Genomic DNA, 56,252 nt, shown 5'->3' on the forward strand with positions numbered 1-56,252 from the left:
GGGGATGACACACCTCGCTCGACGCGGCGGCGGCCCGGTTTCCGGGCGGCGGGGCGGAGCTCGAGATGGCGTCCTCGATTGTACGACTGGCGAGAGACCTTCAGGGGCGCCCGGTGACGAACGCCCGGGCCTCCAGGATCAGGTCGAGGCTGCCGGCGGCGGGCACCCGGATCCACTCGCGCATCGGCCGGCCCGGCCGTGGTGCGCACGGCTCGCCCACGCCGGCCGCGACGAGCTGCCCGACCCGCGCCGCCGGCAGCTTCACGATCATCGCGTCGCCCGAGGTGAACGCGTAGCACCGGCCCGCCGCCCGCAGCGCGGGGGAGCGCAGCATCCGGCCCACCTCGTCGCCCGGGTGCAGCGCGAGCACCGCGTCGAAGACCATCACCGCAGGTCCCGCAGCTCGGCGAGGCGGGCGAGGCGGTGCCGGCGTTCGGCGTCCGTGGCCGGGCCCGCCAGGGACGCGGTGAGCGCCCGCACCGCCTCGGCGGGGCGGCCGGCGCGGGCCAGCAGCTCGGCGTGGACCGCGTGCCGGCGCGGGGAAGCGGGCAGCTCGGCGAGCAGGGCCAGGCCGGCCGCCGCGCCGTGCGCCTCGGCGGCCGCGACCACCCTGGCCAGGCCCGCGGCGGGGCTCGGGGCGACGGACATCAGCAGGTCGTACAGGCGCAGGATCTCCGGCCAGTCGGTGGCGGCGTACGAGGCGGCGCGGGCGTGCTCGGCGGCGATCGCGGCCTGCAGCTGGTACGCGTCGGCGCGCCGGGACGAGGCGAGCAGCGACGCGTTGAGCAGGGTGATGCCGCGGGCGATGAGCGTGGCGTCCCACCGGGAGCGGTCCTGGCGGTCGAGGGTGACCACGGCACCGGAGGCGTCCAGGCGGGCCGGGCGGCGGGCCTCGGTGAGCAGCAGCAGCGCCAGGACGGCGGCCGGGGCCGGCTGGTCGGGCAGCAGGGTGTGCAGCAGCGTGGCCAGCCGGACCGCCTCGGCGCACGCGTCGACGTCGAACGCGTCCGGGCCGTCGGCGGGCGCGTGCCCGGCGGTGTAGAGGCTGTGGATGACGCCGCAGACGGCGGGCAGCCGGTCGGGCAGCTCGTGGGCCGGCGGCACCCGGTACGGGATGTGCGCCGCGGCGATCTTCTGCCGGGCCCGGGTGAGCCGCTTCTCGGTGGCGGCCTCGGTGGTGAGCAGCACCGCGGCGATCTGGGCGGGGGACAGCCCGCACAGGGTGCGCAGCGCGAGGGCGACCTGGGTCGGCGGGGACAGCGCCGGGTGGCAGCAGGTGAAGACCAGCCGCAGCAGGTCGTCGTGGACGTCCGCGTCGGACGGCAGGTCGGTGCGGGTGAGCTCGAGCATCCTGGTGCTCTCCTCCTCCTTGCCGGGGCGGGCCTGCTCGCGGCGCAGGATGTCGATGGCCTTGCGGCGGGCGGTGACGGTGAGCCACGCGCGCGGCTGCGGCGGCACCCCGCTGACCGGCCACGTGGACAGCGCCGCGAGGACCGCCTCCTGCACGGCGTCCTGCGCGGTCTGCACGTCGCCGACGGTCCGGATGAGGGTCGCGAGGATCCGCGCGCCCTCGACCCGGACCGTGTCGGCGACGGTGTCGTGTGCGGTGGACAACGCCCGGGTCACCTGGCCGCGATGACCGGGCGGACCTCGACGGCGCCGCCCCACGCCGCCGGGATCCGCGCGGCGGTCGCGACCGCCTCGTCCAGGTCGGCGGCCTCGATCAGGTAGTAGCCGGTCAGGGCCTCCTTGGTCTCCGCGTACGGGCCGTCGGTCGTGACGATCTTCCCGCCGCGGGCGCCCTCGACGCGGACCACGGTGGCGGTGGCGGTGGGGTGCAGCACGGCGCTGGCCCGCAGGCGGTCGGCGTGCTCCTGGGCGAACTCGCGGTACTCGGCGAGCTCCGCGGCGTGCTCGGGGTCCCGCCAGTCGACGTCGGCGGTGTAGGTGAGGGCGAGATACTGCGGCATCGGACGGCTCCTTCCGGGGACCAGGATGATCCTCCAACCTGGGAACGATCGGCGGCGGCCGGAAAAGGACATCGCCGGGGCCGCGTTGGCAGAAAGTTCGAAGGTGATTCTCAGGAATCGCCGTTACGTTGAGGTATGCGCCCGAGCGGGAGGCCCCCGGAGGCACCACGCGACCTGCAGGTCGAATTCGAGCCCCAGGGCGACGTGCTCGCCCAGGGCGAGCCGAGCCGCCCGCCGCGGCGGTGGCCGGCGCACGGACCGTCGCGGCGCAACCTGCTGCTCGGCGTCGCCGTCGTGCTGGCCCTGATCCTCACCGCGTTCGTCGCCTTCCGCGCCGGATCCAGCGGCTCCCGGCCGGCGTCCGCGCGCCCGTCGGCGTCACCGTCGCCGTCGGCGTCCGCGCCGACGATCGCGCAGATCTACGCGGCGGTCGCGCCGTCGGTCGTGACGATCCAGGCCGTCGACGGCGACAAGGTCACCGCGACCGGCACCGGCGTCGTCGCCAGCGCCCAGGGGATCATCCTGACCGCCTTCCACGTGGTGCGCGGCGCCGCCGCCGTCCGGGTCGTGTTCGCCGACGGCACCCAGGCCGGCGCGAAGGTCGCCCAGTCCGACCCAGCGCTCGACATCGCCGCGCTCGCCCCGGAGGGCCTGCCCGACGTGCTCGTCCCGGCCGTCATCGGCAACTCCGGCCGGCTCGCCGTCGGCAACACCGTGATCGCCATCGGTAACCAGCTCGGGCTGACCAGCAGCGCGACCGCCGGGGTCGTGTCGGGGCTGGACCGCACCGCGACGAACCCCGACGGCACCAAGCTCACCGGCCTCATCCAGTTCGACGCCGCGGTCAACCCGGGCAGCTCCGGCGGGCCGCTCGTCAACGCCAAGGGCGAGACGATCGCGATCGTCGTGGCCCTGGCCAACCCGACCGCCGCCGGCACGTTCGTCGGCGTCGGCTTCGCCGTGCCGATCGGTGCCGCCCTCGGCGCCGGCGGCGGCGACCAGGCACCGCAGCAGTAAGCACCCGCTCGCAGACGTAAGGACGATACGTGGACACACCATCCGAAAGTGGCATCACCGGCGCCGTCGAGCAGGTCCTGTACGAGGTGAAGAAGACCATCGTCGGGCAGGACGCGCTGCTGGAGCGGCTCATGGTCGCGCTGCTGTCCCGCGGGCACATCCTCGTCGAGGGCGTCCCGGGCCTGGCCAAGACCCTGGCGGTGAAGGCCCTCGCGGCGGCGATCGGCGGGCAGTTCCACCGCGTGCAGTTCACCCCGGACCTGGTGCCGGCCGACATCGTCGGCACCCGGGTGTACCACCAGAGCAGCGGCGAGTTCCAGGTGTCGCTCGGCCCGGTCTTCACCAACCTGCTGCTCGCCGACGAGATCAACCGCGCCCCGGCGAAGGTGCAGAGCGCGCTGCTGGAGGTGATGCAGGAGCAGCAGGTGACGATCGGCCGGGAGACGCACCACATCCCGCGGCCGTTCCTGGTCATGGCGACCCAGAACCCGATCGAGTCCGAGGGCACGTATCCGCTGCCCGAGGCGCAGGTCGACCGGTTCATGATGAAGGTGGTCGTCGGGTATCCGAGCCCGACGGAGGAGTACGTGATCGTCGAGCGGGCCATCACCCCGGCGCCGCTGCTGCAGGCGATCGTCGACCCGGAGCGGCTCATCCGGATGCAGGCCGAGGTCGAGCAGGTCTACGTCGACCCGGCGCTCATCGAGTACTCGGTCCGGCTGGCCAACGCCACCCGCCGCCCGGAGGAGGTCGGGCAGGGTGACCTGGCGCGGTACGTCAGCTTCGGCGCCAGCCCCCGCGCGTCGATCAACCTGGTGCTCGCCGCGCGGGCCCTGGCGTTCATCCGCGGCCGCGACTACGTGATCCCGCGCGACCTCACCGAGCTGGCCCTCGACGTGTTCCGGCACCGCCTGGTGCTGTCCTACGAGGCGCTGTCCGACGACGTCACCGCCGACACGATCCTCACCCGGGTCATGGCGGCGCTGCCGGTGCCGGCGCCGGTGCGCAGCGGAAGCCGCTGACCCGTGGCGAGCGCACCCGACCGGCTGCTGCGCCGCCTGGAGTGGCAGGTGATCCGCCGCCTCGACGGGCAGCTGCAGGGCGCCTACCGCACCGTGTTCCGCGGTTCCGGCATCGACTTCGCCGACCTGCGCGAGTACACGCCTGAGGACGACGTGCGGCACATCGACTGGAACGTGACGGCGCGCCTCGACGAGCCGTACGTGCGGCAGTACACCGAGGACCGCGAGCTCACCGCATGGCTGGTGCTGGACCTGTCGGCGTCGATGCGCTTCGGCGGCGCCGGGCAGGCCGGCCGGGGCAAGGACGGCCTGCTCACCGAGCTGGCCGTGTGCCTGGCCCGGCTCTTCACGCAGGGCGGCAACCGGATCGGCGCGGTGCTGTACGACAACGGCCTGCAGCGGGTCGTGCCGCCCCGCACCGGCCGCACCCACGTGCTGCGCATCGCCCACGAGATCGACAAGGCGACGCGGGCCGCGGCAGCCCTGCGCGGCAAGCCGGGCGGCGCCGCCACCGACGTGGACGCGATGCTGCGGCTGGCCGCCGCCCAGGCCCGCCGGCGCGGCCTGATCTTCGTCATCTCCGACTTCCTCAGCGGCGACACGGTGAACTGGCAGGACGCGCTGTCCCGGCTCACCCACCGGCACGAGGTCGTCGCGGTCCGGGTCGTCGACCCGATGGAGCTGGACCTGCCGGACCTGGGCCTGGTCCTCGTCGAGGACGCCGAGACCGGCGAGCAGGTGCTGGTGGACACCAGCGACCCGCTGTTCCAGCAGCGGCTGCGGGAGGAGGTCGACGGCCGGGAGGCCGCCGTCGCCGCGGCGATGCGCCGCTCCAGGGTGACCGCGCACCGCGTCACCACCGACCAGGACCCGCTGCTCGCCCTGGTGGAGATGGTCCGCTGGTCGAAACGGCGGCGGGCATGAGCGGCCCGCAGCGGAGCGAGGAGCCGCGATGTATGGGCTCAGGGTGGAGCTCAGGCCGGCGCCGGAGCGCAGCGGAGGTGACGGCATGAGTGTTCAACATCCGTATCTGCTCGTTGTCGGTGCGCTCATCGCAACAGCGGTGGCCGTGGGGTACTGGTGGCTGCAGCGGCAACGCGCGCAGGCCCTCGCGACCGCGGGGCTGGCGACCACGAACCGGGACCGGCTGCGGCGGCACCTGCCGCCGGTGCTGTTCCTGGCCGCGCTCACCCTGCTGCTGCTGTCCGTGGCCCGCCCGCAGGCCGACCTCCCCGTCGCCAGGGCCGCCGGCACCGTCATCCTCGCCTTCGACGTGTCCAACAGCATGGCCGCCAAGGACGTCGCGCCGTCCAGGCTCGCCGCCGCCCAGGCCGCCGCCGTCGAGTTCGCCGAGGCCCAGCCCGACAGCGTCAGCATCGGCGTGGTCGCCTTCGACGAGGGCGCGCTCACCACCCAGCAGCCGTCCGACGACCGGGCCGCGACCGTCGCCGCGATCAAACGGCTCCAGATCAACGGCGGCACCTCCATCGGCCAGGCCATCCTCGCCGCGCTCACCGTCATCGCCGGCAAACCGGCCGCGCTGCCGCAGGACGGCCAGCCCGCCGCCGACCTCGGGTACTGGGGCAACGCCACGATCGTGCTGCTGTCCGACGGCGAGGACACCGGCGGGCCCGACGCCGTCGCCGCCGCCCAGCTCGCCGCGACCGCCGGCGTGCACATCGAGACCGTCGGCGTCGGCACCGTCGACGGCGCCACCGTCGAGGTCGACGGCTTCCAGGTCGCCACGTCACTGGACGAGGAGCTGCTGACCGAGGTCGCGACGACCACCACCGGCTCGTACCACCGCGCCGAGAACGCCGAGGCGCTGCACGACGTGTACGACTCGCTCGACCTGCGGCTCACCACCAAGGTGAAGCCGGTCGAGCTGACGGGCGCCGCCGCGTTGACCGCCGTGCTGCTGCTCACCATCGGGGGAGTACTGATGACCACCTGGTTCGGACGGATCCTCTGATGTCGCTGCACTGGCCGTGGGCCCTCGTCGCGCTGCTGGCGTTCCCGTTGCTGCTCGCCGTGCGCTGGTGGACGCGCCGCCGGCGCCGCCGCGCGGCCGTCCAGCTGCCCAGCGTCGCCCTCATCCGGGCGGCGCTGCCCGGGCGCACCTCGTGGAAACGGCGGATACCGCTGTGGCTGTTCGCGGCCGGTCTGCTCGTCACCGGCACCGCCGCGGCCCGCCCGGAGGCGTCGGTCGTCGTGCCCGACAGCGCCGCCACGATCATCCTGGCGATGGACGTGTCCGGCTCGATGTGCTCCACCGACGTGGCACCGAACCGGCTGACCGCCGCCCAGAAGGCGGCCCGCGAGTTCATCAAGGACCACGACGGCAACCAGAAGATCGGCCTGGTCGCGTTCTCCGGCATCGCCGGGCTGATCGTGCCGCCGACGACCGACAGCAGGCAGCTGCTGGAGGCGATCGACGGGCTGCGCACGTCCCGCGGCACCGCGATCGGCCTGGCCATCCTCGCCTCCATCGACGCGATCGCCGAGATCAACCCCGACGTCGCGCCGACCGGGGTCGAGGTCCCCGACGACGGCACCGCCACCGGCGAGTACGAGCCTGACACGATCGTGGTGCTCACCGACGGGCGCAACACCGACGGCGTCGACCCGATGACGGCCGCGGCCGCCGCGGAGGCCCGGCGCCTGCGGGTGTACACGATCGGCTTCGGCACCGAAACCCCGTCGCCGATGGTCTGCTCCAGCGACCAGATCAGCGGCGGCAGCCAGTTCCGCGGCGGCCCGGGCGGGCCGTTCGGCGGGCCGGGCGGCGGCCAGTTCGGCGGTCGTGGCCGGTTCCAGGACATGGACGAGGGCACCCTGACGAAGGTCGCCGAGACCACCGGCGGCAAGTACTTCAAGGCCGAGGACGCCGAGTCCCTCGGTGACGTGCTGCGCGACCTGCCCAGCCAGGTGACCCTGCAGCGCCGCAAGACGGAGCTGACGTCCTGGTTCGCGCTGGTCGGCGCGGCGCTGGTGCTGGTGGCGGTCGGCCTGTCGCAGTGGTGGAACCGGACCCGCCTCCCGGCGGTCGCCCGGCCGCCCGCGCCACGCCAGGGCGGGACGGTCCCGTAGCGGCGGTCGCGGCGGTACGCTGTCGCCTCGCGTACCCGCCGGACGCCGTAGGGAAGTGTGGGCATGGCCCGTCGCCGTATCTCGCCGCGCCGCTGGCGCCCGCCGGTCGCGGCGCCCGACGCCGGCCCGACCGCGCCGTTCGTCGTCGAGCGGCGGCTGGCGACCGGCGGGCGCGGCCCTGAGGACGTCAGGTTCGACGCGCACGGTTACGTCGTCACCGGCACCGCCGACGGCCGCGTCGTGCGCCTCGGCCCCGGCGGCGGGCGCGTCGTGGCCGCCGAGACGGGCGGCCGGCCGCTGGGCGTCCTGCCCTGCCCCGACGGCGGCGTCCTGGTCTGCGACCACGACCGGGGGCTGCTGCGGGTGGCGCCGGACGGCACCGTCGAGGTGCTCGTGGACACCGTCGACGGCGAGCCGCTGACGTTCGCCAGCAACGTCGTGCAGGGCCCCGACGGCACCATCTGGTTCACCACGTCGACGCGCCGCTGGGACCTGCAGCACCACCTCGGCGACATGTTCGAGCACACCTGCACCGGCCGGCTGGTCCGCCGCGACCCCGACGGCACCGTCACCACCCTGCTGTCGGACCTGAAGTTCGCCAACGGCCTGGTCCTCGCCCCCGACGGCACGCACCTGCTGTTCGCCGAGACCGCCGGGTACCGCATCCGCCGGTACTGGCTCACCGGTCCGCGCGCCGGCAGCACCGAACCACTGGTGGAGAACCTCGCCGGCTTCCCCGACAACATGAGCCTGGGCAGCGACGGCCTGCTGTGGGTGGCGATCGCCGCACCCCGCAACGCCCTGCTCGACCGCCTGCTGCCGCTGCCGGGCGTGCTGCGCCTGCTGGTGTGGAACCTGCCGGCGGCGCTGCGCCCGAAGGCCGCCCCGGTCGCCTGGGTGATGGCGTTCGACCTCGACGGCCGCCGCGTGCACGACCTGCGCACCAGCGACGGCTCCTACGGCTTCGTCACCTCGGTCACCGAACGCGACGGCACCGTCATCGCCGGCAGCCTCACCGAACCGGACGTCGCGGTGCTGTCCCGCCCGTAACCCCGCCGCCCCCGCCGGCGTCGGTCAGCAGCTCGTCGAGGGCGCGGTGCCCGTCTGGGTCGTCGGGGTCGTCGGCGCAGGTGGTGAGGGTCTTCCACAGCGACCCAGCCGGAGCCATCTCAGGCGGCGGGGCGGGCGTAGACCTGTTTCGGGATCGTGTAAGCGAGGTCGACCGCGGTCTCGACCGCCTCGTCGAGGTCCAGGTGGTGGCGGGCGACGAGGTCGGCGAGGTGGCCGGCGTCGATGCGCCGGGCGAGGTCGTGCCGGGCCGGGATGGAGGCGAACGCGCGGGTGTCGTCGACGAAGCCGGCGGTGTTGTAGAAGCCGGCCGTCTCGGTGACCGCGGACCGGAACCGGCGCAGGCCCTCGGGGCTGTCCAGGAACCACCAGGGCGCGCCGAGGCGCACCGCGGGGTAGACCCCGGCCAGGGGCGCCAGCTCGCGGCTGTAGACGGTCTCGTCGACGGTGAAGAGGATGAGCCGCAGCGCCGGGTGGCGGCCGAACGCCTGCAGCAGCGGGCGCAGCGACCGGGTGAACTCGGCGGCGACCGGGATGTCGAAGCCGCGGTCGGGGCCGTAGCGCCGGTGCGCCTCGTCGTGGTGGTCGCGCAGCACGCCGGGGTGCAGCTGCATGACGAGCCCGTCCTCGCAGGACATCGCCGCCATCTGGTAGAGCATGTGCCCGGCGAACGCGGCGGCCTCCGCCGCCGTGACCCGGCCGGCGAGCGCGGCGGCGTAGATGCGGCGGGCGTCGGCGTCGCCGAGCGGGGTGGTGTCGGCGGACTCGTGGCCGTGGTCGGTGGCGAGGGCACCCGCCGCGATGAACGCCCGCCGCCTGGCCCGCAGCGCCTCGAGGTAGCCGTCGTAGTCGTCGGTGGGGGTGTCGGCGCGTTTGGCGAGCGCGGCCACGTCGGCGGTCCAGGACGGGCGGTCGAGGTGGACGAGCGCGTCGGGGCGGAACGTGGGGATGACCCGCTCGCCCCAGCCGTCGGCGGCGAGGCGGGCGTGCGCGCCGAGGTCGTCCAGGGGCGAGTCGGTGGTGGCGAGGACCTCGATGCCGAAGCGCTCGAACAGCGCCCGCGGCCGGAACTCCGGCCGGGCGAGGCGGGCGGACAGCTCGTCGTAGAGCCGGTCGGCGGTCTGCGCCGACGGGACGGTGTCGACGCCGAAGACCTCGACCAGCTCGTGGGTCAGCCAGTACCGCGACGGGGTGCCCCGGAACAGCCGCCAGTTGGCGCAGAAGGTGCGCCAGACCGCCCGCGAGGCCGCGGCGCCCGCGCCGACGCCGAGCGCCTCGAGCGGCACGCCCGCCGAGTGCACCAGCCGGGTCACGTAGTGGTCCGGGGTGATCAGCAGGGCGGCCGGGTCGCCGAACGGCGGGTCGTCGGCCAGCAGCGCGGCGTCGACGTGGCCGTGCATGCAGACCAGCGGCAGGTCGCGGGTCGCGGCGTACACGGTGCGGGCGAGCTGCCGGGTGACGGGGTCCGGCGGGAAGGTCCGGTCGGGGTCGAGGTGGAGCTGCGGCACCGTGAAGGCTCCTCTGCGGTCGATCCCACAAACGTTCTCATCACTGTGTGCCGATGATTCCCGCTCGTCAAGAGCACCTTCGAAGAATCTCTTGACATCATCGTGCAAACGATTTCAGACTGGCTCGCACCACCCCGACCCCAGGGAGCGTGCTCGATGCCGGTGACGATCAAGGACGTCGCACGTGCGGCGGGCGTGTCACCGTCGACGGTGAGCCGCGCCCTGACCACGCCCGCCCTCGTCCAGGCCGAGACCAGGCTCAGGGTCGAGCGGGCAGCCGCCGAGCTGGGCTATCAGCCCAACCGGGCGGCCCGCGGCCTGATCACGGGCCGCACCGGCAACATCGGCCTGATCGTGCCCGACCTCACCAACCCGTTCTTCCCCGGCGTCGTCAAGGGCGTGCAGAGCCGCGCCCGCGAGTCGGACTTCTCCGTCTTCCTCGCCGACACCGACGAGGACCCGACGGCGGAGGCCGGTCTCGTGCGGGCGCTCAGCAAGCAGGTCGACGGGATCGTGCTCTGCTCACCCCGCATGACCGAGGAGGATCTGCGCGCCGTCGCCGGCGAGACCCCGATCGTCATGCTCAACCGCCGGGTCGGCCAGATCCCGGCGATCACCATCGACAACGTCGACGGCATCCGGCAGGCCGTCGCGCACCTCGCCGCCCTCGGCCACCGGCGCGTCGCGTACGTCGCCGGGCCCCGGCTGTCGTGGTCCAACCGCGAGCGCGCCCGGGCGCTGCGGTCGGTGACCGCCGGCAGCGGGATCGACCTGGTCGAGATCGGCAACTTCGCTCCCCAGTTCGCCGGCGGGGTCGCCGCCGCCGACCAGGTGCTCGCCGCCGGCGTCACCGCGGTCGTCGCCTACAACGACCTCGTCGCGCTCGGCCTGCTCAACTGGTTCGCCACCCGCGGTGTCAAGGTGCCCGAGGCCATCAGCGTCATGGGTTTCGACGACATCGTGCTGTCCCAGATGGTCAGCCCCTCGCTGACCACCGTCGCCCAACCGCAGGAGACGATCGGCCGGGCCGGCGTCGACATGTTGCTGCAGCTCCTCGAAGACCCCGACCGCGCGGCCGTCGCGCGGCGCGAGCTCCCCTCACAGCTCATGGTCCGCCACTCCACGGGCCACCCACCCACCACCTGAGCGTGTCAAGAAGGGAACCGCCATGTCCCTCTCCCGTAGACATTTCGCCTCACTGCTCGTGCTCACCCTCGCCGCCGGCTGCGGCGCGCCGACCAAGTCGAACCCGGCCGCCACCGCCAACAGCGGCGTGCCGCTGGGGCCCGCCTCGGCGGTGACGCTGAACATCCTCGACGTCGCCGGCAACCTGCAGCTCACCCAGGGCATGATCGACGACTTCGTGGCCGCGCACGCCGACACGATCAGCAAGGTCACCTACTCCAAGGCGACCGCGCCGGAGCTGGCGCCGAAGGTCAAGGCCCAGCAGAACGCCGGCCGGGTCGACATCGACCTGGTCCTCACCGGCGTCGACGGCCTCGCCGCCGGTGTCGAGCAGGGGCTCTGGCAGCAGTTGCTGCCGGCGTACGCCTCGCGCCTGCCCGGCATGAACAGCTACCTGCCCGGCGCCGCCGCCATGCAGAAGCTCGCCGGGGACTTCGGCGTCACCGTCACCTACTACCCGTCCGGGCCGCTCATCGAGTACCTGCCGGCCAAGGTGCCGAACCCGCCGAAGAGCGCCGACGAGCTGCTCGCCTACGCCAAGGCCAACCCCGGCGCGGTGCAGTACGCCCGGCCGGCGAACTCCGGCCCGGGCCGCACGTTCCTCATGGGGCTGCCGTACCTGCTCGGCGACAAGGACCCGAAGGACCCGATCAACGGCTGGGAGAAGACCTGGGCGTACCTGACCGAGCTGAACAAGTACGTGGAGCTGTACCCGTCCTCCACCAGCGAGACGATGAAGTCCCTCGCCAACGGCTCGGCGAAGATCATCGCCACGACGACCGGCTGGGACATCAACCCGCGCGTCCTCGGCCAGGTGCCGAAGGAGGCGAAGATCGGCTCCCTCAACGGCTTCCACTGGGTCACCGACGCCCACTACGCCGTCGTGCCCAAGGGCGTCTCGGTCGACAAGCAGGCCGCGATCCTGCTGCTCCTGCAGCACATGCTCACCCCGCAGCAGCAGGCCAAGGCCTACGACAAGGGCTACTTCTACCCGGGCCCGGCGGTCAAGGACGTGCCGCTGTCGATGGCGCCCGCCGACAGCCAGAAGGCCATCACCGACTACGGCCGGCCCGAGTACGAGCAGCTCATCGCCGGTAACCCGCTGGAGGTGCCACTGGACGCGAAGGCCCTCGTCGCCGCGTTCGACAAGTGGGACCGCGAGATCGGTGGCGCGAAGGTGAAGAAGTGACCTTCAAGCAGCTGCGGCTGGAGGGCGTCACCCGCCGCTTCGGCGGCCACGACGCCCTCGTCGACCTCGACCTGACGATCGAGCGGGGCGAGTTCATCGCCCTGCTCGGCCCGTCCGGCTGCGGCAAGTCGACCGCGCTCAACTGCCTCGCCGGGCTGCTGCCGCTCACCGCCGGCCGCATCTGGCAGGACGACACCCGCCTGGACACGCTGCTGCCGGAGAAGCGCGGCTTCGGCATGGTGTTCCAGAACTACGCGTTGTTCCCGCACCTGACGGTGGCGAAGAACGTCGCCTTCGGCCTGCAGATGCGCCGGCTGCCCAGTGCCGAGATCCGCCGCCGCACCGACGAGGCGATCGCCCTGGTGCACCTGGAGGAGCAGGCCCGCAAGCTGCCCGGCCAGCTGTCCGGCGGCCAGCAGCAGCGGGTCGCGATCGCCCGCGCCGTGGTGCTGGAGCCGTCGCTGGTGCTCATGGACGAGCCACTGTCCAATCTGGACGCGAAGCTGCGGCTGGAGATGCGCACCGAGATCCGCCGGCTGCACCAGGCGCTCGGCCTCACCACCGTGTACGTGACCCACGACCAGGAGGAGGCGCTGTCCATGGCCGACCGCCTCGTCGTGCTGCGCAACGGCCGGGTCCAGCAGGTCGGCACCCCGGAGCAGCTGCACACGCAGCCGGCGAACCGGCACGTCGCCGACTTCATGGGCTTCCGCAACCTGCTGCCGATGACGGTCACCGCGCGGACCGGCGACGAGGTGCGGGTGGAGGGCGGCGGGCTGGCGTTGACCGGCACCGCGGTCGGCGCCGTGCGCGACGGTGACGCCGTGGTCGCCGGGGTCCGGCCGGAGTCGCTGCGCCTCGCCGAGGACGGCTTCCCCGCCACCGTCGAGGTCGTGGAGTACCAGGGCCGCGAGGTCGCCGTCGAGGTCGTCACCGACGCCGGGCAGCGGCTGCACCTGCGCACCGCCGACCGGCCCGCCCCCGGCGACCAGGTCCGCCTCGGCGTGGACCCGGCCGCGCTGCTGGTGTTCCCCCAGGGGGACGCCTGATGGCCGCCGTCACGCACGGCCGGGTCGCGCTGCGGCACCGGCTCGCCGAGCGCGGCATCGACCGGCAGCTGCTGCTGCTCGGCCCGGCGCTGCTGTTCGTCGCCACCCTGTTCGTCTACCCGTTCTTCTACGGCATCGGGCTGTCGTTCCAACCCGAGCAGGGCGGCCCGTTCGCCGCCTACCGGTCGTTCTTCAGCGACGCGTACGAGCGCGGCACGCTCACCACCACGCTCGGCCTGTCGCTGCCGGTGGCGCTGCTCAACGTCGGTGCCTCCGTGCCGATCGCCTACCGGATGCGGGGCCGGTTCCGCGGCAAGCGGCTGCTCACCACCCTCCTGGTCGTGCCGATCACGCTCGGCACCGTGCTCACCGCGCAGGGGCTGCTGAACTTCCTCGGCCCCACCGGCTGGTTCAACCGCACCCTCATGGCCGCCGGCCTGGTCGACGAGCCGCTGCGGCTCACCCACAACTACTGGGGCGTGTTCTTCTCCCTCGTCATCACCGGGTTCCCGTTCGCGTTCCTGCTGGTGCTGTCGTACCTGTCGGGGATCGACCCGACCCTGGAGAAGGCCGCGGCGACCCTCGGCGCCGGCTGGGCGCAACGCTTCCGGCGCATCACCCTGCCGCTGCTCGCACCCGGCCTGGCGACCACGTTCTGCCTGACGTTCGTGCTCGCGTTCAGCGTGTTCCCCTCCGCCGTCCTCGTCGGCGACCCGGCGGGGGAGACCAGGGTCATCTCCATCGCCGCCTGGCACGCCGGCTACGAGCAGTACGACTACCCGAAGGCGTCGGCGATCGCGGTCGTCATGGGCCTCGTCGAGCTCGCCGTCATCGCCGCGGTCCTCGGCTGGCGGTCGCTGCTGTACACCGGATCCACCGGAGGCAAAGGATGAAGACAGGCGCCCTCGTGGTGTGGGGTGTGGTGGCGTTCTTCTTCGTCAACCTCCTCGGTGTCGTCGGCTCCGTCGTGGTCAGCTCGTTCGGCACCACCTGGTTCGACACGTGGCTGCCGCAGGGCGCCACCGGCCAGTGGTACGGCGAGGCGTGGCGCGACTTCGGGCTGCTGCCGGTGCTCGTCACCACCCTGGAGGTGTCCGCGCTCGTCGTCGGCATCTCCGTGCTCATCGGCGTGCCCGCCTCCTACGTGCTGGCCCGCCGCGCGTTCCCCGGCCGGCGCGCCCTGTACCTGCTGTTCCTGCTGCCGATCCTGATGCCGCCGATCACCTACGGCATCCCGCTGGCGACCGTGCTGTACAAGTACGGGTTCGCCGGGCACCTGACCGGGGTGGTCCTGGCGAACCTGGTGCCGTCGGTGCCGTTCGTCATCCTCACCATGACCCCGTTCATCGAGCAGATCGACCCGGCGATCGAACGCGCCGCCCGCATGTGCGGCGCCGGCACCCGCCAGGTCTTCGTGCGCATCCTCGCGCCGCTGCTGGTGCCCGGCATGCTCGCCGCGTCGATCCTGGTGCTGGTGCGCACCGTCGGCATGTTCGAGCTGACGTTCCTGACCGCCGGGCCCGACTCGCAGACCCTCGTCGTCGCGCTGTACAACTCGATGTCCGCCGCCGGAATCCGCGCGCAGCAGTCGGTGGACGCCATGGCCGTCATCTACACCGGCACCATGCTGGTGCTGCTCGTGGTGGCGCTGCGCCTGGTCAACCCGACCCAGCTCGTCGCCCGGGTCAAGGAGGAGGACCCCGCATGAGGATCGCCGAGGCCCGGGTGATCGTCACCTGCCCGGACCGCAACTTCGTCACCCTGAAGATCGTCACCGACGAGGGGGTCACCGGCGTCGGCGACGCCACCCTCAACGGCCGCGAGCTGGCCGTCGCCAGCTACCTCACCGACCACGTCGTGCCGCAGCTCATCGGCCGCGACCCGACCCGCATCGAGGACACCTGGCAGTACCTGTACAAGGGCGCCTACTGGCGGCGCGGCCCGGTCACGATGAGCGCCATCGCGGCCGTGGACACCGCGCTGTGGGACATCCTCGGCAAGCTCGCCGGCCTGCCCGTGTACAAGCTCATCGGCGGCCGCTCCCGCGAGGGCGTCACCGTGTACGGCCACGCCAACGGCACCACCGTGGACGAGGCGGTCGCCGAGGTCGCCCGGTACGTGGACCTCGGCTACCGCGCGGTGCGGGTGCAGACCGGCGTGCCCGGCCTGGCCAGCACCTACGGCGTCTCCGGCGACAAGATGTACTACGAGCCCGCCGAGGCCGCCCTGCCCACCGAGAACGTCTGGTCCACCGAACGCTACCTGCACCACGTGCCGTCGGTGTTCGCCCGCGTCCGCGACGAGTTCGGGCCCACTCTGAAGCTGCTGCACGACGTGCACCACCGGCTCACCCCGATCGAGGCCGCCCGGCTCGGCAAGGCCCTCGAACCGTACGCGCTCACCTGGATCGAGGACCCCGTCCCGGCCGAGCTGCAGGAGGGCTTCCGCCTCATCCGCCAGCACACCACCACCCCCATCGCCGTCGGCGAGGTGTTCAACACCGTCTGGGACTGCGAGCAGCTCATCCGCGAGCAGCTCATCGACTACATCCGGGCCACCGTCGTGCACGCCGGCGGCATCACCCACCTGCGGCGCATCTTCGACCTCGCCGCCCTGCACCACGTGCGGTCCGGCTCGCACGGCGCGACCGACCTGTCCCCGGTGTGCATGGCCGCCGCGCTGCACGTCGACGTGGCCATCCCCAACTTCGGGCTGCAGGAGTACATGCGGCACACCGAGGCCACCGACGCGGTCTTCCCGCACGGGTACCACTTCGACGGCGGTTACCTGCACCCGTCCGAGACACCGGGGCTCGGCGTCGACATCGACGAGGAGCTCGCCGCGCAGTACCCGTACCGGCCGGCGTCGCTGCCGGTGAACCGCCTCGAGGACGGGACGATGCACAGTTGGTGACCCGACTCTCCCGCGCGGTGCTGCCCACCCTCCGTGGCGTGCGCATCCCCGCCTACGATCCCGCGGGCATCACCGTCGGCATCGTGCACCTCGGGGTCGGCGCGTTCCACCGGGCGCACCAGGCGGTGTATACCGACGCCGTGCTCGCCGCGGACCCGACCTGGGGCATCAGCGGCTACACGCAGCGCTCCGCCGCCGTGCGGGACCGGCTCGCCCCGCAGGACGGGTTGTACACGGTGCTGGAACGCGGCGCCGGCGCAGGGCCGCCGCACGTCGTCGGCGCGCTGCGCGAGATCCGCGGGCCGGAGGAGGACGGCGGTCCGGCGGCGCGGATCGCCGACCCGCGCGTGCGGCTGGTCACGCTCACCGTCACCGAGAAGGGCTACCGGCCCGACGCGCCCACCGTCGGCCGGCTCGTCGCCGGCCTGGACGCGCGCCGCCGCGCGGACGCCGGGCCGGTCAGCGTCCTGTCGTGCGACAACCTCCCCGCCAACGGCGCCACCCTGCGCGGCCTTGTCGCGGACCGCTGCGCCGCCCTGCCCGACGGCGAGCGGCTGCTCGACTGGATCACCACGTCGGTGGCGTTCCCGTCGTGCGTCGTGGACCGGATCGTGCCGGCGACCACGCCCGCGGACCTGGCCGCGGCGGCCTCCGCGCTCGGGGTCGCCGACGAGGGCGCCGTCGTCGCCGAGCCTTTCACCCAGTGGGTGATCGAGGACGCGTTCGCCGCCGGCCGGCCCGACTGGGCCGCGACGTTCACCGCGGACGTCGCGCCGTACGAGGCCGCGAAGCTGCGGCTGCTCAACGCGACACACTCGCTGCTGGCCTACACCGGGGCCCTAGCCGGGCACGACACGATCGCGGCCGCGATGACCGACCCCGCGCTCGCCGAGACGGCGTACCGGTTCATGACCGAGGACGCCGTGCCGACCCTCACCCTGCCGCCCGGCTTCGACCTCGGCGGCTACCAGGACACGATCCTGCGCCGCTTCGCCGACCCGGCGCTCGGTCACCGCACCGCGCAGGTCGCCGCCGACGGCTCGCTGAAACTGCCGATCCGCCTGCTCGGCACCGCCCGCGACCGGCTCGCCGCCGGCGCCACTCCACAGTGGACGGCCCTCGCCGTCGCCGCGTGGATGGTGTACGTCGCCACCCGCCAACCCCTCGACGATCCCATCGCCGGCACGCTCGCCGCCGCCACCGCCGGTTACAGCACCCCCGCGTCACTCGTCGACCCGCTGCTGGAGCTGCTGCCCCCGGTACCCTACCCCGCCTGGCGCGACATGCTCCTCGCACACACCGCACGCCTGCTGCACGACAGATGAACACGGCACCTCACCGCCGCCCAAGCCGGGCGGCGCGTACCGCCATACGTCCCGAAAGGGAGTGACAATGCCCAGAACACTCGCCTGGCTCGTCGCGGCCGTCATGGTCGTGGCGGCCAACGTGGTCGCGGCGCCCGGCGCGTCCGCAGCCACGTACACCCCACCCGCGCTACGGCAGCGGGTCGACCTCAACAGCGGCTGGCGCTTCACGAAGGGTGACGTCGCCGGCGCCGAGGCCCCCGCGTTCAACGACGGCGGCTGGCAGCAGCTGTCCGTCCCGCACACCTGGAACGCCGCCGACGGCGCCGACGGCGGCAACAACTACTACCGCGGCGTCGGCTGGTACCGCCGCCACTACACGGTCCCGGCGTCCTTCGCCGGCAAGATGCTGTTCCTGCAGTTCGCCGGCGTCAACCAGGTCGCCGAGGTGTGGGTCAACGGCACCTACCTCGGCCGGCACGCCGGCGGCTACTCCCGCTTCCGTTTCGGCGCCACGTCGGCGCTCAAGGTCGGGCAGGACAACGTCATCGCGGTCAAGGTGACCAACGCCAACAACGCCGACATCCCGCCGCTGTCGGCCGACTACACGTTCTACGGCGGCATCTACCGCAACGTCAGCCTGCAGGTCGTCGACCCGCTCGCGGTGCGGATGCTGGACTCCGCCGGGCCCGGCGTCTACCTGCGGCAGCGGTCCGTCACCGCCGCCTCGGCGACCGTCGACGTGACCACGAAACTGTTCAACAACAACACCTCCAGCCGCTCCGTCGTGGTGCGGACGGTCATCACCGACGCCACCGGCACCGTCGTCGCCGACGCGTCGCTGCCCGCCCGCACGGTGGCCGCGAACGCCGGCGTCGACGTCGTGCAGAGCGTCACCATCGCCAACCCGCACCGCTGGGACGGGCTCGCCGACCCGTACCTGTACAAGGCGAACGTCGAGATCAGCTCCGGCGGCCAGGTCACCGACGTGGTCACCGAACCCCTCGGCCTGCGCACCTTCGGCGTGGACGCCAACAGCGGCTTCACCCTCAACGGGCGCCCGTACGACCTGCACGGCGTCAACCTGCACCAGGACCGCGCCGGGGTCGGCTGGGCCGTCGACGACACCCAGCACACCCAGGACTTCGACCTGATCCGGGAGATCGGGGCGAGCACCGTACGGATGGCGCACTACCAGCACGACCAGAAGGACTACAACCTCGCCGACGAGCGCGGCCTGGTCGTCTGGGCGGAGATCCCGCTGGTGAACGACACGACCGACTCCGCGGCGTTCACCGCCAACGCCCGCCAGCAGCTCACCGAGCTGATCCGGCAGAACTACAACCACCCGTCGATCGTGTTCTGGGGCATCGGCAACGAGCAGCGCGTCGACAACGCCGCCACCAACGCGCTGCTGGACCAGCTCGCCGGCCTCGTCGACACCGAGGACCCGGACCGCGTCTCCGTCTACGCCAGCTGCTGCGTCAGCGACACCGGCGCGGTCAACAACCACGCCGAGGCCAGCGGCTACAACAAGTACTTCGGCTGGTACAACGGCTCGTACAACGACCTCGGCGGCAATCTCGACAACCTGCACGCGGCGAACCCGTCGCGGCGCATCGCCCTGTCCGAGTACGGCGCCGGCGCCAACACCACCCAGCACGCCCTGAACCCGGGCGCGCCCAGTCCCGGCGGCCAGTACCACCCGGAGGAGTACCAGGCGCTGCTGCACGAGGCGTCCTGGAAACAGCTCGACGCCCGGCCGTACGTCTGGGGCACCTACGTGTGGAACATGTTCGACTTCGCCGCCGACGCCCGCAACGAGGGCAGCCAGCCGGGCATCAACGACAAGGGCCTGGTCACCCGGGACCGGCTGACCCGCAAGGACGCCTTCTACTTCTACAAGGCGTCCTGGGCGACCACCCCGACGCTGTACATCACCAGCCGGCGGTGGACCCAGCGCACGACGGCGGCGACCGAGCTGAAGGTGTACTCCAACGCCGGCACCGTCACCGCCACCCTTAACGGCGCCTCGCTCGGCGCCCGGACGAGCACCGACCACATCTTCAAGTGGACCGGCGTGACGCTGCGCCCGGGCGCCAACACGGTGCAGGTGACGGCGACGATCAACGGCAGCCAGGTCACCGACACGGTGACCTGGACGCTGAGCTGACCGGCCGCGGTGCCGCGCCCGGTGACGGGCGCGGCACCGCGGGCCGCTACTGCGTGTCGCCGGGCTTGTCGACGATGATCAGCTTCGCGTAGATGGCCTGCCGGTAGACGTCGCCACGGTGGCTGACCAGGTCACCGTCGTCGCCGTGCGTCACGTGGTCCTTGATCGCGACGAGCCGTTCACCGATGAACTGGTAGGTCTCCTTGTCGAACAGCAGCTCCTGCGACAGGTAGCCCTCGAGGATCCGGCCGAGCCCGACCGCCGGCCGGCCGTCGATGTTCACCGCGTCCGGGTTGAGCGTCATCCCCGGCGACTGCGCCAGGTGCCGGAAGATCGCCGCCTGCACGTTCGGCGGCACCACGTACTGGCCGACGAACGCGTCCAGGTCGACGCCGAGCGAGCCGGGCCCCCGCACCGCGTCCGGAACCTTCTCCGGGCTGGTCATCGCCGTGATCGTCGACCACTCGACGCGGGTCCAGTATTCGCCCTGCCCCACCTTGTGCACCACGAGCTTGCCGTTCTCGTAGCTCGCCCGGGTCTTGCCGTCGACGCTCCACCACTCCTGGACCTTGCGGTTCTCGCTGCGGTCCGGCCGGATCGCCTCGTTCGGGTGCTCCCGCTCGTAGGCCGGCTTGTTGCGCAGTTGCAGCGTCTCGATGTACATGAACTGCTCGGGCCGCGGGTCCTTCCACGGGCGGCGCTCGGCCGTCCAGGCGGCGTTCTCCAGATACTCCGCGGCGCTGGCCGGGCGCAGGTACGGCAGCACGCCCTTCCCCGGCGCGCTCGGCAGGGACTCCGCCTTCGGTGCCGGCGGCCGGTCCTCGCCGCGGGTCGCCACGACGGCGACTCCGGCGACCACGGCGGCGGCCGCCGCGACGGCGATCCCAGCGGTGAGGGCGAACTGGCGCCGGCGGTAGATCGGCCTGCTGGTCACGCGCTGCTCCTTCGATGACATCCGCTGGTGCAGGGCCGCCCGGGCCCGCTGCTCCGCCGCCTCGCTGGGCAGCTCGCCGGCGCCGAACGCCGTGCGCAACACGTCGATCTCGTCCACGTCCATCACTCGCTCACCTCGATCTCGGCGCCGAGCGCCTGCCGCATCTCCTGCCGCGCCCGGTGCAACCGGGACCTCGCCGTGCCGGCGGGAATGTCCAGCGCCGCCGCGGCCTCCTGCTGGTTGAGCCCCGCCCACGCCACGAGCAGCAGCACCGCCCGGACGGGCTCGGGCAGCCGCCGCAACGCCTCGGCGAGCCGGCCGCGCACGGCCATCGCGTCCAGGCGCACCGCCACGTCCTCGGCGTGGTCGTCCCCGCCCTCGCCCTCCGCGCCGAACGCCCTGGCCAGGGCCTTGTACCGGCGGGTCTCGGCCCGCGCGTGGCGGGCGATGAGGTTCGACGCGATGCCGTACAGCCACGGCCGCACCTCGGCGCGGGCGCTGTCGTAGCTGCCGCGCCGGTCGAACGCGATGAGGAACGTCTCCGACGCGACGTCCTCGGCCAGGTCGGGGCCGAGGCGGCGGGCCGCGTACGCGTAGATCTGCCGGTAGTGCCGGTCGAACACGGCGGTGAACCGCTCGGGTGTCCGCTTCGCCTGCTCGACGAGGTCGGCGTCGGCGTCGGGTCCCCGGGCGGTGCCGGGCTGTGTCACCACGACCACGTCCGCCCTCCTCCAGTCGTCCACAGTTGCATCACACCTGTTGTTCGCCGGAGGCGCACAATGTGTTCGCGACGGTGGCCGTCGGTGCGTGGCGGGGGCTCGCCGGTCAGTCCGTCGTCAGCAACGCGACAACGCCGAGCCCGAGCGCGGCGAGCCCGATCGCGACCAGCGCCAGCACCAGTACCGCCCGCCGCCTGGTCCACCATGCGACGGTGAGCACGACCATCGGGGCGATGAGCCCGTAGCTGACCGTCGTCCAGTGCACGATGCGCAGCGCCCGCGACTGCTCCGGCGTCGGGTCCTGGTCGGACTCCGGCCCGAGCTGCACACCCGCGTGCAGCGACAGGATCGGACTGGCGAGCCACAGCAGCATGAGGGCGAGCAGCAGCAGCGACAGCGGGGCCCGCCGCCACGTGAACGGCACCTGGTCGGGACGGTCGATCATGGGCGCCAAGGTAACCGCCGCCGGCAACGACCCCGTGCGACCGGCCGCCGCTGCCCGGTCGGGCCGGCAACACCGGCCGTGTCGCCCATGCCGGCGCCGGGCGGGAGTTCCTACCGTGGAGCGGTGGACGAGGGACGGCTCCGGCTGGGCATCGACGTCGGCACGTCCAGCACGGTCGCCGCGCTGATGGAGCCGTCGGGTCGGGTGCGGGTGCTGCTGTTCGACGCGTCGCCGCTGCTGCCGTCGGCCGTGCACGCCGGGGCGGGCGGCACGCTGCTCGTCGGCCAGGACGCGGAGCGGGCCGCGGCCGGCGACCCCGCGGGCCTGGAGCCCAACCCGAAGCGCCGCGTCGACGACGGCACCGTCTGGCTGGGCGAGCGGGAGGTCGCCGTGCCGGACCTGCTCGCCGCGCTGCTCGGCCGGGTCGCGGCGGAGGCGCACCGGGTCGCCGGCCGCGCGCCCGACGACGTCGTCCTCACCCACCCCGCGACGTGGGCGTCGGTGCGGCTGGGCGTCCTGGCCGAGGCGGCCCGCCGGGCCGGGCTGGGCACCGTCCGGTTCGTGCCGGAGCCCGTGGCGGCCGCGGCGCACTTCGCGGCGACGGTCCCGCAGCGGATACCGCCCGGCCGGTGTCTCGTCGTGTACGACCTGGGCGCCGGCACCTTCGACGTCACCGTCCTGCGGCCGCACGCCGCCGGTTTCGAGACCCTGGCCACGGCCGGCCTCGACGACGTCGGCGGGCTGGACCTCGACGCCGCCGTCATCGCCCACGCGCGCGGCCTGACCGCCGGCAGCGGCGACGTGTGGCGCCGGCTCGACTGGCCGCAGACCCCGGCCGACCAGCGGTCCCGGCAGCTGCTGTGGCGCAACGCGAAGGCCGCGAAGGAGCACCTGTCCCGGCACGCCGCCGCCGACCTGCACGTGCCCCTCGCCGACGCCCAGGTCCGGCTCACCCGGGAGGAGCTGGACAAGCTCGCCCGGCCGCACCTGGACCGCACCGCGGCGCTGACCCTGTCCGCGCTGCAGGACGCGGCGGTCCCGCCGGAGCAGATCGGCGGGGTGTACCTGGTCGGCGGCTCGTCCCGCATGCCGCTGGCCGCGACGCTGCTGCACCGTACGCTGCACATCGCGCCGACGGTCCTCGACCATCCCGAGCTCGTCGTCGCCGAGGGCGCTTTGCACGCCACCGCCGCGAGCGCGCCCGGCCAGGCAGGCGACCCGCACCCGCCGGCACCGGCGACGTCCACCGCGTCGATGATGCCGCCAGCGCCCACGCCGCCGCCCACGCCCACGATGCCGCAGGTGCCGTCACCGTCCACGATGCCCCAGGTGCCGGCGGTGCCACGTCAGGCGCCTCCGGCCGGTCCACCGGTCACGGTCCCGCCGGCGGTGCCGGTCAGCGCACCGGCCCCGGCGGCGGCGGTCACCCCGCCGGGTTCAGGGCGGCCCGCCGCGCCGCCGCCCGGTCCTCCGGTCGCGCCGCCCGCCGCGCCGTTCGCCGGTCCGCCGACAGCGCCGTTCCCGGGTCCGCGGGCGCCGTTCGCCGGCCCGCCCACCGCGCCCGCGTCTGCCGCGCCGGTGTCCGGTGTCCCGGTCAGCCCGCCGGTGCCGCCACCGGCCAGCCGGCCGGCGTCGCCCACCGGCCAGTTTCCGCTGCCCGGCGACGCTGGTGGGCGGCGGACCGGCGCCACCGCGCGCGTCGTGCTCGCCGCGGGCGCCGTGCTCGCCGTCGTGCTCGTGATCGCGCTGCGGCCCTGGAACCTGTGGTCGGACGGCGACGGCGGCGGCGACCCCGGCAGCGCGGGGCTCGGCGGCGCCGGCACCCGGTCGGCGACCGGCACCCCCTCACCGGGGCAGGCCACCGACGGGCCGCTGCACACCGACGACTTCAACGGCGGCAGCCTGGCGTCCAGCTGGGACGTGGTGACGGGCGACTGGAAGGTGACCGGCGGCGAGCTCGTCGGCAGCTACGGCTCCACGAGCGGCTGGCAGACCGTCATGCTCGCCAAGGACCTGCCCGACGACGTCACCGTCAGCTGCCGGGTCCTGATGACCGGCAAGGGCGTCGCGGAGCTGATGCTGCACGCGTCCGGGCGGCGGTACGTGCGGGTGTACCTCTACGCCATCGACGGCAAGGTCGCCCTCGGCGACGGCAAGCTCGACAGCAAGGGCGCCGCCGACGGTGGCGGGTCGGTCAAGACCAAGAGCCTCTCGGTCAAGCCCGACACCTGGTACGACCTCGAGGTCACCGTCGAGGACGGGCGGTACACGGTCGACGTCGACGGCGACACGATGGTCTCCTACACCGACTCGACGGACAAGCTGAGCGCGTCGGGACGGCTCGGGTTCACCGCGAACAGCGCCGCGATCCACGTCGACGACCTGACGGTCGTCCGGGCGTAGCGCAGCCGGCGCCTCGACAGCTGCCCTGGGCACGCCTCATGCGCCCGGGCGGCACCGTCATCCCTGCGGCGTCGTCAGTGCCGTGAAGTACGGGCGCATGGACGGGTCGTAGTCCTCGAACCGCGGCATGGGGCTGCCGTCGCGGGAGGCGACGAGGGCGTCGAGGTAGAACTCCCAGCCGGGGCCGTAGTCGGCGACGCCCTCCGGGCCGCTCAGCCGGTGCACCAGGCGCAGCTCGGTGCCGCCGGCCACCGGGGACAGCAGCAGCTCCAGGTGCGCCATCTCGCTGGTGAGCGCCAACCGGTGGGGCGCCTCGCACGCCTCGATCACCGCTTCCGACCAGGGCGCGCCCTCCTCCTGCACCATCTGGTACTCGATGGTGCCGCCGGGCCGGCCGTCACCCTTCCACGGGCCGAACCAGCGGGCGGTCCGCTCGGACTCGGTGACGCTGGCCCACACGTCCTCGATCGGCGCCCGGAACGTACGAAGGATGACCAGGTCGCCACCCGTCGCGTCGGGCGTCCAGCGTCCACTCGGTGTAGGCGTCATGCGCTGCGTTCCTCCTGCTCGATAGGTGCGGTCCGGCGGTCGCGGCGGGCCCGGTAGACCTCGGTCTCCAGGGCGTCCATCCGCTGCTGCCAGATCGGGGGTGTGGTGAACCGGGCGAGCCACCCGGACAGCTCGCCGAGCCCGGTGGCGTCCAGGTGGTAGCGGCGGTGCCGGCCGTCGAGGGTGTCGCGGACCAGGCCGCACTCGCGCAGCACCCGCAGGTGGCGGCTGACCGCGGGCCGGCTGATGCGGAACCGGTCACCGACCACCGCCGCGATGTCCCCGGCCGCCTGAGGACCGGCCCGCAGCAGCTCCAGGATCGCCCGGCGGGCCGGGTCGGCGATGGCCTCGGCCACCGCGTCCACGCCGTCCTCCACGCCCGGAAGCGTAACCTACAAGTTACACGTCCGCCAACGTAACGGCTCCTGAAGTCTTGCTTAGGCGCCTTGACATCGACGTATCCAAATCGCAGTATCTGACAGGTAACTTACCTATCTATCTCGGAGGCGCTCGTGAAGATTCCCGGCAGGCTGGTCGGCATCGGTGCCGCGGCACTGCTCGTCGGCGGCGTGACCGTCGCCGCCACCACCTACGGCGCGAACGCGGCCACGGAAAGCCTGCTCTCGCAGGGCCGGCCGGCGATGTCGTCGTCCGACGAGCTGTCCTCGCTCGGCCCGGGCAACGCCGTGGACGGCAACACCGGCACCCGCTGGGCCAGCGCCGAGGGCGTCGACCCGCAGTGGATCCGCGTCGACCTCGGCGGCACCAGGACCATCACGCACGTCAACCTCAACTGGGAGGCCGCGTACGCCCGGTCGTACCAGATCCAGACCTCGGCGGACGGCTCCGCCTGGACCACCATCTACAGCACGACCACCGGCAACGGCGCCACGGACGACCTCACCGGCCTCAACGGCACCGGACGCTACGTCCGGGTCCTGGGCACCGCCCGCGGCACGTCCTACGGCTACTCGCTGTGGGAGCTCAAGGTGTACGGCAGCACGCCCGGCACCACCCCGAGCGGCTCGCCGACCGCGTCGACGAGCCCGACGCCGTCGCGGACCCCCTCGACCAGCCCGTCGCCGTCCAGGACCCCGAGCAGCAGCCCCAGCGCCGGCAAGGACCTCACCGACCCGCGCAAGAAGGACATCGCCATGCAGCTGGTGTCCAGCGCGGAGAACTCGTCGCTGGACTGGAAGGCGCAGTACAAGTACATCGAGGACATCGGTGACGGCCGCGGCTACACCGCCGGCATCATCGGCTTCTGCTCCGGCACCGGCGACATGCTCGACCTCGTCGAGCTGTACACCCAGCGGGTCCCGGGCAACGTGCTGGCCAAGTACCTGCCGGCGCTGCGGCTCGTCGACGGCAGCGACTCGCACGCCGGGCTCGACCCGAACTTCACCCGCGACTGGAAGACCGCGGCCGCGGACACGGCGTTCCAGACCGCGCAGAACGACGAACGCGACCGGGTCTACTTCAACCCGTCCGTGCAGCAGGCGAAGGCCGACGGGCTGCGGGCGCTCGGCCAGTTCATCTACTACGACGCGATCGTCATGCACGGCCCCGGCAACGACGGGGTCAGCTTCGGCGGGATCCGCCGCGCGGCGATGGCGAAGGCCCGCACCCCCGCCCAGGGCGGCGACGAGTTCACCTACCTCAACGCCTTCCTCGACGCGCGGGTCGCGGCGATGAAGACCGAGGAGGCGCACAGCGACACCAGCCGGGTCGACACGGCCCAGCGGGTGTTCCTCAACAACCGCAACTTCGACCTCAACCCGCCGCTGAGCTGGAAGGTGTACGGCGACCCGTACAGCATCCCGGCGTAGGACCCGGCGCGGTCAGGAAGGCTTGGCGCCGCCGAGGATCGACGCGATCGTCTCGGCGGCGCCCGGCTTCGCGAACAGGTACCCCTGCCCGAACTCGCAGCCGAGGTCCTGCAGCGTCGACCACTGCTCCTGGGTCTCGATACCCTCCGCGACGGTCTGCAGCTGCAGGGCCCGGCCGAGCTGCACCACGGCCTCGGCGAGGGTCGCGTCGCCGTGCTCGGTGTCGATGCCGTCGACGAACGACCGGTCGATCTTCAGGATGTCGACCGGGAACCGCTTGAGGTACGACAGCGACGAGTACCCGGTGCCGAAGTCGTCGATGGCGAGGCGGACCCCCAGCTGCTTGAGCCGGCCGAGGGTCTCGATCGTCGAGTCGGTGTCCTGCATCAGCAGCGACTCGGTGATCTCCAGGACCACCTGGTGCGGGTTGACGCCGGTCTCGGCGAGGATCTGCCCGACCTCCTCGACCAGGCCCTCGTGCTGGAACTGCCGCGCCGACAGGTTCACGTTCATGCGGATCCGCTCGGTGTCGGGGTAGTCGGCGCACCACTGCGCCAGCTGCCGGCACGCCTGCCGCAGCACCCACCGGCCCAGCGGCACGATCAGCCCCGTCGACTCCGCCAGGGGGATGAACGCGTTCGGCCCGACCAGCCCGCGCAGCGGGTGCTCCCAGCGCACCAGCGCCTCCACGCCGATGAGCCGGCTGGTCGGCAGGTCCACGATCGGCTGGTAGTACACGACGAACTCCTCCGCGGCGAGGGCCCGCTCCAGCTCCGCGCGCTCGTCGGCCTCGCGCAGGATGTCGGCGTACATCGCCGGGTCGAACAGCGCGTACCGGTCCCGCCCGGCGGCCTTCGCCGCGTACATCGCCAGGTCCGCATTGCGCAGCAGCTCACCGGGGTCCGGGCCGTCGTCGCCGTCGCCGGCCTTCGCGGTCGCCACGCCGATGCTCGCCGTGCACACCACCTCGCGGTTGCCCAGGCGCAGCGGGCGGCGGATCGCGGCCAGCAGCCGGTCGCCGAGGTCCATCGCCTCGACCTCGGTGACGTCCTCCACCAGGATCGCGAACTCGTCGCCGCCGAGCCGGGCCAGGGTGTCCGCGGCCCGCAGCTGCTGGTGCAGCCGCAGCGCGGTGGTCGCGATGAGCTGGTCGCCGGCGGTGTGCCCGAGACTGTCGTTGACCAGCTTGAAGTCGTCGAGGTCGACCAGCAACAGGGTGATCCGCCCGCCGCCGCGGCGGTTGCGGGCGATCGCATGCTCGAGCCGGTCGCGGAACAGCGCCCGGTTCGGCATCCCCGTCAGCGAGTCCGCGAACGCCTGCCGGGTCAGCTCGTCCTCGAGCTCCTTGCGTTCGGTGATGTCCCTGATGCTGATGACGGCCGCCTGCAGCGACGGGTCGTCGAGCCGGTTGGTGCCGATCACGTCGGCGTGGATCCAGGTGCCGTCGGCGCGCCGGATGCGTGACTCGACCCGCGCCGAGAAGCCGGGCACGCCGTTGGCGACGCTCAACCACCACTCCATGACCGTGGGCAGGAAGTCCGGGTGGGTGATGTCCGTCAGCAGGTCGCCGGTGACGAACGCCTGCTCATACCCGAGCACCGTGCGCACCGACGGGCTGGAGTAGGTGACCCCGCTGGTGGGGTGCACGGCGATCACGGCGTCGGAGGACGTCTCCAGCAGCGCCTCGATGCGCCGTTCCGCGCTGAGCCGCGCGGTGTCCAGCCGGCGGCGGTTGCTGGCGGTCCGCGCGCAGAACCACATCACGCCGGCCATCAGCGCCAGCGTCAGCGCGGCGAGGGTGCCCGCCACCGGGCGGTCCCGGGTGAGGACCAGCGACACGTACCCGGCCAGCGACGCCAGGCCGATGCCGATGACGGCCCGCTCCGAGGCGAGCGCCGCCGTTGAGGCGAGGATCAGCGTCACCCCGGCGGGGTAGATGGCCAGGGCGGCGACGTCGTACGCGGTGAACGCCAGCAGCACCGCCAGGTTCGCCGCCCACCAGACGGTCAGCACCGGCTGCAGCCACGGCTCGAACACCAGCCGGCGCCACGGCAGCAGCGCCATCGCGCCCTGCGCCACCGCGATCACCCCGATGCCGGCGACCAGCAGCGGCCCGCCCTGCCAGTCCAGGTGCACCCGGACCGCGCCGATGACGATCACCCCGACGGCGATCCACGTGCCGAGCCTGATCTGGCGCGCACGGTAGTCGCCCTCGTGCTCTTCCAGCGCGTTCACCGACATGGTCCGTTGATCGGTGCGGCCGGTGGCGACCTGAGCCGATCGGCCCCGGGCACGGGTGCGGCTCGGGAGCGAACCGGGTGTTCCGCCGGCGCCGTCGCGCTCGATGACGTCTGACATATGTCACCGGCCGGCGGTGCGACGGTGCACCGCAACCGGTGCGCCACGGCACTACGGCGCGGCCCGCGGGCCACGAAGACTGTCCATATGAGACGCCTCCTCGTCCTGCTGGCGGCGGCGGTGACGGCACTGGCGCTGCCCGGCACCGCCGGCGGCCGCCGCCCGGTCGTGCTCTACTCGCCCGGTTTCGGCCTGGAACGCGCCGCGAGCACCGCCCTGGTCGAGAGGCTCGCCAGCCGCCGGCTGGGTGTCACCACCCGTTGTGCCGGGGCCAGATTCCGGCGATCCGAGGAGCGCCGTCGTCGCCTGCCGTACCGGCGACCACGGTGTACTGCGCGTGCTGGGCGGCGGTCGCGCAGGCGTGGTTGGGCAGGATGCGCAGGCGGGTGCCGATCGGCAGGTCCGGCAGCTTCGCGGTGCTGCCGGGCCGCAGCGACAGGGTGCCGTGCTCCTGGCTGGCGCCGGTCATGAGCAGGTCCGGGATGACCCGGCCGTTGAGATCGGTGACGAGGCCGTAGCCCTGGTCGACGCGCTGGGCGGCGGTGCCGCGGTCGCGGGAGGTGGCCATCCATCCGCCGTCGGTGAGCACCCAGCCCTTGTCGGGCCGGTGGCCGATGACGGTGACGACGACGGACAGGGCGAGGTCCTCGACGGTACAGACGCCGATGCCGGCCATGACCAGGTCGAAGAAGACGAAGTTGCCGGCGCGCACCTCCGTGACGCCGTCGAGGGCGGCGCCGTGGAGGACCGTGGCGGCGTGGGCGGTCGGGGTCGATCCGACGCTGACCACCGGGCAGGGTAGGCCGGCGGCGCGCAGCGCTTCGGCGGCCCGCACGACGGTGCGCCGTTCGTGATCGGCGTCCCGGCGCTGCTCGTCGGCGGTGGCGGAGAAGTAGGACTCACCGGCATGGTCGAGCACGCCGCGCAGTTCCGCGCCGCCGTCCCGGAGCGTGCGGCCGATCCCGATCAGCCCGGGGTCGGTGACGGCGAGGCCGCCGCGGTGCCCGTCGCAGTCGATCTCGATCAGGGCGGGGATCCTGATGCCGGCGGCGCGGGAGGCGGCCGCGACCGCCTCGGCCTGGACGGGGGAGTCGATCAGGACGGTCAGGTCGACGCCGCGACGCCGCAGCGCCACCACCCGGTCCAGCTTGTCGGGCGCGAGACCGACCGCGTAGAGGATGTCGGTGTACCCGGCGCCGGCGAAGTGTTCGGCTTCGGCGAGGGTGGAAACGGTGATCGGGCCGGGGGCGTCGCGGAACACGCGGGCGGCGACGTCGATCGACTTGGACGTCTTCACGTGCAGCCGCAGCGGCACGCCGAGCCGGGCGAGGTGGGTCCGCAACCGGGCGACGTTGCGGTCCAGGCGGTCCCGGTCGACGACGGCGAACGGGGTCTGCGGACGGGCCAGGGAGGTCATCGGCCGCCCGCAGTCGTCTGCGCGTCCCGGGCGAGCAGGGCGACGGCCAGGGCGAGGTCCTGCAACGCGAAGCCCGAGCTGTCGAAGACCGTGATCTCGTCGTCGCCGGTCCGGCCGGCCGAGGTGCCGTGCAGGACGTCGCCGAGGGGGGTGATCGCGGCGGTACGCGGTGCGTGCTGGAACTCGCCGATCGCCCGGGACTGGCCGGTGAGGTCGCAGAACAGCCGGCCGCGGCCGTAGAGGCCGGCCGGGAGCTCCTGCTTGCCCGCGGCGTCGGCGCCCATCGCCGAGATGTGGGTGCCGGGCCGGATCCACTCGGCGGCGAACAGCGGCTGCCGGGCGGTGGTCGCGGTCACCAGCACGTCGGCGGCGCGGCAGCCGTCCTCGATCCCGGCCACCTCGACGCTCGCGGTCGTCACCTGCCGCAACCGGCGCGCCATCGCGTCGGCGGCGTCCTGGCGTCGCCCGGCGATCAGGACGGTCCCGAACGGGCGCGTCCTCGACACGGCCCGGGCCTCGTGCAGCGCCTGGTGGCCGGTCCCGATCACCGTCAGCACCCGCGCGTCGGCCCGTGCCAGTGTCTGTACGGCCAGCGCGTCGGCCGCGGCCGTCCGGTACGCGTTGGCGGCGGCCGCCTCGACGACGGCGGCCACCCGGCCGGTGCCCTGATCCAGCACGACCACCACGGAGCCGTGGCGGGCCAGCCCGAGGGCGTCGTTGCCGGGCCAGTAGCTGCCGATCTTCACGCCGGCGGCGGTGGCCATCGCCCCGGACTTGACGGTGAACCGGTTCGCCGGGTCGATGCCGTGCCCCGCGACGACCGGGAACGTCGCACCGTCGCGGGCCGCCAGGAACGCCTCCCGCGCGGCGGCCAGCGCCAGTTCGTCGCTCACCAGCTCCGCTGACCGTCGCTCACTCAGCAGCCGCATCAGGCTTTCCTTCCTCCGCGATCGCGGCCAGGTCGTTGTAGAGCGCGGCCCGGGAGATGCCGAACTGTTTCGCGATCCGGCCCGGCGCTCCCCGGATCGCGAAAGCCCCGGCGGACTGCAGGCGCCGGATGACGGTCAACCGCTCCGAGCGGGTCAGCAGGTGCGCCGGCCGGCCCGTCTCCCGCTCACTGCCGGCGACCACCGACGCCAGCACCTGGTCGAGGTCGCCGGAGAAGACCGTGACCGGCAGCCGGTCACCGCCGGGGACCTGGCCGGACAGCTCCGCGAGCAGGTCGGCGGCCCGGGACAGGTCGCTCACGTCGACGTTCACGCACAACGCGCCGACCAGCGTGCCGTCGGCGTCGCGCAGCGGGAAGGTGGAGCACCGCAGGATGCGTCCGTCCTCCGCCCGGGTCAGGTAGTTCACCTCGTTGACCGCCGCGTCCCCGGCCGCGAGCACCCGCATGCCGATCTGACTCATCGCATCCCCGGGCCGGCGGCCGGTCACGTCGCCGCCGACGGCCACCACCGAATGCGCGGTGTCCGAGTAGTCGTGCAGCACCACCTCGCAGGTGCGCCCGAACGTCTGCGCCAGGCCCTGCACGACCGGGCGCAGCGCCGCGAAGATCGCCGCTGAACTGCTCACCCGGCCAACGTACTTGACACTTCGTGCAGCTGGCTAGGCAAAGTGTCAACAAACACTGGCTGTGTGGCCACTACGATCCCGATCGGGCTTGTGCGACGCTCGCGGGCGTGGCGCTCTCGTTCGAGGTGCGGCGCCGGGGCGCCGGGCAGGTCACGCTGATTCTGTGCGGGGAGCTCGACCAGGACACCGCCAGCTCCTTCCATCAGGCGCTGGCGGCGGCACTGACCGAGCTGCCCTGCGAGCTGTTGCTCGACCTGAGCATGGTCACCGCGATCGGTGCCGGTGGCATCGGCATGCTCCTGGCCGTGCGTCGAGCCGCCGATCTCCTGCGCTGCCGGGTGGCCCTGCGCGCGGCCAGCGCCGCCGTCCGCCGCAAGATGCGCGTCCTCGGGCTGGCCGACGACCTCACCCATCTCCCACCGCAACAGTGCTGAACAGCGACCGGCCCCGGCGGCGGGGGCGGCCGTTGTCCTCGTGACGGCTACCGCCGGTACTGCTCCCACCAGGTGAAGGCCACCCGGTAGGCCGACGGCGTGTCGTCGGCGGCGTGGTTGGCCAGCCCGTTCTTGCCGAAGTAGTAGTCGTGCACCTGGTTGGCCGCCGCCGTGGCCAGGTCGGTGTCGGAGACCGCGACGGCGTGGATGTGGTACGGCCAGTCACCCTGCGACGGGTTGCGCAGCCAGGCGGCGAACCCGACGGTCCGGAGCGCCTGGACGGTCTGCCACCGTTGCGTGGTGCTCAGGTTGGTGACCGAGATGTCCACCACGCCGCCCGCGTCGTGCGTACCGGCGGAGCTCGGGTTCGCCGACGTGTAGGACCCCTGGCTGAGGGTGATGCTCCAGGACAGCTTGGCGTCGGCGGCGGCGAGCATGTCACGGGTCCTGGCGTTGACCCGAACGCCCCCGTACGAACTGGTCCGCGACCCGATGCTGATCGGCCTGATGACCGTGTACCGGCCGCTGCCGAGCGCGGTCAGCGACGACGGGCCCGGATACCCGTTGGCGTCCAGGCCCGAGTATCCGAGTGAGCGCTGCCAGGCGGCGTACGCCGCGACGGTCGACGTGCCGTAGTGTCCGTCGACCGAGCCCGAGGCCAGAAATCCCTTCGCCGACAGCGCCCGCTCGACCTCCAGCACGCTCGCCGCCGCGCCAGGGGTCTGCCCGGTGCCGCTCTTCGGCGGGTCGACCTGCGCGGCGAGCATGACCTGCTCCATGTCGACGACCGGCAGCGCCGCGGCGGCCGGTCCGCCGAAGGGTATGGCCACCCCGAGCAGCGCGAACACCACCGCCCCACGGGACAGCGCAGCGGAAAGGTTCATGGCGGGCTCCGATCCAGGCATCGACGACGAAGGATGGAAATAAGCTACCTGCTCGTCGATTTGGATGGAAGAAACCTGCAAGGTGGCCGAGGAGTCATCCGCCGCCGGCTACTACGTGCGGGCCGGTCGGGTAGAGGCCCGGCGTGCACCACATGTCCGACGCGCTGCGAGGCGTTCACGGTGAACCCGCGGGACGGGCCGCCCCGGCCGACGCCGGCCGGTCCGAGCGGGTGATGGACAGGGTGCGCGCCTGGCTGCTGTCGGGGATCAACGACCGTTCGCTGCAGCACGCGGGGCCGGGCGCCAGGCCGGCCGCGGACCGCCGGCACCCGTGGTGGAAGGTGATGTGCCTGACGGGTGTGGACTACTTCTCCACGCTGGGGTACCAGCCCGGGATCGCCGCGCTCGCCGCCGGGCTGCTGTCGCCGGTGGCGACGGTGGTGCTGGTGCTGGTCACGCTGTTCGGCGCGCTGCCGGTGTACCGGCGGGTCGCTCAGGAGAGCCCGCACGGTGAAGGGTCCATCGCGATGCTGGTGCGGTTGCTGCCGTTCTGGCAGGGCAAGCTGTTCGTGCTGGTCCTGCTGGGCTTCGCGGCCACCGACTTCATCATCACGATGACGCTGTCCGCGGCGGACGCGACCGCGCACCTGGACGAGAACCCGTTCTGGCCGGCGGCGTTGCACGACCACGAGATCCCCGTGACCCTGGTGCTGCTGACGCTGCTCGGCGCGGTGTTCCTCATCGGGTTCACCGAAGCGGTCGGCATCGCGGTCGCGATCGTCGGGCTGTACCTGACGCTGAACGCGGTCGTCATCGTCGACGGCCTGTGGCTGCTCGTGACCCGCCCGGCGGCGGTGGGGGACTGGGCGGCGGCGTTGACGGCCCGGCACGGCGATCCGCTGCTCATCGTGGCGATCGCGCTGCTGGTGTTCCCGAAGCTGGCGCTGGGCCTGTCCGGGTTCGAGACCGGGGTGGCGGTGATGCCCCACGTCCGCGGCGACCCGGGCGACAGCGAGGAGGCCCCCGTCGGGCGGGTCCGCGACACCAGGAAGCTGCTGACCGTGGCGGCCCTGCTCATGAGCGCGTTCCTGCTGACCAGCAGCGTCGTCACCACGGTGCTGATCCCGCCGGCGGAGTTCAGGGCGGGTGGGAAGGCCGACGGCCGGGCGTTGGCGTACCTGGCGCACGAACACCTCGGGCCGGTCTTCGGCACCGTGTACGACCTGTCGACCATCGCCATCCTCTGGTTCGCCGGCGCGTCGGCGATGGCCGGCCTGCTGAACCTGGTGCCGCGGTACCTGCCCCGTTACGGTATGGCGCCCGACTGGGCCGGTGCGGTGCGGCCGCTGGTGCTGGTGTTCCTCGCCATCGCGGTCCTGATCACCCTGTACTTCCGCGCCGACGTCAACGCCCAGGGCGGCGCCTACGCGACCGGCGTGCTCGTCCTGATCACCTCGGCCGCGGTCGCCGCCGCGCTGTCGGCCCGCCGGCGCGGTGAGCACCGCAAGCTCACGACGTTCGCGGTCATCGCCACCGTCCTCACGTACACCACGATCGCCAACATCGTGGAGCGCCCGGACGGGGTGAGGATCGCCGCGTGCTTCATCGCCGCCATCGTGGCGGTGTCGGTGCTGTCCCGGATCAACCGGTCCTTCGAGCTGCGGGTGACCGACCTGCGCTTCGACGCGACCGCCGGCACCTTCATCCACGACTGCGCCCGGCGCACGATCCGGCTGATCGCCAAGGAGCCCGCGCACCGCACGGCCTTCGACTACCGGCAAAAGCTCCAGCAGATCCAGGCCGACAACGACATCCCCGACGCCGCCGACGTGATCTTCGTCGAGGTGTCCATCACCGACGCCTCCGACTTCGCGTCCGCCGTCGTCGTGCGGGGCGAGGTCATGCACGGCCGGTACCGCGTCCTCGCCCTGCAGAACCCGGCCGTCGCGGGGGCGATCGCGGCGCTGCTGCTCGGCATCCGGGACCGCACGGGCCGGCGCCCGCACATCTACTTCGAATGGACCGAAGGCAACCCGGCCGTCAACTTCCTCCGCTTCCTGATCTTCGGCCAGGGCGAGATCGCACCCGTCACCCGGGAGGTGCTGCGCCGGCAGGAGCCCGACCCCGACCACCGGCCGCACGTCCACGTCGGATAGGCGAGGTCGACGGTGGCCCCACCGCCGCGCGCGCCGCGTCGACGTCACCGTCAACGCCGATCGAGAGCCCGATGCCATCCATGCGCGGGGACGCCACGAACCGCGGGCCACCCGCAATTCGGTCGACGGAGGGCGGGGGCGTCCCTACGCTCGGCCCATCATGTCGACGACCAAGCGGCCCGATCCGCGCCTGATCCGTACCGACGACTCATGGCTCACCTTGCCGAACCCGCACGGCGTGCCCGTGGAGCTGTGCGCCGGACCCGACGTGCCGATCGAGTCCGCGGCCGTCGACGAGCTGCTCACCGTGCTGGAGACCGAGGCGACGCTGCGGACCCTCGCGGCCGCGACGCCCGGGCTGGAGGTCGAGCCGCGCATCGACCGCGTCGTGTGTACCCCCGACTTCCACAAGGGCGCCGGCATTCCGATCGGCACGGTGCTGCGGACCGTCGGGGCGCTCGTCCCGCAGGCGGTCGGCAACGACATCAACTGTGGCATGCGGGTCGAGGCCACGTCGCTCACCGTCGAGCAGGTGCGCCCGCACCTCGACCGGCTCGAGCAACACCTGCGGCACCTGTTCTTCGAGGGCGGGCGGCGCATCGGGCTCACCCCGGCGCACCGTGCGGGGCTGCTGCGCGAAGGACTGCCCGGGCTGCTCGGCGCGGGCGTGCCCGCCGGGGCGCGGGGCGCGTGGGCGCAGGTGAGCGCCGCCGACCTCGACGGGGCCGGCCTGCACGCCGCCGCGCACCCGGCCGCGTCGGCGGAAGGCTTCCGCGACTGGATCACCAGCGGCAGCGACACCGGCGGCGGCAGCGGCGGCACCAGCTACGACAGCATCATCGGCAGCGTCGGCGGCGGCAACCACTTCGCGGAGCTGCAGTACGTGTCGCGGGTGCACGACGGCGCGGCCGCCTACGCGTGGGGGCTCGCGCCGGGGCGGGTGGTGACGATGGTGCACACGGGGTCGCTGTCGCTGGGGCACCAGGCCAACGCGACCGGGCAGGACCAGGCGAAGGCGCTGTGGCCGAAGGGGGTGCCGGCGCCGCGCAACCGGATCCTGCCGATGCTGCTCGACGAGGCCGGCGCGGCCCGCCGGGAGAAGTACCTGACGGCGTTCGCGAACGCGGCGAACTTCGCCATCGGCAACCGGTTCTTCCTGGCGCTCATGATGCGGGCCGGGCTGGCCGCCGTGGCCGGTGACGTCGACGCCCGCCTGGTGTACGAGTCGCCGCACAACCTGCTGTGGCCCGCCGATGACGGCACCGTCGTGCACCGCAAGGGCGCCACGCCGGCCGGCGCGCCGGACGCGGCCGCGCCGTTCGGCGAGCCGGTGATCGTGCCGGGCTCGATGGGTGCGCCGAGCCACCTGCTGCGCGGCCTCGGCAACGCCCGCGCGCTGCACAGCGCCTGCCACGGCGCCGGGCGCAGCGTGCCGCGCGGGTCGGCGGCGCGCGGCAGCGACGCGGAGCTCGACGCGTTCCTGGAGGAGTTCCGGGTCGTCACCCCGCTGAACCACCGGGACCCGGCGGTCGCCGGGCGCCGCGACATCATCGAGGCGTGGCGGCGCGACCTCAAGCAGGAGGCGCCGTGGGCCTACAAGGAGGTCGGGGCGGTCGTGCAGAGCCTGGAGGGGGCCGGCGTGGCGATGCCGGTCGTCGAGCTTCGCCCGTTGCTGACCGTAAAGGGCTGATATCGTTACGTCGCACACCGGGTGCGACGCGCGGGTGTGCGGCAACGCGAAACTGTTTCCTCGGGTTCCGACGTTGGAGGCAGCGGTGGACACGACGGCCGGCACGGGTATTCCCGGCACCGCGGGCGAGCACCTGCTGCAGCAGCGCTTCGGCACGGTCGACCGGGCCGACCGGTTCTACCGGCAGCAGGTCCTGACCGAGCTCAACGCCGACATGACCGGGTTCGTCGCCCGGCAGGAGATGATGTTCGTCGCGACGGCGAGCGCGCTCGGCCACTGCGACTGCACGTTCCGGGCCGGGCCGCCGGGCTTCGTTCGGGTGCTGTCGGCGGGCCGGGTGGCGTGGCCGGAGTACCGCGGCAACGGCGTCATGGCGAGCCTCGGCAACATCCTGGAGAACCCGAACGTCGGCCTGATCTTCGTCGACTTCCTCCGCGACGTGATCGGCCTGCACGTCAACGGCCACGCCACGATCGTGCCCGACGCCGAGATGCGCCGGGCGTTCCCGGACCTGCCGGTGGAGCACGTCCCCGGCCGCCGGGCCGAGCGGTGGGTGAACGTGCACGTCGAGGAGGCGTACATCCACTGCGCCAAGCACATCCCGCGGCTGCGCAAGGTCACCGCCGAGGAGCGCGCCTGGGGCACCGACGACCTGCAGCGCAAGGGCGGCGACTTCTTCCACGTCGCCGCGGAACAGCAACTGCAGGGCCGCTGACCCGCCGCGCCGTCGCTCGCATCAGCGACCACGGCGCCGCCGGCCGCCCGGCCGCACGGTCTCAGAACGGGAACCGCAGCGACGTCGACCCGCCCAGCGACGCCTCGGCGTGGAAGCGTGCCCGGGGGCCGTACGCGCGGTCGCCGGCGGGCCACAGGTAGCCGTCCGGGGTCGTGCGCAGCACGCCGCACGCCACGGCGGCGTACACGTCGAACCCCGGGTACATGAGCCCGATGAACGGCAGGTCGTCGCAGTCGATCGCGAGCACCGGCGACTCGCCTGCCTCGTCGGGGCGGCCCAACGCAAGGACCCGCCGCGAGTCGGTGCCACCGGGCAGCAGCACGCACGCGGCGAACCGCGCGGACAGCGGCCCGAACAGCTCGCCCCACGGCTCGCCGAGCTCCTGCTGGACCAGGTCGCCGAGCGGCAGCCGCGGCGCGGGCGGCAGGTCCGGGTCGAACAGCGTGGTGTCGTGCGCCAGCCAGTGCCGCAGGCTCGCCGGCAGGTCGGGCCCGTCGACCGGCCGGGCGGGGCGCCGCGTCGTCGGGTGGAAGGCCGGCCCGGTCGCCGCCGCGAGGGCCCGGGCCACCAGGGCGACGCCGTGATCGGTCACGCCGGCGACGGTAGCAAATGATGGCAGAGTGCCAGGGTGGGCATCGAACGGTTCGACCCGGCCACCGCCGGCGCCGCCGACCTGGCCGCCTGGTGCGTGGTGTACTGCGACGGGCACCGCGAGCTGTCCGGCGGCGCGCCCGACCCGCGGTCCCTGGCCGCCGCCCTGCGGGACCGGCCCGACGGGCTGCCGCGGTGGCTGGCCCGCCGGGACCCGGAAGGGCCGGTCGTCGGGGCGGCCGAGGTCCGCGGCGACTTCCTCAGACTCGCCGTCGCCGGACCGGCCCGCGGCCAAGGGATCGGGGCGGCGCTGGTGGATCGGGTCCGCGCCGGCGGGGCCCCGCTGCGCACGACGGTGCTGGACGGCGACACCGAGGTCCCGTACGCCGCGGTGCTGCTGCGCCTGGAGCTGCACGAGCAGCCGCTGACCGGCGACGTCCTGGCCCGCTGCCGGGCCCTGGCCGCCGCGCCGCCGCCCGGCTACGAGATCGCCGCGTGGCGCGGCGCGGCACCGGACGCCGTCGCCGGGTCGCTCGGGCCGGTGCTCGGCCACGTGCTCGACGCGCCCGGCGCCGCGCTGCAGCTCGCGCCGCGGGCGTGGGACGCCGCGGCGGTGCGCCGCTGGGAGGCCAAGATGACGGCCGGGATGACGGCCGGCGGCGACGAGCTGCTGGTGTGCGCCGCGCTGCACGGCGGCACCGCGGTCGCCGCGACCGTGCTCACCACCGGCGGCGGGCCGGTCGCCGAGCAGCACGACACCGCGGTCCTGCCCGGGCACCGCCGGCTCGGCCTGGCCCGCCTGGTGAAGGCGGCGAACACCCTGGCACTGCACCGGCTGCACCCCGCGACCCGCTCGGTCGCGGTCACCGTCAACGAGGCGAACACCGCCATGCTCGCCGTGAACCGGGCCGTCGGGTACACCTGGCGCCGCACCCGACTGCTCGTCCAGCTGTGAGCGGCCAGCGCAGCGGAGGTGACGGCGCGCGGCCGGCGCAGGTCGTGGACGGTCCTTCCGCACCCCGCGCGCATCTAGGATCGCCTGATGACCAACCGGAGTCTGACCCAGGTCGAAGCCGAGCACCGGGCGGCGCTGCTGGCCGTCGAGCACTACGCCATCGACATCGACCTCACCGACCTCCCGACCGGCCCACAGGTGCGGTGCGTGTCGACGGTGACCTTCACGTGCCGGGAGCCCGGCGCGGACAGCTTCGTCGACTGCGCCGCGGAGGTGGTCAGCGCCGTGCTCAACGGCACCGACCTGCCGCCCGCGCGGGACGGCCGGATCCCGCTGCCGGGCCTGCGCGCCGGCAACGAGCTGCGGGTGGTGACCGTCCAGGCGCAGACCCGCGACGGGGAGGGCGTGCACAAGGCCGTCGACCCCGCCGACGGCGAGGTGTACGTGTGGACGTCGTTCGAGCCGGACGAGGCGCACTTCGTGTGGGCCTGCTTCGACCAGCCCGACCTGAAGGCCCCGCACGCGTTCACGGTCCTCGCGCCCGCGCACTGGACGGTCGTGAGCAACAGCGGCGACCCGGTGGTGTCACCCGCGGGCGACGCGGCGCGCCGGTGGGTGTTCCCGGCGACGCCGCCGCTGTCGGTGTACAACACGGTCGTCGACGCCGGGCCGTTCCACGAGATCCGCCGCGACGCCGACGGCTACGACCTGGGCCTGCTGACCCGCCGCTCGCTCGCCGCGGTGCTGGACCGCGACGCCGAGGAGCTGTTCACGCTGACCCGGCAGGGGCTCGCCTTCTACGGCGAGGTGTTCCGGATGCCGTTCCCGCAGCGTCGGTACGACCAGGTCTTCGTCCCCGAGTTCGGCGGCGCGATGGAGAACTACGGCTGCGTCACGTGGTCCGACGGCGTGCTGTACCGGGCGGACCCGACCCCGGCCGAGCGGGAGCTGCGCGCGAAGATCCTGCTGCACGAGATGGCGCACATGTGGTTCGGCAACATCGTCACGATGCGCTGGTGGGACGACCTGTGGCTGAACGAGGCGTTCGCCGAGTTCGCCTGCAACTGGGCGGCGGAGCGGGCCACCGTGTTCACCGACGCGTGGGCCGGGCACCTCGCCAGCGGCAAGCTCGCCGCGTACCTCGCCGACCAGGGCCCGGCGACGCACCCGATCCGCCAGCCGATCCACGACGTCGCCCAGGCCATGTCGATCTTCGACGCGATCACGTACCCGAAGGGCGCCTCCGTGCTGCATCAGCTGATGCGGTACGTCGGCGAGGCGGACTTCGCCGCCGGCATGGCCACCTACTTCCAGCGCTACGCCTGGGGCAACACGACCCTGCAGGACCTCATCGACGTGCTCGCCGCCGCCGGCGGCCGGGACCTCGACACCTGGCGCAGCGGGTGGCTGGAGACCGCCGGCACCGACCGGATCACGCTGCGCCGCGACGGCGACGGCCTGGTCCTGGACGCCCGCGGCCCGGACGGCCCGCCGCGGCCGCAGGTGCTCGCGGTCGGCGCCTACGTCCCCGACGGCGACCGGCTGCGCCGCCTCGACCTCGTCCAGGTCGAGCTCGCCGGCCCGGTCACACCGGTCGACCTGCCCGCGGGCGCCGAGGTGTACCTGGTCAACGACGAGGACCTGACGTTCGCCACGACCCGGCCCGAGGACCGCGACACCCTCGTGGCGACCGCCGCGGCGCTGCCGACCGCGATCGCCCGCGGTGTCGCCGTGGCCACCGTCTGGGACATGCTGCTGGCCGGCGAGGCGGGCGCGGCGGAGGCGGTGCGCTGCCTCACCGGCGTCCTCGCCGTGGAGACGTCGGATTCGGTGATCGAGCCGTACCTCACCCTCGCCGCCGAGGCCGCCGAGCTGTGGTCACCCGACGCGCAGCGGCCGGAGCTGCTCGCCGCGGTCGCCGCGGTCTGCCGCAAGCTCGCCGAGGACTCCGACCGGCGGCAGGTGGTGCTGCGCACGCTCGCCCGCACCGCCGCCGACCTCGACGAGGTCGCCCGGCTGCAGGAGCGGGCCGGCGACGACGTCGACCTGCGGTGGCGGGCGCTGGCCCGCAAGGCCGAGCTGGGCGGCGCCGTCGACGCCGAGATCGACGCGCTGCTCGCCGCCGATCCCGACCCCGACGCGTGGGTGCGCGCCACCGCCGTGCGGGCGGCGTCGCCGGACCCGGTGACGAAGCAGGCCGTGTGGGACACGCTGACCGTCGCGCGCTCCGTGCCGATCGGCGAGGTCAAGCACGTCACGGCGCTGTTCTGGCGGCCCGGTCAGGACGCGGTGCTCGCCCCGTACGCCGGGCGATTCCTCGAGCTGGCACCGCAGCTGCACCGGGGCGGGATGACCCCGGCGATGGTGTTCGCCAACCGGCTCTTCCCCGTGTACGGCGTCGACGAGCCCTTCCTGGCCCGCGCCGAGACGGTGGCCGCCGGCGCCGCACCGGTCGTCGGCAAGTACATGACCGAACGCATCGACGTGGTCCGGCGCATGCTGCGCGCCAGAGGCTGAGCCGGCCGATGGCGGCGGGCCAAACGGCTTGCCGCCACCGGTACCGTCGACATAGGACACCGACCGGAGGGGACGTCATGGCGCACGCCGAACTGCTCGAGCGCGGGCACCCGTTCCGGCAGTGGAAGTCGTGGCCGATCCCCGGCGCCGGGGTGACGATGAGCGGCTACTCCCGGTCCAACGACAAGACGTTCTTCCACCTGCCGGAGCTGCGCGCCGGCATCGACTGCGGCCTCGTCGAGGGCTGGCAGCCCGACCTGGTCTTCCTGACCCACACGCACATGGACCACAGCAAGGACCTCGACTACGTGGCGGTCAAGGAGACCGGCGTCGACATCTACCTGCCGGCCGCGGCGCTGCCCTACGCGCAGGGCTACATCCGGGCGACCAGCGAGCTCAACCACAACGCCGCCTACGACCCCGCCCTCGCCCCGGCGGCGCGGCTGCACGGTGTGCGCGGCGGCGACGAGTTCCCGATCGGCCGGCGCGGCGCGCACCGGGTCCGCGTCGTGGACTGCGAGCACAAGGTCCCGTGCGTCGGGTTCGCGTTCTCCTCGGTGAAGCGGGCGATCAAACCGGAGTTCGAGGCGCTGAAGGCCGACGGCCGCCAGCTGGCCGCGAAGCGCCGCGAGGGCGTCGAGACCGACCACGAGGTGGTCACGCCGCTGTTCGCGTTCCTCGGCGACACCCGCCCCGACGTCTTCACCCGCGCGCCGTGGCTGCTGGACTACCCGGTCGTCGTCACCGAGTGCACGTTCCTCGACGACGACCAGCTGGAGCGCGCCCGGCGCATCGGCCACACCGTGTGGAGCGAGCTGCGCCCGATCGTCCAGGCCAACCCGGCCACGACGTTCGTGCTCACCCACTTCAGCCTGCGCCACACCGACCCGCAGATCGCCGCGTTCTTCGACCGGCAGGGCCTGCCCAATGTCGTCGCGTGGGCCCACCCGGCGAGCAGGCTGCCCGAGTCGTACCAGTAGCTCACAGGTCCAGCGGCTGCACCACCTGGTTGCGCGCGTGCTGGTAGATGATGGAGCTGCGGAACCCGACGATCTCCCGCCGCTTCGTGAACTTGTCCATGAGCAGCGCGTGCAGGCTGTCGACGCTCGGCACCGCCACGTGCACGAGGAAGTCGTCGCCGCCCGCGACCACGAACACCGACAGCACCTCGGGCAGCGTCGTCACGTACGCCTTGAACCCCTCGATGACCTGCCGGCTCAACGGCCGGATCTGCACGTGGAGGAACGCCTGCACGTGCCGGTTGAGCGCCGGCAGGCTCACCTCCGCGTGGAACCCGGTGATGACGCCGCGCTCCCGCAGCGCCCGCACCCGCTCCAGGCACGTCGACGGCGCGATGCCGACCGCGGCGGCCAGCTCCCGGTTGGTCTGCCGCGCATCCTGCTGCAGCAGCTCCACGATCGCCGAATCAAGTTCGTCCACGGTCGCGATTCTCCTTTCCGTTCCGAACTTCGTTCGGTTGAGCCGCGTTCCCGGCGCCGGTCGTACTAGCTTCCGTGGCCATGTTCGAACATGAGCAGGTCGTCATCCGTACCGGCCCCCGCAGCGGGCTGCCCGTCATCGTCGCGCTGCACTCCACCGCCCTCGGCCCGGCGCTCGGCGGCTGCCGGCTCGCCACGTACCCGCACTGGACCGACGGCCTGACCGACGCGCTGCGGCTGTCGGCGGCGATGACCGTCAAGTGCGCCGTCGCCGGCCTGCCCAACGGCGGCGGCAAGACCGTCGTGCCGCTGCCCGCGGGCCCGTTCGACCGCCGCGCCGTCCTGCTGGACGTCGGCGACGCGATCGAGGCCCTCGACGGCCGGTACGGCACCGGCCCGGACGTCGGCACCGGCCCCGACGACATGCTCGTCATCGGCACCCGGACCCGCCACGTCGCGTGCCGCCCCGTCGCCGCGGGCGGCAGCGGCGACTCCTCGACCCACACCGCCGCCGGCGTCCTGGCCGCGCTGCACGCGTTGTGCGGGTCGCTGTTCGGCTCGACCGACCTGGCCGGCCGCCGGTTCGCGGTCGTCGGCCTCGGCCGCGTCGGCGCCGACGTCGCCCGGCGCCTGTCCGCCGCCGGCGCGGCCCTGGTGGTCAGCGACGTCGACCCGGCCCGCGCGGCCCTCGCCGCGTCACTGGGCGCCGATGTGGTGCCACCGTCGTCCGCCCTGTACGCCGACGTCGATGTGCTCGTCCCGGCCGCCCTCGGCGGCGTGCTCACCCCCGCCACGGTGCCGCTGCTGCGCTGCCGCGCGGTCGCCGGCCCGGCGAACAACCAGCTCGACACCGCCGCCACGGCCGCCCTGCTGCACCAGCGCGGCATCGTCTGGGTCCCCGACCACGTCGTCAGCGCCGGCGGCGTCACCTACGCGGCATCGGTGGAGCTGCACGGCGAGCCACCGGCCCGGGCCGCGGGCCGCGTGGCCGCCATCGGCGACACGGTCCTCGCCCTGCTGGAGACGGCGGCCCGCACCGGCGGCACACCGCTGGCCGCCGCCGACGCCCTCGCTGCCCGCCGCCTGCGCTCGGCAACGGGGCGCCAGCGGTGTGGTCAGGGAGAGTCCTGATTGCCGTCGGTGCCCCTGGTCAGGTTCGCGAGCTGGGCAAGGACAGCGGCGGCGATGGCGGTGTCGGTGGGGTCCAGGCCGGCCTGGAGGGCGTCCGGGTCACGTTCCCCGGCGATGATGCGGCGCAGGATGGCGGCGAGCGCCGCCCATTCGTCGCGGCCGGCCAGGTCGTCCAGGAGCGGGTTGACGTCGGCCGCGGCGGCGTGGTCGCCGTCGGCGGCGGCGGCGACCGCGGCGATGATGGCGGGCCACGGCTCTTGGGTGGCCGGGTCGGTGTTCGGGGTTGGACCCGGCTGGAGAGTGATGCGGCCGGTGACGGCGTCCAGGGCGCGGGTGACGATGGCGGTGTCGATCGGGTCGAGGCCTGTCAGCAGGGTGTCGGGGTCGCGGTCGCCGTCAAGGATGCGCCGCAGCACGGCAGCCAGATCAGCCCAGTCCTGACTGCCGGCGATTTCGGTGAGGACTTCGTCGAGTGCCCTGGCCGCGTCCTGGTCGCCACGGACGGCGGCGACGAGGACGGCGAGCGTCGGCTCCCACCCGTTCAGGTGTGATTGCAGGTCGTAGACCTCCTCGACGGGCAGGTCGTGGGCAGCGTGGAGGACGGTGTCGAGCGCCTGTTGGGTGGTGCCCGGCTCGCCGGCCAGTGTGGTGACCAGGTCGGAGAAGCGGACGCCTTCCACCTGTTCGACGGTGGCCGCCAGGTCGGCGATCGTCCTGGGCACCACCGTGTCCGGTAGGTCGCGAAGGCGGCTCGCGAGTGCCCGAAGGGTGGTGGCAAGCTGGCGGCTTTGTCCGGTGAGTTGTCTGATAATGGCGGCGGCAAGGCGGTGGGCGAGCTGACCGGCCGGGTCGGTGCCGGCCTCGCGCAGATAGAGGGCGAGGTTGTTGTGAGAAGCGGCGATGTCGTCCGGGTCGGGTCGGATGTAGGTGAGGCGGAGCGCGGCGTGCGCGAGGGCGATCGCCTCGTCGTGGTGACCACGCTTATGGGCCAGGTCGGCGCGCGCGCCGACGGTCTTGGCCAGGGCTGAGATGTCCTGCTGCTGCTCGTATACTTGCTGGCAGAACAGCAGCAGTCGCTCGGCATCCTCGAGGCGTCCAAGGCGGATCAGCGACAGGTAGTCGCCGAACATGGCGAAGGCGATGGCGTGTTCACCGGCGGACCGGGCGCGCAGGCTGGCGACGGTGCGGGTGTTGAGGTCCAGCGCCTCCTGCCAGTGGTTCAGCGCGCGAGCGGCGTGCACGCCGAGGTTGAGCAGCCCTTCCCGCACGGTGAATGGGTCAACCGTGTCGGCGGCGTCGCGTTGGGGTGGGAGCTGATCCGTCTCGGTGATGAGCCGGCGGACCTCGGTCAGGACCTGGTCAGATTGTCCCAGCAGGTAGACGATTTGCAGCCGTTGCACCTGGTTGGTCAGTTGGGTCCAGCGGCCGAGGCCGGCTTGGCGGCTGTGCTCGGCGGCCTGGTCAGCCATGTCGAGCGCCTCACCCAGCCGCCCCGAACCGCGGAACAGGTTCACGAGGTCCGTGGCGATAGCGGCGGCGAGTCGGTGGTCGCCGGCCGTGATGGCTTGGTTCAGGGCCGCGCCCAGCAGTCGCTCACCCTCCACCACGTCCACCCGCATGACGGCATTGGCCAGCGTGCCCAGGATGTTGGGTTTGCTGGTGGCGGCGGCGATGCGGTGCAAGTGGGCGGCAGCGGCCTGGGCGACCCCGTCCGTGTCGTCGCGCATGAGGGCTTGCTCGACCGCCCACGCGGCGGTGTCCCATGCTGTGAGGCGGATCAGGTAGGGTGCGGCGGCGAGCCCGGCCCGCACCACCGTCTGGGTGTGCTCGCCACCCTCCCTCCGCCAAGCACCGATCACTCCGGTCCAGAACGCGGCAAGTTCGGTGTCGATGGCGGTGCGCACGTCGGTGGGGGTGGCGGCGCGCACGGCTTCGGCCACCCCGGGATGCAACCGGAGCCGCCGCAACGGTTCACCGTCACCGTCGATGTCGCCGATCGTCTCTTGCTCCACCAGCGCGGCGGTCAGCAGCGGCGCCAGCGTGTCGGCGACGGCCGGCACGGGATCGGCCAGCTCCAGTTGCCGGCACAGTTGGGGCCAGACGCTCTCGGTCACGGCGGAGAGCCGGTCGTCGTCCTCGGTGCCGGCCAGCAGTTGCAGCAGCAGCCGGGGCGCGTCGGGCAGGGTGTGCATGGCGGTGGTGGTCCAGCCGGTCAGCGCCTGCATGAACCCGGCGTCGTCCAGCGCCGACTCGCCGTCGGCGAAGAACGCTGTCAGGGTCTGGTCGCCGCTGGTGGCGTGTTCGACGGCGTCGAGGACCCACCGTCCGCGGTGAGCAGGGTCTCCAGGTTGTCCAACACGATCAGCAGACCGTTGTCGCGGAGCACTGCCCGCAGCCGGGGCAGGAACTGGCGGAGCCTGTCGGCGGTGCCGATCTTGTCGACCATGGTGAAACCGCGGTCGCCGAGCTGTGCCTCCAGCGCGAGGGCGAGGCTGGTCAGCGCGGTGGGCCACTCTTCGTCCCGCAGCGGGGCCTGCCACCACACCGGCTGGTCGAACCGGTCCTGATGCCGGTACGCCAGCTCCAACGCACACGCCGTCTTCCCAGCGCCCGCCATCCCGTGCAGCAGCACCCCACCCTGCCCGCTGCCGGACGCAAGGGCCCGGCTGGCCCGGATCATCACCGCCGTGCGGCCGACGAACCGCTCCGGCTCCGGCAAGAACGCGGCCATCCGCGCCGCCGCCGGGTCCATCAGGGGCCGCCCGCGCGGCGGCGTCAGCAGCAACCCGGCCGCCGGACCGAACAACGTCGGTGTCGCGATGGACAGCGCGGGCCGCGACGGCGACGGCTCATCCCCGGCGGCCACCGGCACCGCCCGGCGCAACGCGGCATCCACCGGCAGGTCGAGCCTGAACAATCCCTCGTACAGCGCCGACGTCAACGCGATCGCGAAGTCGTCGACGACCGGGTAGCGCATCGCCACCACGGCGCACCCCACCTGGTCGGCGACGAGGCGGGCCAGACCCGTCACCGTCTCCGGCTCGTCCGCCGCGGTCAGCTCGGCGTCGGCGACCTCCTGCGCCGCGTCGGCGGCGTCATCCAACTGGAGCCAGCGAAGCGTCTCCGCCGTCGTCGCGGCGGCGGACTGGCACGCCGACAGCACCGCCAGCCGCAACCGGCCCCGCGCCGGGCGCAGCAGCCGCACCAGATCCCCGGCGTCGACCGTGTCCGCGCTGCCGTCCTCCGCCTCCAGCAGGATCACCCCGCTGCCACCATGCCCGGACAGGTGCAGCACGTCCGGGCCACCGCCGGCCGTCATCCGCTCGCCGAGGACCTGGCGGGTCACCCCGTACTGCAGCACCTCCAGCTCGATCATCCGCCGGGCCCGCGCCGCCAACGCCCGCATCTGTTTGGCCAGCTCGTACCGCTCCCGCCGCAACGCCAACGCGGAGCTCTGGGTCGGCAGGCTGAACACCGCCAGCATCCGCAACCGACCCACCGGCGCAACCTCAGGCGCGGACGGCACACCGATGTCGAAGACCAGGCTCACATCACCCCGACGGGCGAGGGGCACCCCACCCACATGCGCCAGCTCCAGCGGCGCGTACAGCAGGAACCCCACCGCATCGGGGACCTGCACCCGCACCGTCACCGGCGCTGCCGCCGCGATCGCCGCACCGACGGCCCGGCCGAGAATCCGTTCGCCGATCCACTGACCCAGCCGGTCCACGAGGACCGCCTCCGACTCGACCCGACGGTCCGGCACCGCGTTCCACCGTAGGAACCGGTACAGATCGCGGAACGCCTCCGCCTCCCGATCCCCGGCGAGGGTGTCGAAGTCGACCGGGTGATCGGCCAGCGCGGCACCGGTCCGCTCATCGGTCAGCAGCCACCGCCACCGCGAGCCGCGAACCACATCGACCGCCCGCAACACCAGACCCACAACACACGCCCCCGTCCAAGGCAGCCGGAAAGACTGACCGTAACCAGGGGAACACCGTGCGGATCAACCCTCGAACGGGCAGACCTACCCGACCGCACGGCACCCAACGACGACGATCAACCAAATCGTTGGTGTCGGCCTCGATCGGAGGGTGCGTGGTTCTCTGCATGGTCTGGCCACATGTAACCCGCGCACTGGGCTCGAGTTCAGCGAGCGGGTGCAGTTGGCGTATGCGTCCTGGGCGGCGTCGCTGGAGTGGTGGCGATCGTCCTCGGGATCGTCGCGCTGCGCCTTGACGGCCAGCCGGAGCCCGGTCAACGCGGCATGGCGCTCGCGGGCCTGCTCTGCGGAGTGTTATGGCGTCGTGCTGCAGGTCGCGGTGATCGCGTTCTTCGGCCTTCTCGAATAGGCCTGCTGCGGTCGAGGGTGGCGGTGCCTGCCGGCGGCGGGCCGGCAGGCACCTGCCCGGTGCGTCAGCCGTCGTAGTTGGCCTGCTTGACCGCGAACACGTTGCGGTGCCCGATCGGCTCCTGCAGCGACCACAGCAGGTCCGCCTCGGCGGCGTCCTCCCAGTAGCTGATGCTCTCGCCGCCGCTGACCCAGGCGTACGTGTGCGGGCCCGCCGACGGGGTCCAGTAGTACAGCTGCTTCGATCCGGACGAGTTGAACCACCAGCGGCCGTTGTGCGACGCGACGCCGTTGAGCTTGTACCAGGGCAGCTGCAGCGCCTGCGTCGCGGTGGTGCTCGCGGCGAACGTGGTGGCGCCCGAGGCGAACGGGAAGCGCACCGCGCGGGGCGCCCGGTTCGGGTAGTCGGTGCAGCCGGAGGAGCACGTGTACTCGGTCATCACGATCGACCGGCTGACCCGGTCCAGCGAGATCGACGACCAGGCCAGGTTCGTGCCGGACGTGGTCGCCGCGGTGACCGTGCCGATCTGCGGCAGGACGTACGCGTAGTTGTGCGCGTAGTACGTGGTCGCGCTCTGCCGGCCGATCTGCGCGGCGGTGCCGCCGGTGCTGGTCTTGAGGATCTTGCGCATGTCGAACACGCGCATGCCGCGGCCGGTGTCGGCGACGTACAGGTAGTCGCCGAACCAGGACACGCCGCCGGCGTGCACCTTGATGTCCTTGAAGTCCGGCGCCGCCGTCGTGCCGGTCGGCTCGACCAGCAGGATCTTGCGGTACTTGTTCGGGTACGTGGCGTCCCAGTCCACCAGCGTGATCCGGCTGCGCGAGGACGCGCCGTCGCAGCCGTCCTTGGTGTACCAACTGACCAGGATCAGCTGGTGGCCGTCGTAGTTGCCGCTGTTGGCGGTGCCGATCGCGTCGCGGCTGGTGGTGATGCCCTGCGGGAAGTTGGTGCAGTCGTTGTCGTCGCCGGAGTCGAACGAGAACCCGGTCTCGTAGCTGATGCCGAGCGAGTCGGTGATGCCGGTACGGTCATGGTTGGCGTTGTCCATGACGGTGTGCACGGCCGCGGTGCCCAATGTGGACACCAGTGCCGTGTTGAGCGCGTCGAACTGGTGGTAGTTCGCCGACAGCGTGAACTGTCCGGCCGGCAGCGCGGTCGGCGCCGCCGCGGCGGATGCGCTGGTGGTGGCGGTGAGCAGGGTCGCGGCGACGGTGGCGCCGGCCGCGAGGACAGCGATGGCTCTCACTGGAAAACCCCCGATACGGATAGATGTCACACGATAGTCGCATCGGTGCCGGCATGATGGTCCGGTGGACCGGATCGGCAGCAGTTATGACGCGGTGGCCGGCGAGTACGCCGAACGGATCGGCGACGAGCTGGACGGCAAGCCCCTCGACCGGGCGCTGCTCGGGGCGCTGGCGGCGATGTGCGGCGACGGGCCGCTCGTCGACGCCGGTTGCGGCCCGGGGCACGTCACCGCCCACCTGGCCGGGCTCGGCGCCCGTGCCGTCGGCGTCGACCTGTCGCCGGGGATGGTGGCGGTGGCCCGGCGGCGCCGGCCCGACCTGGCGTTCGTGGCGGGTGACCTGTGCCGGTTGCCGTTCGGCGACGGCGTGTTCGGCGGGGCGCTCGCCGCGTACGCCGTCATCCACCTCGACGCCGCGGCCCGCCGCCGGGCGTTCGCGGAGCTGCACCGGGTGGTGCGTCCGGGCGGCCCGCTGCTGGTGTCGTTCCACACCGCGCACCTGGAGCACGCCGGTCCGGTGCTGCACCTGAGCCAGTGGTGGGGGCACGAGGTCGACCTCGACTTCCGCTTCCTGGACCCGGCGGAGGTCGCCGCCGAGCTGGCCGCGGCCGGCTGGACCCCGCACGCCCGGGTCGAACGGGAGCCGCTGCCGGGCGTCGAGGCGCCGACGCGCCGGTGCACGCTGCTCGCGCTGCGCGGCTGACGGTGTCACGGGTGTCACGTGGGTGCGGCGCGTTTCGGTTCGCGGACCCACGGGCATCACTGGATCAGATCGCAACGTCGAGTTCAGGAGGAGCAATGACCGTCACTGGGATCATCACCGCGCTGATCGTCGGTCTGATCGTGGGCGCGCTCGGGCGGCTCGTGGTCCCGGGCCGGCAGAGCATGTCGATCTGGGTGACCATGGCCGTCGGTGTCGTCGCCGCGCTGCTGGGCACCGTCCTGGCCAACGCCATCGGCATCGCCACCGACACGCCGGGCGTGGACTGGGGCGAGCTGCTCGTCCAGGTGCTGCTCGCCGCCGTGGGTGTGGCCCTGGTCGCCGGTGTCTCCGGTCGTCGCCGGGCCCTGTAACCACCATAAAACGGACGTACGGCGCCCGGCCGCTGCAGGCCGGGCGCCGTTGTCGTGCGCGCACCGGTAGGGTCCGTGGCTGTGCCGGCTCTGCGCATCACCACACCTGAGGACGACGCCACCCTCGAGGACTGGCGCCTCGTGCACAACACCGTCGTGCCCGACGCCGCGATGTCCCTCGACGAGGCCCGGGAGCGGCTCGGCCGGTATCTGCTCGAGGTCGTGTACGACGGCGACACGCTGGTCGGCTGCACCACGGTCCGCCCGCCGGACGCCGACACCGCCGCCGCCACGGTGATCGTCCGGGTGCTGCCGCAGTGGCGCGGCCGGGGCATCGGCGCCGCCCTGTACGACCGCGCGATGGGCCAGGCCGCCCGCCACGGCGCGCCGGCCGTCGAGACGGTCGTGTGGGAGGCCAACGAGGACGGGGTGCGCTTCGCCCGGTCCCGCGGCTTCGTCGAGGTCGACCGGTACGTGCCCGAGCCGGGTGCGGTGGCCTACCTCACACTGCGCCTCGGACCTGCCTGACCGGCCGCCCGCCGCACGCCGGCTCCTGAGCCTGCCCGGCCGGCCCGCTACCGCGCCGCGAGCCGGACCGCCCGCGCCGCCACGAGGGCGTGGGTGTCCTCGATGACCTCGTCGTAGACCATGCGACCCCACCGCAGGCGCAGCCACTGCATCGCCTGGTTCTCGTACGTGCTGCCGTCGGCCAGCCGCGCGGTCAGGCGCAGCTTGACCACCGCCGTGGTGCGCCACGGCCAGCCCGTCACCACCACGTCGGTCAGCGCGATGCGCAGCCCGGGGAAGAGCTCGAACACGTCGCGGAACCAGTCGGCGAACGCGTCCCGGCCGCGCAGGTGCACGCCCACCGGCGGCGGCCCGGCGAACCGGAACTCGACGTCCGGCGCGGCGGTCGCGACCGCCACCTGGTACTCGCCGGCGCTGACGGTCATGGCCTGGGGCGATCGGCACGAGGCGGCCGAGGGCCCGCCGATGCGCCTGCGGCACGACGGCTGCGGCCACGCCGCCGACGCGCGGGTCACCTGCGGGCACTGCGGCGGCGAGCTGCACCTGGACAACGTCACCGTGCTGCCCGGGCCCGGCGGGCGGGACGCACCCGGGACCACGGTCGTCGCCGAGCGCCTGCTGCGGCGTGGCCTCGGCGGCACGTCCGCGGGCTGAGCTGGATACGACGGTGGGGCCCGTGCGCAGCACGGGCCCCACCGGTCTCACGGTCACCGCGTCGGAGCGGCGGCGGTGCGCTACTGGATCACGAACGTGGTGTAGTACACGTCCATGATCTCCTTCTCCTTGTCGACGGTGTAGGCCTCGACGACCTTGTCCTTGAGCTGCTTCTTGTACTTCTCGCGGCCCTCGTTGGTCAGCAGCTCCTTGGCGTCCATGTTGCTGAACAGGCTGATCGCGGCGTCCAGGGCCTTGCTGCCGTCCGGGGCCTCGGCGGCCTTGTCGGTCGCCTGCAGCGTCATCTTCAGCTTCAGGTAGTGGCCGTCGGCCAGGTTGATCGTGACCGCGTCCAGCGGCACGACGATCCCGGCGACCAGCTTCTCCTCGGCCGCGGCCGGCTTCGGGGCGAACATGAAGTACCCGCCGGCGCCGCCGCCGACGAGCGCGACCAGGACGATCGCGAGGATCATGATGAGCTTCTTCTTGGAGCCCTTCGGGGCCTCCTCGGCCGCCTTGTCCTTGTCGTCCTTCGCCATGATGTGCCCCTTCGTGCCCGTACCGCGCTGACCTCCGACGTTCACTGACATCGGACCGTTCACCCGACACGTGAGTTGCGGGCAGGTGCGGTGCGGTAGCGCCACGGAGCGGAGCCCGTGGGGCGGGGGAGGTCAGAGGGACTGCTCGACCCAGCGGCGCAGCGTCGCGGCCGGCGCCGCCCCGGCCTGGCGGGCGACCACCTTGCCGTCCTTGATGATCATCAGGGTCGGCACGGCCCGCACGTCGAACCGGCGCGACAGCCCCGGTGCGGTGTCGACGTCGACCTTGACCAGCTTCACCTGCCCGGCGAGCTGGGTCGCGACCTGCTCGAGGGCGGGGCTCACCGCCCGGCACGGGCCGCACCACGGGGCCCACAGGTCGACCAGCACCGGCGTGCCGGAGCGCTCGGCGACCTCGGCGAACGTGTCGTCACCGGCGTCGACGATCCACGGCACCCGCGCGCCGCAGCTGCCGCAGGCCGGTGTCCCCGTGGCCGCGGCCGGGACCCGGTTGCGCTTGCCGCACGCCGGGCACGCCACGATGTTGCTCGTCACCTGTCGCTCCTTACACCCTCGGTCTCATTGGTGACGACAACACCCGTACCCGCGAAATTCCCGGTCAGGCGGAGCGCAGCTTGCGCACGGCGAGGACCACGAGGCCGGCGGCCAGCAGCGCGCCGACGACCGTGCCGGCGGGCCCGCTGTAGTGCTCGACGTGCTGCCACCGCTCGGCGAGCAGCCAGCCGGCGCCGATGAACAGCGCGTTCCACACGCCGGACCCGGCGGTGGTCAGCAGCACGAACTTCGGCAGCCGCATCCGCTCGACCCCGGCCGGGATCGACACCAGGCTGCGCAGGATCGGCACGCACCGCGACAGTGCCACGAACCACGAGCCGTGCCGCTGGAAGAGCCGCCGACCGCGCTCCAGGTCGCGCTGGCCGGTCAGCAGGAACCAGCGGCGCCCCGCCAGCCGGTGCAGGCGCTCGTACCCGAGCCGGGCGCCGACCCAGTAGAGCACCAGGGACCCGACGACGGCACCGGCGGTCGCGCAGCACCACACGAGCACCGGGTGCATCGCCCCGGCCCGCGCCCGGAACCCGGCCAGCGGCAGGATCAGCTCCGACGGGATCGGCGGCACCAGCGTCTCGAGCGCGATGAGCAGCCCCACCCCGACAGGGCCGAGCGTGTCGATGACGTCGAAGATCCAGTCCGTCATCATGGACATGCTACCGCCACCTGGTCACCCCGGCAGCGTGAGCGGCCGGCGGCGCGGGTCAGACCTTGGTGGCCATCGGGGCGCCGCGCCAGGTGACGGCGTCGGTGAGGGCGGCGACCACGTCGACATCGGTGCCGAGGGCGTCGGCGTACGCCCGGTGCAGGTTGGGCACGATCCGCTCCGCGTCGGCCCAGCCGGCGAACTCGCCGAGGTCGCACCCGCGGGCGGCCTCCAGCGGGGTCAGCCCGGCCCGCAGGCCCGCCTCGGCGGTGTCGCGCACCAGCCGCAGGTACCGCCGGATCGCGTCGAACACCGGGGTGATCTCGGCGGCGGTGAGCAGCGGCCCGTGCCCCGGGACGAGGTGCGCCGGCTCGAACTCGGCGAGCCAGTCCAGGGCGGCCGCGGCGCCGGCGACGGAGCCCATGAAGACCAGCGGGGTGAGGCCGTTGAAGACGAGGTCGCCGGCGAAGAGGACCCGCTCCCGCGGCAGCCACGCGACGAGGTCGCCGGTGGTGTGGGCGGGGCCGCCCGGGTGCGCCACGTCGACCCTGCGCTGCCCGACGTGGATGGTGAGCCGGTCCCGGACCGTGACGTCGGGCAGCCGGCGGGTGACCGCGCCCCAGTCGGGGACGGGCTGCCACAGCGGCGGGCAGCCGTCGATCACCGGGTCGACGCGCAGCCCTTCACGCATGTGCTCGTGACCGACGATGACCGTGGTGGCCGGCAGGAGGCTGTTGCCGTAGCTGTGGTCGCCGTGCTGGTGGGTGTTGACGGCGAGGCGGACGGCGCCGCCGCCGGTCGCCTGCTCGACCGCGGCGAGGAACCGGCGGGTGCGGGTCTCGGTGGCGCAGGTGTCGACGAGGAGGACCTGGCCCCCGTCGGCGACGACCCCGGCGTTGTTGAGCCACCACGTGCCGTCGGGCTGGACCCACGCGTGCACCCCGGGCACGACCTCGTGCAACGACATGCGGGGAGCCTACCGCCGGCGCAGCGGGATCTGACCGGGGGTGATCAGGCCCAGGCCGACCAGGTCGAAGTCCAGGTCGCGCTCCCACTCCACGCGCGGGGCCACGAGCGGGCTGCCGCTCTGCGCGAACGTCAGGTGCGGCGTGTCACCGGCGGCGCCGAGGAACAGCCCGGGGCGGCGGTTGGCACCGAACCCGCCGAGCGTCTCCAGCCGCCGCGGGCGCGGGCCGCCGGGCAGCGCCGCGGCCCAGCGCCACGGCGCCGCGTTGGTCATGAGGCCGGTCGCGTTGGTGGTCCACCTGTCGGTCCACTCCCGCAGCCGGAAGCTCTCCGGCAGCCCCTGCAGCACCCGCGCGGTGGCCCGGTCGGTGGTCACGCCGCACAGCTCCAGCGCGTCCAGGGCCCGGCCGGTGACCAGCGCGTCGACCGCGGCGGCGACGACGGCCGCCGGGTGGCGCCCGTCGATGCCCCACAGCTCCTCGACGCTGCCGGCGGGGGACTGCCAGTACTGCGGCATCCGGTCCCAGCGGTGGTAGGCGGACGTGCCGGCGACCCTGGCCAGCCCGGCCCGCAGCCCGCCGCCGGGGGCGGTGCCGACCACGAGCCAGATGCCCTTGCCCGCGGGGGTCGCGGCCGGCACGACCTCGCGCAGCAGCACCTGCACCCGGCCGGCGAGCCGGCCGCCGGTGCGGTCGCGGGGGAACCACCAGCGGATCCCGGGCACGAACAGCCCGGCGACGGTCTCGTCCAGGTCCTCGGCCTGCCGCTCGGTCAGCTGCGCCAGCAGCGCCGGGTCGAGCGCGACGTCGACGGGCACGGTGTCGCCGGCGAGCTTCGAGGCGGCCAGGCGCTGCAGCCGGGCGCGGCGGCGCCCTTCGGGCTCGCCCGCAGGGATGACCGACCACGTCGTCTCCCACTGCGCCCAGTCCTCGACGGCGGCGACGACGTCCTCGGGGAACACCGAGTGGAACTGCCCCGACGGCACCGCGACGGGGTCACCGTGCTCCAGCGGCTGGGTGTCGGCGTCCGGGCGGCGCTCGTAGAACGCGGCGGCGAAGCCGAGGACCGCGGTCGGGTCCGGCAGCGTCTGGACCGGCTCCCAGTCGCCGACCCGCTCGCCGGGGCGGATGTCGGCGACGGTCACGACCGCGTACGCCTCGTCGCCCGGCATGCGCACCCAGGCGCCCGGCTCCACCGGGCTCGCCGACCACTGGCGCGGCGCCTGGCGGATGACAGGCTCCAGGCCGGACCGGCGCAACGCGTCGACCGCTGCGGTCAGGGACGTCTCCACCGGACCACCATAAGGTGATCCTATGGATGAGTTGCACCGGAGCTTGACCGCGCTGGTCGACGGGGGCAAGGTGCCCGGCCTGGTCGCGGCGGTCGCCGGCGCCGACGGGCCGGTCCGCGTCGAGGTGCTGGGC

At 73.2% G+C, this 56,252-nt stretch carries 54 protein-coding genes (1 of these 54 only partly in view); 29 read left to right on the forward strand and 25 right to left on the reverse strand.

The features are described 5' to 3' along the window. Positions 1-100 precede the first annotated feature (100 nt). From OP18_RS13415 to OP18_RS13425, 3 genes are read right to left on the reverse strand one after another with little or no spacing between them, the layout of a single operon-like run. Positions 101-388 (reverse strand): hypothetical protein, encoded by a 288-nt coding sequence (locus OP18_RS13415; protein ID WP_156089501.1) that lies wholly within the window; start codon positions 386-388, stop codon positions 101-103. Next, the gene (locus tag OP18_RS13420; RefSeq protein WP_033359263.1) at positions 385-1,614 is read right to left on the reverse strand and encodes an RNA polymerase sigma factor; all 1,230 of its coding nucleotides are present in this window, start codon (positions 1,612-1,614) and stop codon (positions 385-387) included. Before OP18_RS13420 ends, OP18_RS13415 begins: the two co-directional genes overlap by 4 nt. Positions 1,615-1,622: 8 nt before the next feature. Next, positions 1,623-1,970, reverse strand: coding sequence for a YciI family protein (locus tag OP18_RS13425; RefSeq protein WP_033359140.1), 348 nt, complete (start codon positions 1,968-1,970; stop codon positions 1,623-1,625). Between the two features lie 135 nt (positions 1,971-2,105). Between OP18_RS13425 and OP18_RS13430 the strand changes: the two genes are divergently transcribed. The 6 genes from OP18_RS13430 to OP18_RS13455 all read left to right on the forward strand — a co-directional run bounded on the left by OP18_RS13430 (position 2,106) and on the right by OP18_RS13455 (position 8,149). Continuing rightward, entirely contained in the window at positions 2,106-2,987 is an 882-nt protein-coding gene (locus tag OP18_RS13430) for a S1C family serine protease (RefSeq protein ID WP_081970707.1), read from the forward strand. A 29-nt stretch (positions 2,988-3,016) separates the two neighbouring features. Then, entirely contained in the window at positions 3,017-4,009 is a 993-nt protein-coding gene (locus OP18_RS13435; protein ID WP_033359141.1) for an AAA family ATPase, read from the forward strand. Positions 4,010-4,012: 3 nt separating this feature from the next. Further along, positions 4,013-4,933 (forward strand): DUF58 domain-containing protein, encoded by a 921-nt coding sequence (locus OP18_RS13440; RefSeq protein WP_033359142.1) that lies wholly within the window; start codon positions 4,013-4,015, stop codon positions 4,931-4,933. Positions 4,934-5,018: 85 nt separating this feature from the next. Continuing rightward, on the forward strand, positions 5,019-5,981 hold the full coding sequence (locus OP18_RS13445) for a VWA domain-containing protein (protein ID WP_033359143.1): 963 nt from the start codon (positions 5,019-5,021) through the stop codon (positions 5,979-5,981). Beyond that, positions 5,981-7,099: a vWA domain-containing protein gene (locus OP18_RS13450; RefSeq protein ID WP_033359144.1), complete on the forward strand. Its 1,119-nt coding sequence runs from the start codon at positions 5,981-5,983 to the stop codon at positions 7,097-7,099. Before OP18_RS13445 ends, OP18_RS13450 begins: the two co-directional genes overlap by 1 nt. A gap of 63 nt (positions 7,100-7,162) precedes the next feature. Beyond that, complete coding sequence (locus tag OP18_RS13455; protein WP_033359145.1) at positions 7,163-8,149, forward strand: SMP-30/gluconolactonase/LRE family protein; 987 nt, start codon at positions 7,163-7,165, stop codon at positions 8,147-8,149. 119 nt (positions 8,150-8,268) lie between these two features. Here the strand turns inward: OP18_RS13455 and uxaC are convergent, their stop codons facing one another. Further along, entirely contained in the window at positions 8,269-9,675 is a 1,407-nt protein-coding gene (uxaC, locus tag OP18_RS13460; protein WP_033359146.1) for a glucuronate isomerase, read from the reverse strand. 156 nt (positions 9,676-9,831) lie between these two features. Between uxaC and OP18_RS13465 the strand changes: the two genes are divergently transcribed. From OP18_RS13465 to OP18_RS13500, 8 genes are all read left to right on the forward strand, one after another. Further along, on the forward strand, positions 9,832-10,821 hold the full coding sequence (locus OP18_RS13465) for a LacI family DNA-binding transcriptional regulator (RefSeq protein WP_033359147.1): 990 nt from the start codon (positions 9,832-9,834) through the stop codon (positions 10,819-10,821). A 22-nt stretch (positions 10,822-10,843) separates the two neighbouring features. Continuing rightward, complete coding sequence (locus OP18_RS13470) at positions 10,844-12,049, forward strand: extracellular solute-binding protein (RefSeq protein ID WP_033359148.1); 1,206 nt, start codon at positions 10,844-10,846, stop codon at positions 12,047-12,049. Next, positions 12,046-13,098, forward strand: a complete 1,053-nt coding sequence (locus tag OP18_RS13475; RefSeq protein ID WP_033359149.1) for an ABC transporter ATP-binding protein — start codon at positions 12,046-12,048, stop codon at positions 13,096-13,098. The genes OP18_RS13470 and OP18_RS13475 overlap by 4 nt, the downstream gene beginning before the upstream one ends. Beyond that, positions 13,098-13,991, forward strand: coding sequence for an ABC transporter permease (locus OP18_RS13480; protein WP_033359150.1), 894 nt, complete (start codon positions 13,098-13,100; stop codon positions 13,989-13,991). The genes OP18_RS13475 and OP18_RS13480 overlap by 1 nt, the downstream gene beginning before the upstream one ends. Then, positions 13,988-14,806 carry an ABC transporter permease gene (locus tag OP18_RS13485; RefSeq protein ID WP_033359151.1) on the forward strand — a complete coding sequence of 273 codons (819 nt, stop codon included), beginning with the start codon at positions 13,988-13,990 and terminating at the stop codon, positions 14,804-14,806. The genes OP18_RS13480 and OP18_RS13485 overlap by 4 nt, the downstream gene beginning before the upstream one ends. After that, complete coding sequence (gene manD / locus OP18_RS13490) at positions 14,803-16,011, forward strand: D-mannonate dehydratase ManD (protein ID WP_033359152.1); 1,209 nt, start codon at positions 14,803-14,805, stop codon at positions 16,009-16,011. The genes OP18_RS13485 and manD overlap by 4 nt, the downstream gene beginning before the upstream one ends. Further along, positions 16,008-17,336 carry a mannitol dehydrogenase family protein gene (locus OP18_RS13495; protein WP_081970708.1) on the forward strand — a complete coding sequence of 443 codons (1,329 nt, stop codon included), beginning with the start codon at positions 16,008-16,010 and terminating at the stop codon, positions 17,334-17,336. The genes manD and OP18_RS13495 overlap by 4 nt, the downstream gene beginning before the upstream one ends. A 67-nt stretch (positions 17,337-17,403) precedes the next feature. After that, on the forward strand, positions 17,404-19,488 hold the full coding sequence (locus OP18_RS13500; protein WP_081970709.1) for a glycoside hydrolase family 2 protein: 2,085 nt from the start codon (positions 17,404-17,406) through the stop codon (positions 19,486-19,488). Between the two features lie 46 nt (positions 19,489-19,534). On the opposite strand, the gene OP18_RS13505 is transcribed toward OP18_RS13500, so the two are convergent. The 3 genes from OP18_RS13505 to OP18_RS13515 form a co-directional block, all read right to left on the reverse strand. After that, positions 19,535-20,545: a hypothetical protein gene (locus tag OP18_RS13505; protein ID WP_033359153.1), complete on the reverse strand. Its 1,011-nt coding sequence runs from the start codon at positions 20,543-20,545 to the stop codon at positions 19,535-19,537. Then, positions 20,545-21,141, reverse strand: coding sequence for an RNA polymerase sigma factor (locus OP18_RS13510; protein ID WP_245635365.1), 597 nt, complete (start codon positions 21,139-21,141; stop codon positions 20,545-20,547). Before OP18_RS13510 ends, OP18_RS13505 begins: the two co-directional genes overlap by 1 nt. Before the next feature lie 106 nt (positions 21,142-21,247). Next, complete coding sequence (locus tag OP18_RS13515) at positions 21,248-21,586, reverse strand: hypothetical protein (protein ID WP_033359154.1); 339 nt, start codon at positions 21,584-21,586, stop codon at positions 21,248-21,250. Between the two features lie 123 nt (positions 21,587-21,709). On the opposite strand from OP18_RS13515, the gene OP18_RS61820 reads away from it, so the two are divergent. Further along, positions 21,710-23,989 (forward strand): Hsp70 family protein, encoded by a 2,280-nt coding sequence (locus tag OP18_RS61820; RefSeq protein ID WP_052386662.1) that lies wholly within the window; start codon positions 21,710-21,712, stop codon positions 23,987-23,989. 57 nt (positions 23,990-24,046) lie between these two features. Here the strand turns inward: OP18_RS61820 and OP18_RS13525 are convergent, their stop codons facing one another. After that, the gene (locus OP18_RS13525; protein WP_033359155.1) at positions 24,047-24,538 is read right to left on the reverse strand and encodes an SRPBCC family protein; all 492 of its coding nucleotides are present in this window, start codon (positions 24,536-24,538) and stop codon (positions 24,047-24,049) included. Next, positions 24,535-24,915, reverse strand: a complete 381-nt coding sequence (locus OP18_RS13530; protein ID WP_245635366.1) for an ArsR/SmtB family transcription factor — start codon at positions 24,913-24,915, stop codon at positions 24,535-24,537. Before OP18_RS13530 ends, OP18_RS13525 begins: the two co-directional genes overlap by 4 nt. A 135-nt stretch (positions 24,916-25,050) precedes the next feature. Here OP18_RS13530 and OP18_RS13535 point away from each other — a divergent pair, with 135 nt between their 5' ends. Then, positions 25,051-26,367, forward strand: a complete 1,317-nt coding sequence (locus tag OP18_RS13535; protein WP_313900910.1) for a chitosanase — start codon at positions 25,051-25,053, stop codon at positions 26,365-26,367. Between the two features lie 12 nt (positions 26,368-26,379). On the opposite strand, the gene OP18_RS13540 is transcribed toward OP18_RS13535, so the two are convergent. The 4 genes from OP18_RS13540 to OP18_RS13555 form a co-directional block, all read right to left on the reverse strand. Beyond that, positions 26,380-28,608 (reverse strand): putative bifunctional diguanylate cyclase/phosphodiesterase, encoded by a 2,229-nt coding sequence (locus OP18_RS13540; RefSeq protein ID WP_033359156.1) that lies wholly within the window; start codon positions 28,606-28,608, stop codon positions 26,380-26,382. Between the two features lie 367 nt (positions 28,609-28,975). Further along, positions 28,976-30,142 (reverse strand): alanine racemase, encoded by a 1,167-nt coding sequence (locus tag OP18_RS13545; protein WP_033359157.1) that lies wholly within the window; start codon positions 30,140-30,142, stop codon positions 28,976-28,978. Further along, positions 30,139-31,071 carry an ornithine cyclodeaminase family protein gene (locus OP18_RS13550; protein WP_033359158.1) on the reverse strand — a complete coding sequence of 311 codons (933 nt, stop codon included), beginning with the start codon at positions 31,069-31,071 and terminating at the stop codon, positions 30,139-30,141. Before OP18_RS13550 ends, OP18_RS13545 begins: the two co-directional genes overlap by 4 nt. Further along, positions 31,055-31,717 (reverse strand): helix-turn-helix transcriptional regulator, encoded by a 663-nt coding sequence (locus OP18_RS13555; RefSeq protein ID WP_033359159.1) that lies wholly within the window; start codon positions 31,715-31,717, stop codon positions 31,055-31,057. Before OP18_RS13555 ends, OP18_RS13550 begins: the two co-directional genes overlap by 17 nt. A 107-nt stretch (positions 31,718-31,824) precedes the next feature. Between OP18_RS13555 and OP18_RS13560 the strand changes: the two genes are divergently transcribed. After that, positions 31,825-32,151 carry an STAS domain-containing protein gene (locus OP18_RS13560; protein ID WP_052386663.1) on the forward strand — a complete coding sequence of 109 codons (327 nt, stop codon included), beginning with the start codon at positions 31,825-31,827 and terminating at the stop codon, positions 32,149-32,151. A 47-nt stretch (positions 32,152-32,198) separates the two neighbouring features. On the opposite strand, the gene OP18_RS13565 is transcribed toward OP18_RS13560, so the two are convergent. Next, positions 32,199-33,035 carry a peptidoglycan-binding protein gene (locus OP18_RS13565; protein WP_033359160.1) on the reverse strand — a complete coding sequence of 279 codons (837 nt, stop codon included), beginning with the start codon at positions 33,033-33,035 and terminating at the stop codon, positions 32,199-32,201. Between the two features lie 233 nt (positions 33,036-33,268). Here OP18_RS13565 and OP18_RS13570 point away from each other — a divergent pair, with 233 nt between their 5' ends. The 3 genes from OP18_RS13570 (at position 33,269) to OP18_RS13580 (ending at position 37,596) form a co-directional block, all read left to right on the forward strand. Beyond that, positions 33,269-35,191 carry an APC family permease gene (locus OP18_RS13570; RefSeq protein ID WP_033359272.1) on the forward strand — a complete coding sequence of 641 codons (1,923 nt, stop codon included), beginning with the start codon at positions 33,269-33,271 and terminating at the stop codon, positions 35,189-35,191. Positions 35,192-35,351: 160 nt separating this feature from the next. Continuing rightward, positions 35,352-36,881, forward strand: a complete 1,530-nt coding sequence (locus OP18_RS13575) for an RNA-splicing ligase RtcB (protein ID WP_052386664.1) — start codon at positions 35,352-35,354, stop codon at positions 36,879-36,881. 85 nt (positions 36,882-36,966) lie between these two features. Beyond that, the gene (locus tag OP18_RS13580; protein ID WP_033359161.1) at positions 36,967-37,596 is read left to right on the forward strand and encodes a pyridoxamine 5'-phosphate oxidase family protein; all 630 of its coding nucleotides are present in this window, start codon (positions 36,967-36,969) and stop codon (positions 37,594-37,596) included. Positions 37,597-37,657: 61 nt separating this feature from the next. On the opposite strand, the gene OP18_RS13585 is transcribed toward OP18_RS13580, so the two are convergent. Further along, entirely contained in the window at positions 37,658-38,209 is a 552-nt protein-coding gene (locus tag OP18_RS13585) for a hypothetical protein (RefSeq protein ID WP_052386665.1), read from the reverse strand. Between the two features lie 36 nt (positions 38,210-38,245). Here OP18_RS13585 and OP18_RS13590 point away from each other — a divergent pair, with 36 nt between their 5' ends. The 3 genes from OP18_RS13590 to OP18_RS13600 all read left to right on the forward strand — a co-directional run bounded on the left by OP18_RS13590 (position 38,246) and on the right by OP18_RS13600 (position 42,660). Beyond that, complete coding sequence (locus OP18_RS13590; protein WP_052386666.1) at positions 38,246-39,163, forward strand: GNAT family N-acetyltransferase; 918 nt, start codon at positions 38,246-38,248, stop codon at positions 39,161-39,163. Positions 39,164-39,250: 87 nt separating this feature from the next. Then, positions 39,251-41,680 carry an aminopeptidase N gene (gene pepN, locus OP18_RS13595; RefSeq protein ID WP_033359162.1) on the forward strand — a complete coding sequence of 810 codons (2,430 nt, stop codon included), beginning with the start codon at positions 39,251-39,253 and terminating at the stop codon, positions 41,678-41,680. Between the two features lie 77 nt (positions 41,681-41,757). Further along, positions 41,758-42,660 (forward strand): MBL fold metallo-hydrolase, encoded by a 903-nt coding sequence (locus OP18_RS13600; RefSeq protein ID WP_033359163.1) that lies wholly within the window; start codon positions 41,758-41,760, stop codon positions 42,658-42,660. 1 nt (position 42,661) lies between these two features. Here the strand turns inward: OP18_RS13600 and OP18_RS13605 are convergent, their stop codons facing one another. Then, the gene (locus OP18_RS13605) at positions 42,662-43,120 is read right to left on the reverse strand and encodes an Lrp/AsnC family transcriptional regulator (RefSeq protein ID WP_033359164.1); all 459 of its coding nucleotides are present in this window, start codon (positions 43,118-43,120) and stop codon (positions 42,662-42,664) included. Positions 43,121-43,200: 80 nt separating this feature from the next. Here OP18_RS13605 and OP18_RS13610 point away from each other — a divergent pair, with 80 nt between their 5' ends. After that, positions 43,201-44,250: a Glu/Leu/Phe/Val dehydrogenase dimerization domain-containing protein gene (locus tag OP18_RS13610; protein ID WP_033359276.1), complete on the forward strand. Its 1,050-nt coding sequence runs from the start codon at positions 43,201-43,203 to the stop codon at positions 44,248-44,250. On the opposite strand, the gene OP18_RS13615 is transcribed toward OP18_RS13610, so the two are convergent. From OP18_RS13615 to OP18_RS13625, 3 genes are all read right to left on the reverse strand, one after another. Next, positions 44,235-46,475 carry a hypothetical protein gene (locus tag OP18_RS13615; protein WP_033359165.1) on the reverse strand — a complete coding sequence of 747 codons (2,241 nt, stop codon included), beginning with the start codon at positions 46,473-46,475 and terminating at the stop codon, positions 44,235-44,237. The two genes, OP18_RS13610 and OP18_RS13615, sit on opposite strands and share 16 nt — an antisense overlap. A 47-nt stretch (positions 46,476-46,522) precedes the next feature. After that, entirely contained in the window at positions 46,523-48,184 is a 1,662-nt protein-coding gene (locus tag OP18_RS13620; protein WP_156089503.1) for a CHAT domain-containing protein, read from the reverse strand. A gap of 482 nt (positions 48,185-48,666) precedes the next feature. Then, positions 48,667-49,851, reverse strand: a complete 1,185-nt coding sequence (locus tag OP18_RS13625; RefSeq protein ID WP_156089504.1) for a hypothetical protein — start codon at positions 49,849-49,851, stop codon at positions 48,667-48,669. Between the two features lie 64 nt (positions 49,852-49,915). Here OP18_RS13625 and OP18_RS13630 point away from each other — a divergent pair, with 64 nt between their 5' ends. The 3 genes from OP18_RS13630 to OP18_RS13640 all read left to right on the forward strand — a co-directional run bounded on the left by OP18_RS13630 (position 49,916) and on the right by OP18_RS13640 (position 51,453). Next, on the forward strand, positions 49,916-50,554 hold the full coding sequence (locus OP18_RS13630; RefSeq protein WP_033359167.1) for a class I SAM-dependent methyltransferase: 639 nt from the start codon (positions 49,916-49,918) through the stop codon (positions 50,552-50,554). A 95-nt stretch (positions 50,555-50,649) separates the two neighbouring features. After that, positions 50,650-50,925 (forward strand): GlsB/YeaQ/YmgE family stress response membrane protein, encoded by a 276-nt coding sequence (locus OP18_RS13635; protein ID WP_033359168.1) that lies wholly within the window; start codon positions 50,650-50,652, stop codon positions 50,923-50,925. Positions 50,926-51,006: 81 nt separating this feature from the next. Beyond that, the gene (locus tag OP18_RS13640; protein ID WP_211273527.1) at positions 51,007-51,453 is read left to right on the forward strand and encodes a GNAT family N-acetyltransferase; all 447 of its coding nucleotides are present in this window, start codon (positions 51,007-51,009) and stop codon (positions 51,451-51,453) included. 47 nt (positions 51,454-51,500) lie between these two features. On the opposite strand, the gene OP18_RS13645 is transcribed toward OP18_RS13640, so the two are convergent. Next, positions 51,501-51,878, reverse strand: a complete 378-nt coding sequence (locus OP18_RS13645) for a nuclear transport factor 2 family protein (RefSeq protein WP_052386667.1) — start codon at positions 51,876-51,878, stop codon at positions 51,501-51,503. Here OP18_RS13645 and OP18_RS51170 point away from each other — a divergent pair. Next, the gene (locus OP18_RS51170) at positions 51,877-52,107 is read left to right on the forward strand and encodes a hypothetical protein (RefSeq protein WP_052386668.1); all 231 of its coding nucleotides are present in this window, start codon (positions 51,877-51,879) and stop codon (positions 52,105-52,107) included. The two genes, OP18_RS13645 and OP18_RS51170, sit on opposite strands and share 2 nt — an antisense overlap. Positions 52,108-52,187: 80 nt before the next feature. On the opposite strand, the gene OP18_RS13655 is transcribed toward OP18_RS51170, so the two are convergent. From OP18_RS13655 to OP18_RS13675, 5 genes are all read right to left on the reverse strand, one after another. Then, on the reverse strand, positions 52,188-52,646 hold the full coding sequence (locus tag OP18_RS13655; RefSeq protein WP_033359170.1) for a flagellar basal body-associated FliL family protein: 459 nt from the start codon (positions 52,644-52,646) through the stop codon (positions 52,188-52,190). Positions 52,647-52,778: 132 nt separating this feature from the next. Then, positions 52,779-53,201, reverse strand: a complete 423-nt coding sequence (gene trxA / locus OP18_RS13660) for a thioredoxin (protein WP_033359171.1) — start codon at positions 53,199-53,201, stop codon at positions 52,779-52,781. Between the two features lie 64 nt (positions 53,202-53,265). Next, complete coding sequence (locus tag OP18_RS13665) at positions 53,266-53,871, reverse strand: DedA family protein (protein WP_033359172.1); 606 nt, start codon at positions 53,869-53,871, stop codon at positions 53,266-53,268. A gap of 49 nt (positions 53,872-53,920) precedes the next feature. Beyond that, on the reverse strand, positions 53,921-54,829 hold the full coding sequence (locus OP18_RS13670; RefSeq protein WP_033359173.1) for an MBL fold metallo-hydrolase: 909 nt from the start codon (positions 54,827-54,829) through the stop codon (positions 53,921-53,923). 9 nt (positions 54,830-54,838) lie between these two features. After that, positions 54,839-56,119 carry a hypothetical protein gene (locus OP18_RS13675; RefSeq protein ID WP_033359174.1) on the reverse strand — a complete coding sequence of 427 codons (1,281 nt, stop codon included), beginning with the start codon at positions 56,117-56,119 and terminating at the stop codon, positions 54,839-54,841. A gap of 22 nt (positions 56,120-56,141) precedes the next feature. Here OP18_RS13675 and OP18_RS13680 point away from each other — a divergent pair, with 22 nt between their 5' ends. Beyond that, on the forward strand, positions 56,142-56,252 hold the start of the coding sequence (locus OP18_RS13680) for a serine hydrolase domain-containing protein (protein ID WP_033359175.1). The gene runs 1,020 nt beyond the window's last position; 111 of the gene's 1,131 nt are visible here — the first part of the coding sequence; its start codon is at positions 56,142-56,144; the stop codon falls past the right edge of the window.

This window comes from Dactylosporangium aurantiacum (assembly GCF_000716715.1).
Lineage (GTDB): Bacteria > Actinomycetota > Actinomycetes > Mycobacteriales > Micromonosporaceae > Dactylosporangium > Dactylosporangium aurantiacum.

What these genes read in the sequence shown, in the direction of transcription:
- OP18_RS13425 (WP_033359140.1), bottom strand. Translation starts at nt 1,970, where the DNA reads ATGCCGCAGTATCTCGCCCTCACCTACACCGCCGACGTCGACTGGCGG.
- OP18_RS13430 (WP_081970707.1), top strand. Translation starts at nt 2,106, where the DNA reads ATGCGCCCGAGCGGGAGGCCCCCGGAGGCACCACGCGACCTGCAGGTC.
- OP18_RS13445 (WP_033359143.1), top strand. Translation starts at nt 5,019, where the DNA reads ATGAGTGTTCAACATCCGTATCTGCTCGTTGTCGGTGCGCTCATCGCA.
- OP18_RS13450 (WP_033359144.1), top strand. Translation starts at nt 5,981, where the DNA reads ATGTCGCTGCACTGGCCGTGGGCCCTCGTCGCGCTGCTGGCGTTCCCG.
- OP18_RS13455 (WP_033359145.1), top strand. Translation starts at nt 7,163, where the DNA reads ATGGCCCGTCGCCGTATCTCGCCGCGCCGCTGGCGCCCGCCGGTCGCG.
- OP18_RS13465 (WP_033359147.1), top strand. Translation starts at nt 9,832, where the DNA reads ATGCCGGTGACGATCAAGGACGTCGCACGTGCGGCGGGCGTGTCACCG.
- OP18_RS13470 (WP_033359148.1), top strand. Translation starts at nt 10,844, where the DNA reads ATGTCCCTCTCCCGTAGACATTTCGCCTCACTGCTCGTGCTCACCCTC.
- OP18_RS13480 (WP_033359150.1), top strand. Translation starts at nt 13,098, where the DNA reads ATGGCCGCCGTCACGCACGGCCGGGTCGCGCTGCGGCACCGGCTCGCC.
- OP18_RS13485 (WP_033359151.1), top strand. Translation starts at nt 13,988, where the DNA reads ATGAAGACAGGCGCCCTCGTGGTGTGGGGTGTGGTGGCGTTCTTCTTC.
- manD (WP_033359152.1), top strand. Translation starts at nt 14,803, where the DNA reads ATGAGGATCGCCGAGGCCCGGGTGATCGTCACCTGCCCGGACCGCAAC.
- OP18_RS13500 (WP_081970709.1), top strand. Translation starts at nt 17,404, where the DNA reads ATGCCCAGAACACTCGCCTGGCTCGTCGCGGCCGTCATGGTCGTGGCG.
- OP18_RS13505 (WP_033359153.1), bottom strand. Translation starts at nt 20,545, where the DNA reads ATGGACGTGGACGAGATCGACGTGTTGCGCACGGCGTTCGGCGCCGGC.
- OP18_RS13515 (WP_033359154.1), bottom strand. Translation starts at nt 21,586, where the DNA reads ATGATCGACCGTCCCGACCAGGTGCCGTTCACGTGGCGGCGGGCCCCG.
- OP18_RS13525 (WP_033359155.1), bottom strand. Translation starts at nt 24,538, where the DNA reads ATGACGCCTACACCGAGTGGACGCTGGACGCCCGACGCGACGGGTGGC.
- OP18_RS13540 (WP_033359156.1), bottom strand. Translation starts at nt 28,608, where the DNA reads ATGTCGGTGAACGCGCTGGAAGAGCACGAGGGCGACTACCGTGCGCGC.
- OP18_RS13545 (WP_033359157.1), bottom strand. Translation starts at nt 30,142, where the DNA reads ATGACCTCCCTGGCCCGTCCGCAGACCCCGTTCGCCGTCGTCGACCGG.
- OP18_RS13550 (WP_033359158.1), bottom strand. Translation starts at nt 31,071, where the DNA reads ATGCGGCTGCTGAGTGAGCGACGGTCAGCGGAGCTGGTGAGCGACGAA.
- OP18_RS13565 (WP_033359160.1), bottom strand. Translation starts at nt 33,035, where the DNA reads ATGAACCTTTCCGCTGCGCTGTCCCGTGGGGCGGTGGTGTTCGCGCTG.
- OP18_RS13570 (WP_033359272.1), top strand. Translation starts at nt 33,269, where the DNA reads ATGGACAGGGTGCGCGCCTGGCTGCTGTCGGGGATCAACGACCGTTCG.
- OP18_RS13575 (WP_052386664.1), top strand. Translation starts at nt 35,352, where the DNA reads ATGTCGACGACCAAGCGGCCCGATCCGCGCCTGATCCGTACCGACGAC.
- pepN (WP_033359162.1), top strand. Translation starts at nt 39,251, where the DNA reads ATGACCAACCGGAGTCTGACCCAGGTCGAAGCCGAGCACCGGGCGGCG.
- OP18_RS13600 (WP_033359163.1), top strand. Translation starts at nt 41,758, where the DNA reads ATGGCGCACGCCGAACTGCTCGAGCGCGGGCACCCGTTCCGGCAGTGG.
- OP18_RS13610 (WP_033359276.1), top strand. Translation starts at nt 43,201, where the DNA reads ATGTTCGAACATGAGCAGGTCGTCATCCGTACCGGCCCCCGCAGCGGG.
- OP18_RS13615 (WP_033359165.1), bottom strand. Translation starts at nt 46,475, where the DNA reads ATGCAGGCGCTGACCGGCTGGACCACCACCGCCATGCACACCCTGCCC.
- OP18_RS13635 (WP_033359168.1), top strand. Translation starts at nt 50,650, where the DNA reads ATGACCGTCACTGGGATCATCACCGCGCTGATCGTCGGTCTGATCGTG.
- OP18_RS51170 (WP_052386668.1), top strand. Translation starts at nt 51,877, where the DNA reads ATGGCCTGGGGCGATCGGCACGAGGCGGCCGAGGGCCCGCCGATGCGC.
- OP18_RS13645 (WP_052386667.1), bottom strand. Translation starts at nt 51,878, where the DNA reads ATGACCGTCAGCGCCGGCGAGTACCAGGTGGCGGTCGCGACCGCCGCG.
- OP18_RS13655 (WP_033359170.1), bottom strand. Translation starts at nt 52,646, where the DNA reads ATGGCGAAGGACGACAAGGACAAGGCGGCCGAGGAGGCCCCGAAGGGC.
- OP18_RS13665 (WP_033359172.1), bottom strand. Translation starts at nt 53,871, where the DNA reads ATGTCCATGATGACGGACTGGATCTTCGACGTCATCGACACGCTCGGC.
- OP18_RS13670 (WP_033359173.1), bottom strand. Translation starts at nt 54,829, where the DNA reads ATGTCGTTGCACGAGGTCGTGCCCGGGGTGCACGCGTGGGTCCAGCCC.